Annotated in this window: 47 protein-coding genes and 1 pseudogene; 31 read left to right on the forward strand and 17 right to left on the reverse strand. The window is 63.0% G+C overall.

The genetic code is table 11. The annotated features are described in order from the left end of the window. Positions 1 to 219 precede the first annotated feature (219 nt). The 3 genes from PHS32_RS16780 to PHS32_RS24265 form a co-directional block, all read right to left on the reverse strand. Complete coding sequence (locus PHS32_RS16780) at positions 220 to 549, reverse strand: hypothetical protein (protein ID WP_301080206.1); 330 nt, start codon at positions 547 to 549, stop codon at positions 220 to 222. Positions 550 to 588: 39 nt separating this feature from the next. Further along, the gene (locus tag PHS32_RS16785) at positions 589 to 744 is read right to left on the reverse strand and encodes a hypothetical protein (protein WP_301080207.1); all 156 of its coding nucleotides are present in this window, start codon (positions 742 to 744) and stop codon (positions 589 to 591) included. 669 nt (positions 745 to 1,413) lie between these two features. Continuing rightward, positions 1,414 to 1,695, reverse strand: a complete 282-nt coding sequence (locus PHS32_RS24265) for an Lrp/AsnC ligand binding domain-containing protein (RefSeq protein ID WP_366143491.1) — start codon at positions 1,693 to 1,695, stop codon at positions 1,414 to 1,416. Between the two features lie 193 nt (positions 1,696 to 1,888). On the opposite strand from PHS32_RS24265, the gene PHS32_RS16790 reads away from it, so the two are divergent. The 14 genes and pseudogenes from PHS32_RS16790 to PHS32_RS16855 all read left to right on the forward strand — a co-directional run bounded on the left by PHS32_RS16790 (position 1,889) and on the right by PHS32_RS16855 (position 14,679). Continuing rightward, positions 1,889 to 3,523, forward strand: coding sequence for an AMP-binding protein (locus PHS32_RS16790; protein ID WP_301080253.1), 1,635 nt, complete (start codon positions 1,889 to 1,891; stop codon positions 3,521 to 3,523). Further along, complete coding sequence (locus PHS32_RS16795) at positions 3,516 to 4,709, forward strand: 2-hydroxyacyl-CoA dehydratase family protein (RefSeq protein WP_301080208.1); 1,194 nt, start codon at positions 3,516 to 3,518, stop codon at positions 4,707 to 4,709. The genes PHS32_RS16790 and PHS32_RS16795 overlap by 8 nt, the downstream gene beginning before the upstream one ends. Before the next feature lie 3 nt (positions 4,710 to 4,712). Further along, on the forward strand, positions 4,713 to 5,495 hold the full coding sequence (locus tag PHS32_RS16800) for an acyl-CoA dehydratase activase (RefSeq protein ID WP_301080209.1): 783 nt from the start codon (positions 4,713 to 4,715) through the stop codon (positions 5,493 to 5,495). 25 nt (positions 5,496 to 5,520) lie between these two features. Further along, entirely contained in the window at positions 5,521 to 6,315 is a 795-nt protein-coding gene (locus PHS32_RS16805; RefSeq protein WP_301080211.1) for an acyl-CoA dehydratase activase, read from the forward strand. A gap of 4 nt (positions 6,316 to 6,319) precedes the next feature. Further along, positions 6,320 to 7,738, forward strand: coding sequence for a 2-hydroxyacyl-CoA dehydratase family protein (locus PHS32_RS16810; protein WP_301080212.1), 1,419 nt, complete (start codon positions 6,320 to 6,322; stop codon positions 7,736 to 7,738). Between the two features lie 216 nt (positions 7,739 to 7,954). Further along, positions 7,955 to 9,139: a lipid-transfer protein gene (locus PHS32_RS16815; RefSeq protein WP_301080213.1), complete on the forward strand. Its 1,185-nt coding sequence runs from the start codon at positions 7,955 to 7,957 to the stop codon at positions 9,137 to 9,139. Positions 9,140 to 9,184: 45 nt separating this feature from the next. Continuing rightward, complete coding sequence (locus tag PHS32_RS16820; RefSeq protein ID WP_301080214.1) at positions 9,185 to 9,625, forward strand: MaoC family dehydratase N-terminal domain-containing protein; 441 nt, start codon at positions 9,185 to 9,187, stop codon at positions 9,623 to 9,625. 12 nt (positions 9,626 to 9,637) lie between these two features. Beyond that, positions 9,638 to 10,057 (forward strand): MaoC family dehydratase, encoded by a 420-nt coding sequence (locus tag PHS32_RS16825; protein WP_301080215.1) that lies wholly within the window; start codon positions 9,638 to 9,640, stop codon positions 10,055 to 10,057. Positions 10,058 to 10,078: 21 nt separating this feature from the next. Next, a complete protein-coding gene (locus tag PHS32_RS16830) occupies positions 10,079 to 10,906 on the forward strand; it encodes an SDR family NAD(P)-dependent oxidoreductase (protein ID WP_301080216.1) in 828 nt (275 codons plus the stop codon). 10 nt (positions 10,907 to 10,916) lie between these two features. Next, a pseudogene (locus PHS32_RS16835) lies at positions 10,917 to 11,162 on the forward strand (copper-transporting ATPase); the annotation flags it as partial. A 161-nt stretch (positions 11,163 to 11,323) separates the two neighbouring features. Further along, positions 11,324 to 11,965: a hypothetical protein gene (locus PHS32_RS16840; protein ID WP_301080217.1), complete on the forward strand. Its 642-nt coding sequence runs from the start codon at positions 11,324 to 11,326 to the stop codon at positions 11,963 to 11,965. Between the two features lie 16 nt (positions 11,966 to 11,981). Beyond that, the gene (locus PHS32_RS16845) at positions 11,982 to 12,410 is read left to right on the forward strand and encodes a DUF1810 domain-containing protein (RefSeq protein WP_301080218.1); all 429 of its coding nucleotides are present in this window, start codon (positions 11,982 to 11,984) and stop codon (positions 12,408 to 12,410) included. A gap of 110 nt (positions 12,411 to 12,520) precedes the next feature. Then, the gene (locus PHS32_RS16850) at positions 12,521 to 13,687 is read left to right on the forward strand and encodes a metallophosphoesterase (RefSeq protein WP_301080219.1); all 1,167 of its coding nucleotides are present in this window, start codon (positions 12,521 to 12,523) and stop codon (positions 13,685 to 13,687) included. A gap of 521 nt (positions 13,688 to 14,208) precedes the next feature. Continuing rightward, complete coding sequence (locus tag PHS32_RS16855; RefSeq protein ID WP_301080220.1) at positions 14,209 to 14,679, forward strand: cytochrome C; 471 nt, start codon at positions 14,209 to 14,211, stop codon at positions 14,677 to 14,679. 23 nt (positions 14,680 to 14,702) lie between these two features. Here the strand turns inward: PHS32_RS16855 and gstA are convergent, their stop codons facing one another. Next, entirely contained in the window at positions 14,703 to 15,311 is a 609-nt protein-coding gene (gstA, locus tag PHS32_RS16860; RefSeq protein WP_301080221.1) for a glutathione transferase GstA, read from the reverse strand. 182 nt (positions 15,312 to 15,493) lie between these two features. Here gstA and PHS32_RS16865 point away from each other — a divergent pair, with 182 nt between their 5' ends. After that, entirely contained in the window at positions 15,494 to 16,744 is a 1,251-nt protein-coding gene (locus tag PHS32_RS16865; RefSeq protein ID WP_301080222.1) for a hypothetical protein, read from the forward strand. On the opposite strand, the gene PHS32_RS16870 is transcribed toward PHS32_RS16865, so the two are convergent. From PHS32_RS16870 to PHS32_RS16880, 3 genes are all read right to left on the reverse strand, one after another. Further along, positions 16,737 to 18,365, reverse strand: a complete 1,629-nt coding sequence (locus PHS32_RS16870; RefSeq protein ID WP_301080223.1) for a GMC family oxidoreductase N-terminal domain-containing protein — start codon at positions 18,363 to 18,365, stop codon at positions 16,737 to 16,739. The two genes, PHS32_RS16865 and PHS32_RS16870, sit on opposite strands and share 8 nt — an antisense overlap. Before the next feature lie 25 nt (positions 18,366 to 18,390). Beyond that, on the reverse strand, positions 18,391 to 19,833 hold the full coding sequence (locus PHS32_RS16875) for a coniferyl aldehyde dehydrogenase (protein ID WP_301080224.1): 1,443 nt from the start codon (positions 19,831 to 19,833) through the stop codon (positions 18,391 to 18,393). A gap of 474 nt (positions 19,834 to 20,307) precedes the next feature. Continuing rightward, complete coding sequence (locus tag PHS32_RS16880; RefSeq protein WP_301080225.1) at positions 20,308 to 20,574, reverse strand: YkgJ family cysteine cluster protein; 267 nt, start codon at positions 20,572 to 20,574, stop codon at positions 20,308 to 20,310. A gap of 153 nt (positions 20,575 to 20,727) precedes the next feature. Between PHS32_RS16880 and mnmG the strand changes: the two genes are divergently transcribed. From mnmG to PHS32_RS16910, 6 genes are read left to right on the forward strand one after another with little or no spacing between them, the layout of a single operon-like run. Further along, positions 20,728 to 22,767, forward strand: a complete 2,040-nt coding sequence (gene mnmG / locus PHS32_RS16885; protein ID WP_301080226.1) for a tRNA uridine-5-carboxymethylaminomethyl(34) synthesis enzyme MnmG — start codon at positions 20,728 to 20,730, stop codon at positions 22,765 to 22,767. Then, on the forward strand, positions 22,767 to 23,486 hold the full coding sequence (gene rsmG, locus PHS32_RS16890; RefSeq protein WP_301080227.1) for a 16S rRNA (guanine(527)-N(7))-methyltransferase RsmG: 720 nt from the start codon (positions 22,767 to 22,769) through the stop codon (positions 23,484 to 23,486). The genes mnmG and rsmG overlap by 1 nt, the downstream gene beginning before the upstream one ends. Positions 23,487 to 23,516: 30 nt before the next feature. After that, positions 23,517 to 24,131 (forward strand): LysE family transporter, encoded by a 615-nt coding sequence (locus PHS32_RS16895; protein WP_301080228.1) that lies wholly within the window; start codon positions 23,517 to 23,519, stop codon positions 24,129 to 24,131. Positions 24,132 to 24,172: 41 nt separating this feature from the next. Then, a complete protein-coding gene (locus tag PHS32_RS16900; protein WP_301080229.1) occupies positions 24,173 to 24,958 on the forward strand; it encodes a ParA family protein in 786 nt (261 codons plus the stop codon). Between the two features lie 57 nt (positions 24,959 to 25,015). After that, positions 25,016 to 25,597 carry an alpha/beta fold hydrolase gene (locus tag PHS32_RS16905; protein WP_301080230.1) on the forward strand — a complete coding sequence of 194 codons (582 nt, stop codon included), beginning with the start codon at positions 25,016 to 25,018 and terminating at the stop codon, positions 25,595 to 25,597. 3 nt (positions 25,598 to 25,600) lie between these two features. Next, positions 25,601 to 26,542: a ParB/RepB/Spo0J family partition protein gene (locus PHS32_RS16910; RefSeq protein ID WP_301080231.1), complete on the forward strand. Its 942-nt coding sequence runs from the start codon at positions 25,601 to 25,603 to the stop codon at positions 26,540 to 26,542. Positions 26,543 to 26,562: 20 nt separating this feature from the next. Here the strand turns inward: PHS32_RS16910 and PHS32_RS16915 are convergent, their stop codons facing one another. Continuing rightward, a complete protein-coding gene (locus PHS32_RS16915; protein ID WP_301080233.1) occupies positions 26,563 to 27,987 on the reverse strand; it encodes an FAD-linked oxidase C-terminal domain-containing protein in 1,425 nt (474 codons plus the stop codon). Positions 27,988 to 28,056: 69 nt separating this feature from the next. On the opposite strand from PHS32_RS16915, the gene PHS32_RS16920 reads away from it, so the two are divergent. Continuing rightward, on the forward strand, positions 28,057 to 28,635 hold the full coding sequence (locus PHS32_RS16920; protein ID WP_301080234.1) for a cob(I)yrinic acid a,c-diamide adenosyltransferase: 579 nt from the start codon (positions 28,057 to 28,059) through the stop codon (positions 28,633 to 28,635). Between the two features lie 77 nt (positions 28,636 to 28,712). On the opposite strand, the gene PHS32_RS16925 is transcribed toward PHS32_RS16920, so the two are convergent. The 8 genes from PHS32_RS16925 to PHS32_RS16960 all read right to left on the reverse strand — a co-directional run bounded on the left by PHS32_RS16925 (position 28,713) and on the right by PHS32_RS16960 (position 35,494). Then, positions 28,713 to 29,135, reverse strand: coding sequence for a hotdog fold thioesterase (locus PHS32_RS16925; protein WP_301080235.1), 423 nt, complete (start codon positions 29,133 to 29,135; stop codon positions 28,713 to 28,715). Positions 29,136 to 29,244: 109 nt separating this feature from the next. After that, positions 29,245 to 30,576 carry a fumarylacetoacetase gene (gene fahA, locus PHS32_RS16930; protein WP_301080236.1) on the reverse strand — a complete coding sequence of 444 codons (1,332 nt, stop codon included), beginning with the start codon at positions 30,574 to 30,576 and terminating at the stop codon, positions 29,245 to 29,247. 42 nt (positions 30,577 to 30,618) lie between these two features. Then, positions 30,619 to 31,425 carry a cyclase family protein gene (locus tag PHS32_RS16935; protein WP_301080237.1) on the reverse strand — a complete coding sequence of 269 codons (807 nt, stop codon included), beginning with the start codon at positions 31,423 to 31,425 and terminating at the stop codon, positions 30,619 to 30,621. A gap of 12 nt (positions 31,426 to 31,437) precedes the next feature. Beyond that, positions 31,438 to 32,202, reverse strand: a complete 765-nt coding sequence (locus tag PHS32_RS16940) for an ABC transporter permease (protein WP_301080238.1) — start codon at positions 32,200 to 32,202, stop codon at positions 31,438 to 31,440. Continuing rightward, entirely contained in the window at positions 32,199 to 32,975 is a 777-nt protein-coding gene (locus PHS32_RS16945; protein ID WP_301080239.1) for an ABC transporter permease subunit, read from the reverse strand. Before PHS32_RS16945 ends, PHS32_RS16940 begins: the two co-directional genes overlap by 4 nt. A gap of 13 nt (positions 32,976 to 32,988) precedes the next feature. Next, on the reverse strand, positions 32,989 to 33,759 hold the full coding sequence (locus tag PHS32_RS16950; RefSeq protein ID WP_301080240.1) for an ABC transporter ATP-binding protein: 771 nt from the start codon (positions 33,757 to 33,759) through the stop codon (positions 32,989 to 32,991). Beyond that, on the reverse strand, positions 33,756 to 34,697 hold the full coding sequence (locus tag PHS32_RS16955; RefSeq protein ID WP_301080241.1) for an ABC transporter substrate-binding protein: 942 nt from the start codon (positions 34,695 to 34,697) through the stop codon (positions 33,756 to 33,758). Before PHS32_RS16955 ends, PHS32_RS16950 begins: the two co-directional genes overlap by 4 nt. Beyond that, positions 34,694 to 35,494, reverse strand: a complete 801-nt coding sequence (locus PHS32_RS16960) for a TetR/AcrR family transcriptional regulator (RefSeq protein ID WP_301080242.1) — start codon at positions 35,492 to 35,494, stop codon at positions 34,694 to 34,696. Before PHS32_RS16960 ends, PHS32_RS16955 begins: the two co-directional genes overlap by 4 nt. 117 nt (positions 35,495 to 35,611) lie before the next feature. Between PHS32_RS16960 and PHS32_RS16965 the strand changes: the two genes are divergently transcribed. Beyond that, the gene (locus PHS32_RS16965; protein WP_301080243.1) at positions 35,612 to 37,795 is read left to right on the forward strand and encodes an acetoacetate--CoA ligase; all 2,184 of its coding nucleotides are present in this window, start codon (positions 35,612 to 35,614) and stop codon (positions 37,793 to 37,795) included. 9 nt (positions 37,796 to 37,804) lie between these two features. On the opposite strand, the gene PHS32_RS16970 is transcribed toward PHS32_RS16965, so the two are convergent. Then, positions 37,805 to 38,479 carry a TetR/AcrR family transcriptional regulator gene (locus PHS32_RS16970; protein WP_301080244.1) on the reverse strand — a complete coding sequence of 225 codons (675 nt, stop codon included), beginning with the start codon at positions 38,477 to 38,479 and terminating at the stop codon, positions 37,805 to 37,807. A 143-nt stretch (positions 38,480 to 38,622) separates the two neighbouring features. Here PHS32_RS16970 and PHS32_RS16975 point away from each other — a divergent pair, with 143 nt between their 5' ends. The 8 genes from PHS32_RS16975 to PHS32_RS17010 all read left to right on the forward strand — a co-directional run bounded on the left by PHS32_RS16975 (position 38,623) and on the right by PHS32_RS17010 (position 48,135). Beyond that, positions 38,623 to 39,426, forward strand: a complete 804-nt coding sequence (locus PHS32_RS16975) for an alpha/beta hydrolase (protein WP_301080245.1) — start codon at positions 38,623 to 38,625, stop codon at positions 39,424 to 39,426. A gap of 223 nt (positions 39,427 to 39,649) precedes the next feature. Beyond that, complete coding sequence (locus PHS32_RS16980; RefSeq protein WP_301080246.1) at positions 39,650 to 41,200, forward strand: ABC transporter substrate-binding protein; 1,551 nt, start codon at positions 39,650 to 39,652, stop codon at positions 41,198 to 41,200. Positions 41,201 to 41,219: 19 nt separating this feature from the next. After that, entirely contained in the window at positions 41,220 to 42,194 is a 975-nt protein-coding gene (locus PHS32_RS16985) for an ABC transporter permease (protein WP_301080247.1), read from the forward strand. After that, positions 42,191 to 43,033, forward strand: coding sequence for an ABC transporter permease (locus tag PHS32_RS16990; protein ID WP_301080248.1), 843 nt, complete (start codon positions 42,191 to 42,193; stop codon positions 43,031 to 43,033). Before PHS32_RS16985 ends, PHS32_RS16990 begins: the two co-directional genes overlap by 4 nt. Further along, a complete protein-coding gene (locus PHS32_RS16995) occupies positions 43,030 to 44,658 on the forward strand; it encodes an ABC transporter ATP-binding protein (RefSeq protein WP_301080249.1) in 1,629 nt (542 codons plus the stop codon). The genes PHS32_RS16990 and PHS32_RS16995 overlap by 4 nt, the downstream gene beginning before the upstream one ends. After that, a complete protein-coding gene (locus tag PHS32_RS17000; protein WP_301080250.1) occupies positions 44,655 to 46,073 on the forward strand; it encodes an amidase family protein in 1,419 nt (472 codons plus the stop codon). Before PHS32_RS16995 ends, PHS32_RS17000 begins: the two co-directional genes overlap by 4 nt. Then, positions 46,070 to 46,795, forward strand: a complete 726-nt coding sequence (locus PHS32_RS17005) for a DJ-1/PfpI family protein (RefSeq protein ID WP_301080251.1) — start codon at positions 46,070 to 46,072, stop codon at positions 46,793 to 46,795. The genes PHS32_RS17000 and PHS32_RS17005 overlap by 4 nt, the downstream gene beginning before the upstream one ends. 314 nt (positions 46,796 to 47,109) lie before the next feature. Next, a complete protein-coding gene (locus PHS32_RS17010; RefSeq protein WP_301080252.1) occupies positions 47,110 to 48,135 on the forward strand; it encodes an IS110 family transposase in 1,026 nt (341 codons plus the stop codon). Positions 48,136 to 48,253: the final 118 nt, after the last annotated feature.

A 48,253-nucleotide genomic window follows, 5' to 3' on the forward strand; every position in this document is an offset into this window, starting at 1 on the left:
CAGCGTCACGTGTCAAACTCGATCACAACGTTGCGCTTCCAACTGGGCGTCGCCCTCGCAATCTCTCTGGGGCACTGCCCGCATTGCAGCTCAGTCGATCTCCATCTACGTTTGTGACACAGTAAGACTAAGCTAGGCTGAGGCGGCGCGCCGTCGAGGGCAATGGCATGGGCCTCGAAGATATTGGCCCCCCCGCTTGGCCAGGAGCGAGAAATGCACTTACCCTGCATCTTCCCGAAACGACTCCTTCACCTCCTCGGCCTCTTTGTACGCCTTGCGCAGTGCACGTATCAACCGCTCCCGCAATACTTCCGCCTGGGTCGTGTTGGGTGTTGCGGTGCTGCTGGACGTTTCAGGAAACCGCCCCCGCCAGATATGCCAAAAATAGCCTTCAATCGCCCACGGCAACAGCTCGGGCGCCTGGCTGGCCAGCGTATCGAGCAGCAGGCAATACAACTTGCCATTAGGGAGTCTATCCCGTTGAGCCGGTTCGATTCCGGTCGCCCGCTCCAGCTCACGAAATGCGGAAGGCGCGCTTGGAACAGGCATCCCGGTTTTCGCGTCCGCGAAAATGCCACCACCCAACCATCATCGTGCATATCCACCCAGTACCAGAAAAATGATCACCAAAGTGATCCCCTTGCTAGCTGCAGCGGCCTCAAAAACGTGCCGAAGCTCACGAATCACACAAAGCCAAAAGCGCAGGTACTCGTTTTTAAAACCGTCATAGGTATCTTTGGGCATCTCTGCACTCCTGGGTAGATTGGACTCAGCGCAAGTTTCACCAAACATGTCTGCCAAAAAAAGGGGGGGATATGTCCTTGGGCAAAATCTTGCTGTGTCCCAGAATCACAGAATGAGGCACAAACGTATAGCTAAAGCGCTTTAGTTATTGATGCAGCGAATGCCAATCCATGACTGAGGACAGTCCCTCCAAGGTACTGTCACGACTATGATTCACCGAGCGGGGATAGTTGCACCACCGTTAGCGGGACGAGACGAATCCGCTCCCCACTTGACATCGGCCAGGTCGTGATGCTCATGACAAACACCCACTACCCCTATTTCCAGAATACCCAACCCAAAATCGGCATAGGGGGCTGTCCATCTGAGTGCGCTCCTGCCACACCACCCGACGACCAAAATGACACTGTTGCGCCACCAGCGCCGGGATGGCGTCATACAGATCACGCAGATCGCCTGCTTGGAATTAGCATCTTTGTGCGCCATAGTTCGCTGATTGACTTTCAGCGCAATTGACCCTATCGAGGTGACTGGCGTGGCTCAGCACCTCGGTCCTGTCGCCTGCCCAAGCCTGTCCTTGGGCCTCCAGGAGGTAGCGCAACTCGCGCAAGTGATGGGCGCTGCACTGCAGCGTATTGGAGCAACCGTGCTTTGTACGGCATCCGGCCATCATGCACCAAGACCCCTTCGAATTGCTGGGACAGGGCCAGCGCATCGAACAAAGTAGTCCTCCAAGCTTGGTGCCACCACTTCGAGCCGGAAATCGATAGGGCCGGTAATGGCATGGCAGGAGACGATTTCGTCGATCACCGCGACACCGGCCAGGCAGGTCTTGACTGCTTGCGGCGCGTGGCTGTTGAAATTGATGTGGACGCACGCGGTAATCGCCAAGCCAACTCGGTCCAGCGAGGATGGAGTCATTTTATCTAGTGCTGTTCTTCTCTTAAGCATAAAACTCTAACAAACTGGACATTCGTTGGAATATTTGGTACCAAATTCCAACACACGTTCACTACCATTAGGTTTCATATGCGATCCGGATGACCGGCATCCACCTGACTCAAAGGACGAACGACGATGAAGCTTCTGGGAAATGAACGAGCGTTAGTATCATTCGCGGCGGTGATGAGCGGGGGGATTGACTGTGCGTTCTTCTAGCAAGGCATACGTCTACCGGTCGAAGTCCGAGCGAACGATAGGCCACATCGTCGAACACAAGGCGCTCGTGCATGGCGATGCGCCCTTCCTCTATTACAAGGACGAGGTCCACTCCTACCGCGCGCTGCATGAGAACTCCAACCGGGTGGCGCACTCGCTGCGGTCCCTTGGCGTGAAGAAGGGCGACAAGGTCGCCACCATGATTCCCAATTACCCCGAGTACTTCTATGTCTGGTGGGCTCTGCACAAGCTGGGCGCCTGGGAGGTGCCTATCAGCGGCAGCTACCGTGGCGCGAGTCTGGTGGATGTCCTCAATCGCTCGGACGCGCAACTCGCGGTCATTGGGGACGGCCTCTTCCTTGAGCGACTAAGCCATGTACAAGGGCAACTCGACCACATCCGGCAGGTGGTGGTGGCCCACAGACTTCTTGACCCTGCGCCCTCGGCCTCTGGTTTACGCTGGCCCACATGCAACCTCGTTGAACTCTTGAACTCCCCCTCGGATGCGGTTGAGACAGTCGTCTTCAACCATGACGCGTGCATGATCGCGTACACCTCCGGCACCACGGGACCCTCGAAAGGTGTCGTTCTCACGCATGAGTTCTTTGTGCACAGTTGCGAGAACAAGGTCAAGCACATGGGCACCACTCAGGACGATGTGATGTACAACTGCTTTCCCATGTACAACCTGACCGGGCAGTTGGAGACAACCTTCACTGCGCTTATGGCGGACGCGAGGGTGGCCATGGCCGAGCACTTTGACCCCACGACGTTCTGGGACGACATCCGCCGCTACCAGTGCACCGAGTTTGTCTCCATGGGCGGTGCCTTCCCGCTGGTTGAAAAGCAGCCGCCACGCCCCGACGATCGGGATCACCCGCTCAAGAAGATATACAGCGTTCCATTGCCCCATGACTTCGAAGAGCGTTGTGCGGCACGCTTCGGCGTGCAGATGATGGAGGTGTACGGTCAGACGGAATGCGGTCTTACCAACTACCGCACTTGGGATGCGGCCAAGCCCGGGTCATGCGGACCGGCGAATTGTGGCTACGAGGTCAAGATCTTCGACGACAACGACGATGAGTGCCCAGCCAATGTCGAAGGCGAGATCGTGGTTCGGCCGTCGCGCAGTCACATCATTCTCAAGGAGCACTACCGCATGCCCGAGAAGCTGGGCCACCGGTTGCGCAATTGCTGGTGGCATACCGGTGACCTGGGTGTCATGGACGAGGACGGCTACCTGTACTTCCGGCGCCGCAAGGAGGAATCCATCCGGTTCCGGGGCCACTTCATTTCCACCACCGAACTGGAAGCCGTTGTCAATCGCCATCCGGATGTTCTCGAGTGCGCCGCATACAGAGTACCCGACCGGCTGGACCAGGAGCACGACGTCGCCATCGCGGTGAAGTTGCGGCCGGGGTGTTCCCCGTCGCCCGAGGAACTGCTGGCGCACTGCGAGCGCGATTTGCCCTTTTATATGGTGCCCTGCTACGTGCGCTGGGTGGATGCCTTCGAACTGACGCCGACCATGCGCATCGTGAAGAAGGGACTCGAGGAGGATGGAGTGACGACTGATATGTGGAATCGACGGACGGCCGGGTACCGCTTGAGCCATGAGTGAGAACCGCCCCCAACAGCACGTCCAGAGCGCGGATGTCGCCTCGACCGGTGCAGCGGCCGAGGCGCGGCTTGCGCGGCTGGTCCAGATGAGCCTGCCCGAGAACCGCAACGCATGGGCCTTGGCTGCGAAGCGCCAGGGGAGCCGGGTGGTAGGCGTGCTCGACTCGTACGTCCCGGAGGAGATCTTCCATGCCGCCCGCATCGTGCCCTACCGGGTCCTGGGTACCGAGAGCGCCGAGACACCATTGGCCGAAGGATGGCGCCTGCCCGACATGTGCCGCTTCACCAACCACGTGCTTGAGGCCGTGCTCTCCGGCCAGGTACGCTTTCTGGACGGCATGGTCTTCACCGATTGGGATGACGACGAGCGTCGCCTGTACGACGTCTGCGCGCACGTGAAAACGCTCCCGTTCAACTACATCCTGCACGTGTCGCGCACCGACACTCCGCGTGCCTACGACTATTCGACGATGCTTCTGCGACGGCTCATCGAGGCCCTGAAGCAACAGTGGAACGTGAACATCTCGGACCAGGCCATCTGGGACGCGATCGCACTGTGCGACCGGGCCCGCGTGCTGCAACGGGAGCTGTACGATCTGCGGCGGCGTGAGGTGCCTCCGGTCTCGGGGGCCGAGGCCCTGGGCATCATCATGGCAAGCTTCTACATGCCTCGTGACGAGTACGTGGCCGAACTCGAAGCACTCATGCCCTACCTGGCCGGCCGCGCAGCCCCACTTCGGAACCTCTCGCCACGCTTGCTGGTGGTGAGCGACCACCTGGATTTCCCACGCTACCTGGAGATTGTCGAGAACGAAGGCTGTGTTGTCGCAATGGACGACCTCGACACGGGCTCTCGCCATTTCTGGAACACCGTAGGCGAGTGCAATGGTGACCCCGTCCACGCGCTGGCGCGGCGTTACCTGACGCGCCCACCCGATCCCCGCATGGCGTTCTGGGACCGGCAGGTGGACCAGGTAATCACCTGGGCGAACCAGTGGGATATCGACGGCATCCTCCATCTGCCATCCTTGGGCGGATTCGAGCGGCTGTGCTGCGGGCCCTACTTCTCGCGCCGCCTGGAAGAGGCGGGCGTGCCCTTTCGCACCTTCGTGCGCGAGTACCACGTGGCCAATACGGGTCAACTGCGGACGCAGGTGGGCGCGTTTCTCGAAAGCTTGGACTACTAGGGTATGCAAACGGTCCTGGTGGGGATTGATGCCGGCTCGTACAGCGCAAAAGCGGTCTTGCTGGCAGACGGTGAGGTTCTCGCCCGGGCGACTGCCGTGGCGGGTCTGCGGAGCATCGCCGAGGCCGCCGAAGGCGCCTTCGCCCAGGTACTTTCCATTGCAGGGGTTGAGCGCAGTGTTGTGACTCGCGTCGTGGCGACAGGCTCTGGCGCGGGGAACGTGGCATTTGCCGACGAGACTGCACTCGAGGTCATCTGCATCGCGCGTGGCACGACCCACCACTTGCACACTGTCGGCACCGTGCTCGATGTGGGCGCCGAGCATTGTGTCGCGGTCGGGTGCAGCAATGGGCAGGCGCTCGCCGTGGCGCGTACCGACAGGTGCGCGGCTGGCGCTGGCATCCTGCTAAAGGTCGTCGCCGAGGTGCTCGAAGTTTCGCTGGATGACATGGGTCCGATGGCCCTCGGGGGCGGCGAGACGGCCGAGATCTCTTTCCGCTGTGCTGTGTTTGCCGAGTCCGAGATCATCAGCCTGGTGCACTCTGGCATCAGCAAGGAGTCCATCGTTCGCGGCGTCTACCAAGGCCTTGCTGCCCGCCTGCGGCCGCTCGTGCGGCGAAGCGGTGGGCGGGACGAGGTGGCCGTCATTGGTGGGGGTGCTGAAGACGTGGGACTGGTGGCAGCCCTGGAGGAGCGGTTGGGAAAGTCGGTCTGCGTTCCTCCCCACCCTGCGACGGTGTCCGCCCTGGGTGCTGCCCTGGTTGCCGGAGATCGCGTTGACCACTAGGGCATCCACGGCAGGCGAGGCCGGTATGGAGCCGCTGGTGGGCGGATTGGACATCGGTTCCCGGTCAATCAAGGTCGTCGTCCTGCGCGGCATGGAAGTGGTCGGCCTGGCGCTCGCCTCCACCGGCAGCGACCCCGTTTCCAGAGCGGGGGGCGTCTTGCGAGAAGCATGTGGGCGGGCGGGCGTCGAGCTGGAGGCGCTGACCCGCGTTGTGGGCACAGGCTACGGCCGCAGTGCGCTCTCGGTCTGTACCTCGACGGTCACCGAGATCTCCTGTCACGCCACGGCCAACCATCACACCAACAACGCCGTGCGCACAGTGCTCGACATGGGCGGGCAGGACTGCAAGGTAATCCGTTGCGATCAGCAAGGTCGGGTGTTGGCGTTCGTGATGAACGACAAGTGCGCGGCCGGTACGGGCCGCTACCTCGAGAAGGTCGCCCGAACGCTGGAGATCCCTATCGACGAGTTGGGGGAACGCTCCCTTTTGGCCATCGAGAGGCCTGCTCCCATCACGCGCTTCTGCCCCATCTTCGTGCAGCAGGAGATCGTCCATCTGCTGCGCACCGGGGGCTACGCCGTCAACGAGATCCTCGCCGGCGCCTGCGATTCGGTCGTTGACTACATTGTCAAGCTCGTCCACAGGATCGGGGTGGAAGGGGCGTTTGCGATCAGTGGCGGCATCGCGCAGAACGCGGGCATCGTCACCCGGGTGGAGCGAAAGCTGAAGGTGCGGGCCTACCTGGCCGAACATCCTCAGATGATGGGCGCTCTCGGCGCGGCGCTGCTGGCCCGAAAAAATTACCTGAAGGAGAAGTGAACCCATGAAAAACTACCCCACAGCAGAGCGCTCGACCCCCCAGGAGCGGCTGGCCCGATCCCGGGCCGAGCGACAGAGCATTGACCAGCCTGATGAGGTGATCGACGGCGGCTGGTTCTGGCGCCGGCTTCAGAAGAAGTACGCACGCCGCGTTCAGAAGATCGCGAGCAACCCCAGGGAGGGGATGCTGGGCTCGAATCTTGTGCTCTACCAGGCCATGGCCAAGTACGTCGACGAGGAGCTCAGGGCGTGGGAGGAGTTGGGGGACGACGTGCCGGTGTGGTCCCCGGGCGCGGCGCTCGGCTATCGCTTGGGGCCGGCGATGGGCTTTCACACCTATCCTCTGGATTCGTTCACCGACCTCATGACCCCGGACGAGGCGCGCTGGTCCATGGACTACGTGCGCCGGCTCGGTTTCCCGTCCGATATCTGCGACCGCATCCAGAATATTGGCGCGCTCATGGTGAGCGGTCGGTTGCCGCGCATCTCGCTGGTGACGCTTGAGTTCAACGATTGCAGCCAAGGAGCCCAAGCCAACCTGTGGGCAGCACGCGAGGTGGGGGCCCAGATCTACACCTTCGATGTGCCCTTCGAGCAAGACATGCAGGCGGTCAGGTACGTCGAAGAGCAGCTACGCGAGATGATCGACCTCGCGGTCAAGAATATCCCCGGAGTCAAGTACGATCGCGAGAGCGAGGCGCGCCTCGTCCAATATCAGGAGATCTACCGGCAGGGCATGCACTGGCAGCGCAAGATCGCCAAACTCGCGGCGCGCAAGCCGTGCCCGATCTCGGGCCGCGACGCCTTGCGCATGCCGGCGCGGCAACTTTGCTGGCAGCAGAGCTTCGTCGATTACTTCCGGGAGTCCTACCTGGAGCTGGAGAAGCGGTCCGCGCAGGGCGAGAGCCCGCTCAACGGGCCCGAGAAGTTCCGTGTTCTCTGGACCGCGACCGCGCCCTTCTACTCAGATCCCTTCGATTATCTCGAAAAGCGCGGCTGCGCGGTGCCTGCCTACGAGGAGGGCACAGGCTGCGCCACCTACTACGTCCCCGGCGAGGGTAAGCAGTTTTTCGGTCACGAGCTCGAGAACCCCCTCCAGGAAGAAGCTGCCACTTTGCTCTGGGATCACTGGGCGGGCACCGCCGAGAGGCGCATCTGGGAGGTGGCCATGCGCTGTCGCCAGTTGGACATCGACGGCATCGTGCACTTCGAACAAGGGGGCTGTGTGGCCTGTAACGGCTCGGCGCGGGTGATGGGCGAGAGGATCGAGAGCGAACTGGGCATCCCAAGCCTGTATATCCGTGGCTGGTGCCAGGACCTCGAGAAGCATGACGAACAGGCCTTCCAGGCCCAGCTTGGGGAGTGGGTGGAGATAAGCACGCGGCAGAAGGAGGCCAAAGAGCAAGAAAGAGGACAGGAGTAGGGGGTTGCGAGTCGCGGACACACACGGCCCGGTGACGAACACATACCTTGGCGAAGTCCGCGCGCAAGACACCGCAGACAGCATCATCGAGCACTGCAAGACCTTGATCGCTAACTACAAATGCCCGCGCAGCGTCGGCTAAGCCGTGCGTCGCACCAGCCACACCAGCCCGCCGGCACCCCGGTACCGGCATGAAATCTCATCCAAAGGAACACCATGACAGCACAAATTCTGGTCGCCGGAGTCGGCATGATTGCGTTCAAGAAACCCGGGGCCAGCCTGCCCTATTTTGAAATGGGAGCACAAGCCATTCGGCTCGCATTGGCCGACGCCGGGCTCGGCTACGAGCAGGTGCAGCAAGCCTACGCCGGCTATGTCTACGGCGACTCGACCTGCGGCCAGCGCGCGCTGTACGAGGTGGGCATGACCGGCATTCCGGTGATCAACGTCAACAACAACTGTTCCACCGGCTCCACCGCGCTGTTCTTGGCGCGCCAGGCGATTGCCAGCGGCGCGGTTGATTGCGCGCTGGCTGTAGGTTTCGAGCAGATGCAGCCGGGCGCCCTGGGCACCCACTGGACCGACCGGCCCAGCACCTTTGCCAATTTCGACACGCTGTGCGCCGAGATCGCCGGTGGCGCCGAATTGCCTCTGGCCTTGCGCTATTTCGGTGGCGCCGGCCAGGAGCACATGCGCAAATATGGCACCAAACTGGAGACCTTTGCCAAGATCAGGGCCAAGGCCAGCCGGCACGCGGTTAACAACCCGATGGCCCTGTTTCGCACCGAGATGACCGAGGACGATGTGATGCAGTCGCCGGCCCTGTGGCCCGGCGTGCTGACCCGTTCCATGGCCTGCCCCCCGACTTGCGGTGGCGCAGCGGCGCTGCTGGTGTCGAAAGCGTTTGCAGGCAAACATGGTCTCTCGCCCAAGGTGCAAATCCTGGGGCAGGCGATGACCACCGACTTCCCAAGCACTTTCGAATCACGCTCGATGATCGATCTGGTCGGTTTCCGGATGACCGCCGATGCGGCGCAAAAAGTCTATGCCCAAACCGGCATCGGACCGGACCAAGTGGATGTCTGCGAGTTGCACGACTGCTTTGCCCAGAACGAATTGCTGACCTACGAGGGCCTCGGTTTCTGCGCTGTCGGTGAAGCCGAGCGCTTTGTGGAAATGGGCGACAACACTTACGGCGGCAAAGTCGTCACCAACCCTTCAGGCGGCCTGCTGAGCAAGGGGCATCCGCTGGGTGCCACCGGTCTGGCGCAGTGCTATGAGCTGACGCGCCAATTGCGCGGTAACGCCGAAGGCACGCAGGTCGAGGGCGCCAGGATCGCACTGCAACACAACCTGGGACTGGGTGGCGCGGCGGTGGTGACCATGTACGGCCAGGCCTAGGCCCAGATCACAAAAACCTCAGCCATCCGTCAGAAAGGAAACCTGATGATAGACAAGAAATGGATAGGCCACGAGCTGCCGACCTCGGTGCTGCCGATTGAACGCAGTCGACTGCAATTCTTTGCCAAGGCCGTCGGCGAGACCAACCCCGTCTACACCGACACCGCCGCCGCACGTAATGCAGGCTACGCGGATCTGCCGGCACCGCCAACCTTCCTGTTTGCCGCCGAGCTCGACTCCGGCGCCGCGTTCCGCCTGATCGAGGACCTGCAGATCCCCATCGCCAAACTGCTGCATGGTGAGCAGAGCTTCAGCTACCACCGGCCGGCCTGCGTGGGCGACACAGTGACGGTTCGCTCCACCATCACCGACATCTATGACAAGAAAGATGGCGCGCTCGAGTTCGTGGTGAAAACCTCGCGCGCCATCAACCAAAGCAACGAACTGGTGGCCGAGTTGCGTTCGGTCATCGTGTGCCGCCATTGACCGGAGCGCCGCATGAACCGACCCACCTTCGATAGCGTTCAAGTTGGCGACCAGTTGCCGGCGCTGCAACTGGCGCCGGTGAACCGCACAACGCTGGCTCTGTTTGCCGGTGCTTCCGGCGACCACAACCCGATCCACATCGACACCGACGTGGCACGCCGCGCCGGCATGCCCGACGTCTTTGCGCAGGGCATGCTGGGCATGGCCTGGCTGGCGCGCGTGATCACCGGCTGGGTGCCGCAGAGCCAGTTGCGCCGCTTCGACGCCCGCTTCCAGGGTATCACCCACTTGGGCAACGCCATCCATTGCAGCGGCCGCGTGGTTGAAAAATTGGATCACAACGGCGAACACTGCGTGCGCATCGAGCTGAAGAGCGCCAACCAGTTCGGCCAAACCAAGATCGTCGGCGAAGCGCTCGTTGCCTTGCCTTAACCAACATCAGGAGCATCCTTTATGACACGCAAACTCGACGGCAAAGTCGCCCTCATCACCGGCTCCGGCCGCGGCATAGGCAGATCGATCGCACTCAAACTGGCCAGCGAAGGCGCCCGCATTGTGGTGAACGACCTCGACGCGGAGCCGGCGCAGCAGACTGTGCAGACCATCCTTGACGCCGGTGGTCAGGCGGTGGCTTGCATCGGCAGCGTCGCCGCACCGGACTTTGCCGATCGCTTTATCGGCACGGCGGTCAATCAGTACAAAGGCATCGACATCATCGTCAATAACGCCGGCTTCACCTGGGACAACGTGATCCAGAAGATGAATGACGAGCAGTGGTATGCGATTCTGGACTGCCACCTGACGGCACCGTTTCGCATCCTGCGGGCGGCGCAACCGGTGATCCGGGCATTGAGCAAGGCCGAGCAGGAAGCCGGCCGGGAAGTGTTTCGCAAGGTGGTCAACATTTCTTCCATCGCCGGCACCGCCGGCAATGCGGGGCAGGCCAACTACTCTTCCGCCAAGGCCGGCATCATCGGCCTGACCAAGGCCTTGTCCAAGGAATGGGGCCGCATGAAGGTCAACGTCAATGCCGTCGCCTTTGGCCTGATCAACACACGGCTGACCGAGGCCACTGCGGATGGCCAGGCCAAGATCGACATCGAGGGCCGCGCCATCAAGGTGGGAGTCAACCCGGGCCTGATGAAGCAGATGGAAGCCACCATCCCGCTGGGTCGCGCCGGCACGCCGGCCGAGGCGGCGGGCAGCGTCTTCCTGTTCTGCATTCCGGAGTCCGATTACATCTCGGGCCAGGTGCTGGTGTGTGGCGGCGGCTTCGAATGAATCGGAACGGCACACCGTGGCGATGGTCGGCGACGGCGTCAATGACGCCCAGGCACTGGCCGCCGCCGATGTCGGTATGACCATGGTGAACCCGGGAGGAGGACGCACCGACGTCGCCATGCACGCCGCCGGCATTCCGCCAGCGGCGCTGGGTTTCTTGAACCCGGTGGTGGCTGGTGCCGCGATGGCCATGAGTTCGGTCAGCGTGATGAGCAATGCGTTGCTGCTGAAACGCTGGAAGCCGGGGAAGTTGTGAATGGAAGCTATCTGGCTGGACTATAGTGGCGTGGTGTTATCCAGGTTGCTGATTTTTTGGAGTTGTTACGGTCGCTTACCTGCCTTCCGAATGTCGTGAAACCTGGGACGTGATGGCGCATAACTTGTCTTTGGCTCTGATATAGGGGCTGCAAGAGACCCATGAACAGATTCCTCGCTCCCTTGCTGGCCATCTTCCTGGCAGCCTGTGGAACCACGGCAGACCCGGCCTCCGATGCGCCTGAGAGGCAAAGGATTCGGGTCGGTGCCTTCAAGGACGCCACCTCGTATTCACAAGCCCTGCAGGTGTGGCGAACTGCCGAAGACCTCAACGCCTGGATAGGCGCCAGGTTCCGCTACGATATGTCGAGGGCGATGTTGCTCTCGGAGAGCCAGCGCGGCAGGTCGGGCCCATTGCCGATCTATCCGCCCCACGACTTTTTTACTGCTCCTTCAGGTGTCTGCGTGGACCTGAGCCGCTTCGCGGTGGAAACACTTAGGCAGATCGACCGCGAAGCGAAGGCAAACTACCTGATGATCGAATTCTCGCCCGTCACGATAAGCGGCAATACCTTGCGCTTGCACTGGCTGGCCTCTTTCACGCGCGACGGCAAGTACTACTTCTTTGCCGACTCGAAACGCCCAGGTCATATTGCCGGCCCGTACGCCAACGCGGCGCAGTTCATTGCCGAGTATTCGGTCTATCGAAACAGAACTATCGTCGCTTTTCGAGAGCTCGATTCCTATCAACGCAAGCGGCGCACGCTGGCTCCAAAACAGAGTCGTGAGGAACGCCGTCTCTAACCATGGTCATTGCCGCATGATGAACTCAAGCACTCAAGGTCTCCCGCGCTTTGTGGCGGCGCAGGACCGCGTTTATGAATCGGTTTGCAATGAGCTGGCACTGGGAGAAAAGACCAGCCACTGGATGTGGTTTATCTTTCCCCAGCTCAAGGGCCTGGGCCGCAGTCCCATCGCCAAGTATTACGGCCTCGATTCCGCCGCCGAGGCGCTTGATTTTTGGCGGCATCCCGTTCTGGGCCAGCGCCTTCTTGAATGCATAAAACTGGTGCTTGCGCAGCGCAACACCACGGCCCATGAGATCTTTGGTTCGCCCGATGATCTGAAGTTCAAATCCTGCATGACGCTGTTCGCGCAGGTCGCCCCGCAGGAGCCGGTCTTCAGGGAAGCGCTGGCGCGTTTCTTCGGCGGCCAGCTTGACCAGAACACGCTCCGGCTGCTGTCATAAAGTTACCCATTGGCAGATGACCGCGCCGCAGGGCTTGAAGCTGCGCCCAGACACACCATCTACAGCGTTTAACGTTTCAGCGCAACAGCCGGTCTTTTGCGCCCGTATTGATGGCTATCCCCCCAATCCTGCTGCTTTCCCTTCTTTTGCATGCCTTTGTCGCTTGGCGTCTGGCACCGGGTCTGATGGCCGTCAGCGCGCCGCTGGGCGCAGTGCTGTGGGGTGGACTGCTGCTCTCCGCCTTGCTGCTGCCCATGGGCTTGCTGGCGCGGCGCATCGCTAAGCCACCGCTGTCCGGGGTGTTGACCTGGCTAGGCCTGCTCTGCATGGGTGCGTTCTCCTCGCTGCTGGTGCTGACGCTGCTGCGCGAAGTCGCCTTGCTGGCGGCCTATGAGATCGATTGGCTGTGGCCCTCGGTGATTGCCCTGCCAGCCTTGCGCAGCGACAGCGCGGTGACTTTGCTGCTGCTGGGTTTGCTGGTCACGGCCTGGGGTTTCTGGAATGCGCGGCGCACCGCCGCCGTGGTGCGGGTCGACGTGCCGATCGCCAATCTGCCGGATGCCCTGCAGGGTTTTAGTGTGGCGCAGATCTGCGACATTCACATCGGCCCCACTATCAAAGGTGATTATCTGCAACGCATCGTGGCGCGGGTCAACGGCCTGGGTGCCGATATGGTGGCCATCACCGGCGATCTGGTGGATGGCAGCGTGCACGAACTGCGCGACCAGGTGACAGCACTGACCGGACTGACCTCCACCCATGGCACGTTCTTTGTCACCGGCAACCACGAATATTACGCTGGCGCGCACGGCTGGATTGAAGTCCTGCGCGGTCTGGGCGTGCGGGTGCTGATGAACGAGCACGTGCTGGTTTACCACGGGACCGAAAGCCAGGATACGGAACAGGCCTTGCTGGTGGTGGCCGGTGTGACCGACTTCAGCGCCCACCACTTTGACGAGAGCCACCGCAGCGATCCCCATGGGGCCATCGCCGATGCGCCGCCGCACGCCTTGTTCAAGCTGCTGCTGGCACACCAGCCACGCAGCGCAACGGCGGCGGCGCAGGCCGGCTTCGATCTGCAACTGTCGGGCCATACGCACGGCGGCCAGTTCTGGCCCTGGAACCACTTCGTCAAGCTGCAACAGCCTTTTACGGCGGGCTTGCACAAGCTGCAGTCGTTGTGGGTCTACACCAGCCGCGGCACCGGTTACTGGGGACCGCCCAAGCGCTTTGGCGCACCGTCGGAAATCACCCACTTGCGGCTGGTCCGGGCCTAAGAGAAGTTCAAGCGCTCTGCGCTTTTCCTGACCTTCAGGTCGGCCGGATAAATAAATTTTTTCAGTGGCACTTGTTCTCCTGCTTGTCTTCTAAGTCTTCTATTTAAAGATAGTAGTAGTAGTAAGGATCGCACCCGTCTGTGGATAACCGGTATTTCCACTTCTCAATCAAGAGCTTAGACAAGTTCAACGGATGTAGGTGACCGTGCTTTGGTGTTGCAGCGCAAACTTGATAACTTCAAGGTTTGAAAATTTTTGTGGATAAGTGCTGGTTTATGCCGAAGCTATACACAGCCTTATTCTTTGACAATGTCTGAAAACAGGGTGTAGGAAAATGGGAGTCGGTTGAAGCAAAAAAGCCAAGCTTGGCGGCCGGAGAGGGGAAGCTGCTTCGAGGTACTGCTGAAAAATAACGGCTTGCTATGATCGCAGTTCCCCCTTCGGGGCAGGCACGCGATAGCTGCTGGGGTGGCATGGCTGAAGCGATGCACCAGCCGGCGTTTTAACTTCAAATTCTTGTCATGAAACTAAAACTGTTGATTTCTTTGGCTTGTACCGCTCTGGTCTTGCCAGCACTGGCGGCGGACGTAACTTACCGCAATGACATTCGCCCACTGATCAAGGCTCAATGTATCGAGTGCCATGGTGACGACTCGCCGGCGCTGATTGACTTTTTGCAGGATCAGGAAAAGTACAAGAAGGACAAACAGGGCCCGCGTCTGAGCTCTTACGGCGATCTGATTCAGTTGATCGGTTGGCCCGATTCCGGCGCCCTGATGCGCCGCTTGGACGACGGTGGCGGCAGCGTCGACAAGAAGCCCGGCAATATGTACAAGTACCTGGGCGAAACCGACGCCCAACGGGCCGCCAATCTGAATCTTGTGAAGGCCTGGTTAGGCGATGGCGGCTGGAACCTCAACCGTTTTCAAAAGCGCGGTGAGATTCCAGCCATCACCAAGGAGCAGATGGAAAAGCTCAAACTCAAATACTGAGTCGCCACGGCAACCCGCAAGCCTTACTTGATCAGGCCTTCGGCTTTCATGGCTTCAATCACGGCCGGGCGAGCGCCGACGCGAGCGCGATAAGCCAGCAGATTGGCGTAGCCGGACAGATCGACCCCGACGTGCTGCGCCCAGTTGCTGACGGTAAAGAGGTAGCCGTCGGCCACCGTGAAGATGTCACCCATCAGGTAAGTCTTGTTCGCCAGTTCGCCGTCAAGCCATTGCAGGCGCGCGGCCAGACGTGTCTTGGCGATGCTCTTGGCTTCTTCCGGCATGCCGGGGGTGAACAGTGGCGAAAAGCCCTTGTGCAGTTCGGTGCCGATGAAGTTCAGCCATTCCTGCAGTTTGTAGCGTTCCAGGCTGCCGTTGGCCGGCGCCAGTTTCTTGGCCGGCACTTGGTCGGCGATGTATTGCACGATGGCCGGGCCTTCGCGCAATTGGGTGCCGTCATCCAGCACCAGCAGCGGCACATAGCCCAGCGGGTTGATGCTGTAGTAGTCGGTACCGTCGGCCAGCTTGTGGGTCTTGGTCGGTGCGGCGATGGCTTCATAGGAAAGACCCGATTCCTGCAGTGCGATATGCGGCGACAGCGAACAGGCGCCCGGCGAGTAATAGAGTTTCATGGATTGTCCTTTGGGTAATTCGGAAGCTGGGTTTGGAAAAATTGGAACTCCGATGCTAGCCGTTGCTGGAAAGTTTTGCAGCCGTGTGTTTTTGGGGCGGGTTGACGCCGCTCTGGGCTGCCGGTCGATCAGGGCAAAATGTCCGGATGAAGCGATTTATAAAGTGGGCCCTGGTGACAGCAATGTTGCTGTTGCCTCTGTTGGCGGCAGGGAGTTGGTCTTTGCAGCAGTGGCTAGGGACCGAGGATTTCAGGATCAGGGCCGAGACGGCCGTTGGCACGGCCCTTGGTGCGAAGGTAACTATCGAGAGCCTGGAGGTCGCTGTCTGGCCACTGCCTGGCCTTGTTCTCGAAGGCATCCAGATTCAAACCCGTCCGGCGCTGACGCTGCAACGGGTGGAGTTGCGCCCGGCCTGGCGCAGCCTGCTGCTGGGGCGGCTTGAACTGGCGACCGTACTGGTGCGCGGCGCGCTGCTGCCGCAGGCCGGCATCGACGCGCTGCTGGCGTTGCTGGAAAAAAGAAGGCTTTCGGCGCCGCCGGCACAACAACGGGAGCTTGAGGGCAGCCGGCGTTTCCAGTACATCCCACGCCGAACGGTGCTCGACAAGGTGACTTGGGTGAGCACCAAGGGTGCCAGCAGCGTGCTGGAGGCAAGCGCCGAGCTGGACGGACAGGGGTTGCCGGAAGAGGTTTCGGTCAAGGTTCTGAAGGGTCAGTTGCAGGGCGCAAGCGCCGATCTGAAGCGCCAGGGCAATGATTGGACCCTGGTCATGGCGGTCGGCGGCGGCAGCGTCAAGGGCACTGTTCAATTGCAGCCGGCGGCGCAGGCCGGCGCCGCCTTTTCCCTCAAGGGACAGTTGCAGACCCGGGCGGTGGAAGTGGCAGCACTGTCGGGCGCTTCGCAAGCCGTGTTGAGCGGACGGCTGGACGGGGATACCACGCTGTCGCTGCGCGCCACCAGCGTGGGTGCCCTGGACCAGGCTTTGCAGACGCAGAGCAAATTCACCGTGCGTCACGCGGTGTTGCACGGCATCGATCTGGCGAAGGCGGTCAAGACCCTGGGCCTGAGCCGCGGTGGCGAGACGCCGCTGGATGTTTTTGGGGGTCAGCTGACAAGCCAGGGTCGCACCCTGCATCTGAGCAATCTGGCGGCCAGTTCCGGCGTCTTGAGTGCCAGCGGCAACGTGATGGTGGCGCCCAGCCGGGCTTTGAGCGGGCGCATTGATGTGAACCTGGCTGCTGCTGCTTTGGGGGGTGCGGTGGGCGTGCCCCTGGTGCTGGGCGGCACGCTGGATGCGCCCGAGCTGACGCTGACGCGCGCTGCCATGATAGGCGCGGCGATCGGCACCGCCGTGATGCCCGGCGTCGGCACTGGGGCCGGGGTCTCGATCGGCGACAAGATCGGCAGTGGTTTGAAGAAGTTGTTCAAGTAGCGCCGGCGCTTCGCCTGGCTTCGGCCTTGATCATGTCGGCGGCTTTCTCGGCGATCATGATGGTGGGCGCGTTGGTGTTGCCGGAGACCAGCTGCGGCATGATGGAGGCGTCCACCACGCGCAGTTTTTCGATACCGTAAACCCGCAAGCGGGTATCGACCACCGCCATGGCATCGCTGGCCGGGCCCATCCTGCAAGTGCTGCAGGGGTGGTATTCGGTGTCGGCATGGTCGCGCAGGAATTGCTCGATCTGGGCCGGGTTGTTGCGCTCCAGCGGGTACAGCATGGCGCCGCGGTAAGGGGCAAAGGCCGCGCTTTGCATGATGTCGTAGCCGATCTGCGTCCCCTTGACCAGGGTTGCCAGGTCGCGCGGGTCGGACAGGAACTGCGGGTCGATCAAAGGCGCATCCTTGGCGTTGGCGCTTTGCAGCGTGACGCTGCCGCGGCTCTTGGGCCGCATCAGGGTGACGTGCAGTGTGTAGCCATGGCCCAGGTGATTTTTGCGCGTGTGATCGTCGACGATGCCGGTGCACAGCGCCAGCTGGATGTCGGGCGAGGGCTCGGTCTTGTCGGCAAACAGGAAGCCTTGCGATTCGGCGACGTTGCTGGTGATGATGCCGCTGCGTTGGTTACGCCACTCGAAGATGCTGCGGACGATCTTTACCAGTCCGGACCAGGAAAAACCAAAAGTCGATTCCTTGCGCTGCGTGCGGTAGATCAGCACTGCCGTCACGTGGTCGTGCAGGTTTTGACCGACACCCGGCAGATCCTGCACGACGTTGATGCCATGCTGTTGCAGATGGGCCGCCGGACCGATGCCGGAGAGCATCAGCAACTGCGGCGAGCCGAAGGCGCCGCTGGACAGAATCACCTCGCGCCGGGCTTTCACCTGCCGGGTTTGCCCGTCTTTCAGGAACTCGGCGCCGACGGCACGTTTGCCCTCCAGCACGATGCGCTGGGTATGCGCCTGGGTGATGACGCTGAGGTTGGGCCGCGTCAGGTGCGGCGTGATGTAGGCCTTGGCGGCGCTACAGCGCTCACCATTTTTCTGGGTCACCTGGGCCGGCGCGCAACCCAACTGGGAGGCGCCGTTGTAGTCGTCGCTTTGCGGCAAGCCCTGTTCGGCACAAGCCTGCAGAAACGCCTGGTTGATGGGGCTGGGGCTGCGCAGGTAGCTGACATTGAGCGGGCCGCCCACGCCGTGGTAGTCGGTGGCGCCAAAGCATTCGCTGTTCTCGGAGCGTTTGAAGAGCGGCAACACCTCTTCATAGGACCAGCCCGGGTTGCCTTGTGCCACCCACTGTTCGTAGTCCAGCCGGTTGCCGCGCGTGTAGACCATGGCGTTGACGGAACTGCTGCCGCCCATCACCTTGCCGCGCGGTTGAAAACCGCGCCGACCGTTGAGGCCCGGCTGCGGCACGGTGTTGAAGTTCCAGTTGTGAATGCCCAGCGCCGCCGTGGCGGCAAAACCCAGGGGCGCCTGGATGAAGGCCGAGCTGTCGGGTCCACCGGCTTCGAGCAGACAGACCGAAACGCCGGGGTCCTCGGACAGGCGGCTGGCCACCACGCAACCGCCGGCGCCGCCGCCGATCACGACGTAATCGAATTCTTGTGCTTGCATTTTTGGATACTTTCCTGGAGGTTGATTACTTGGTCAGGAAGGCCAGGTATTTGGTGGCGAACTTTCCATAGGGCGGCCACAGGAATTTCACCGCGCTGAACGAGGCCTGGTAGAACACCGGGCGCATCTTGGAAAAGGTGACGAAGCCTTCGTAGCCGTGGTAATGGCCCATGCCGCTTTCACCGACACCGCCAAACGGCAGGTCATGCTGGCCGACGTGGAACAAGGCGTCGTTGACACTGACGCCGCCCGACATCACGCGCTCCAGCAGCGTCTGGATGACCTGTTTGTCGTTGCTGAAGGGGTAGAGCGCCAGCGGCCGCGGGCCGCTGTTGATGGCCGCAATAGGCTCTTCCAGCGAGCTGTATTCGATCACCGGCAGGATCGGGCCGAAGATCTCTCGCCGCAACAGCACGCTGTTGGCTGGTGTATTGAGCACCAGATGCGGCGCAATTTTGCGGCTGGCGGCGTCCCACGGCTGGCCGGGGATCAGCTGCACCAGTGTGGCGCCTCCGGCGCGGGCCTCTTCCAGTGCCGCGGTCAGGCGCTGGAAGGAACGCTGGTCGATGATGGAAGTGAAGTCCGGTGACGCCAGTTGCGGATAGCGTTTGGCGACGATGTCCTTGGCAAGGGCCACAAATTCAGCGGTCTTGCCTTTGGGCAGGTACAGGTAATCGACCGTGGTGCAAATCTGACCGGCATTGAGCAGCTTGACGAACAGCAGCCGCTCGGCGGCTTTTTGCAGCGGGTAGTCGTCGCAGACGATGGCCGGGGACTTGCCGCCCATCTCCAGGGTGACCGGGCACAGGTTCTGGGCGGCGGCGGCCATCACGGCGCGCCCGGTCTGGCCGGAGCCGGTGAACAGCAGATGGTCGAATTTGAGTTTCGAGAATTCGATGCCGACACCGCCCGTTTCATCAAAAAAAGCCAGCTTGTCGCGCGCAAAGTAGGCCGGAATTTTCTCGATCAGGAATTGCGCCAGGTGGCGGGAGTTTTCCGACATCTTGACCATCGCCCGGTTGCCGGCGGCAAAAGTGTAGATCAGGCCCGTGAAGCTCAGGTTGATCGGGAAGTTCCACGGCACGATGGCGCCCACCACGCCCAGGGGCTGCGGCAGCACGCGGTTGCTGGCGCCAAAGAAATTGCGCAGGTCGACGCCGCGGCGCTGCGGCTTCATCCACTTCTTCAGGTGTTTGAGTACGTGGTCGACGCCGTCGATCACGGTGAAGATCTCGGTGAACAAGGTTTCGTGGCGCGAGCGGTTGCCGTAGTCGGCGTTGACCGCCGACACCAGACCTTCTTTGTTGTCACGGATGAAGGCTTGCAGTTTGAGCAGGTCGGCCCGGCGCTCGTCCAGGGAGGGTATCGGGCGCGCAAAGTAGGCGTCGCGTTGCAGCCTCAGGGTGGCTTCAAGTTCGTCACGGACCCGGTCCATGGGGCTGGCGTTGGGCAGTGGGATGGCGCTCATCTGGGTACCTCTGGAAGAATGAATTGGGGCCTGTTCACACTATTTTTGCGAGTGCGAACGCGATGAAAAATGCGCCAATCAAGGCGCGTGACAACGGCAAGGCTGAGGCCTTGCCTAGGAGCGCAACGCCGAGTGGCACTTTTTTCATCCCGTTCCCTGCGGGTTGTGGCCAAAAAAGCCATGCGCGGCATTGCAAAGCCTTGCCGGGGGCCGACCCCGGCTGCGTTTTGCGCTTTGCGCATGACTTTTTTGACTCACAACGCATCTCGTAAAAATAGTGTGAACAGGCCCCTAGGCCGTGCAGGTTCCGGTTTCAGTGTGCTTGGCATCTTGCGGCGTTGGCGCGCAAGCCGTCAAGCGCTTCAAAGCGTAGGCCAGAGTGTGCCCTTGAACTGTCCGGAATTTGACAGTTAAGGGTATTTACCATGGGGAAATAGGGAGTTCTTTCCAAACCCAAATTTCGGCCATGGCAATCTATGGCGCAGTTTCCTGTTCCAGCCGCGTCAGGTAATGCATGGCCTGCGCGCCGGTCTGGCCGCACATATCCGGCGAAGGCGCCAGGCTGGCGCATACCGCCGGCCGCTCGGGTTGGCCGAAGATCATGCAGCGCCTGGTCGCGTCCAGTTGTACGCAGGGCACACCGGCCGGTTTGCTGATCCCGTTGACCACGGGCATGCCAGGAATCGGGCTGGAAATGGAGGGTGCGATGCAGCAGGCAGCGCAGCCGGCGCGGCAATTCATGGCATTGTGCTATAAAAGTTGTAGCTATAAGAGCCCGTGGCGCAACGGGGTGGGCTCGATCAAAGGCCTCGATTGTCGCGTAAATCGCTGCCCCCGGCTAAAATTGCGGCTTCCTCCTCCAGCGCAGACTGCCACGCAGTCACTTCCTGCACCATGTTGTACCCTCAAGAATTCGATGTCATCGTCGTCGGCGGCGGCCATGCCGGGACCGAGGCTGCGCTGGCGGCGGCCCGCATGGGCTGCAGGACTCTGCTGCTGACCCACAACATCGAAACGCTGGGCCAGATGAGCTGCAATCCGTCGATCGGCGGTATCGGCAAGGGGCATCTGGTGAAGGAGGTGGACGCGCTGGGTGGCGCCATGGCGGCGGCCACCGATGAGGGCGGTATTCAGTTTCGCATCCTCAACTCCAGCAAGGGACCGGCGGTGCGCGCCACCCGCGCCCAGGCCGATCGGATGTTGTACAAGGCGGCAATCCGCCGCCGGCTGGAAAATCAGCCCAATCTGTGGTTGTTTCAGCAGGCGGTGGACGACTTGATGGTGGAGGGCGACCGGGTCGTGGGCGCCGTCACGCAGGTCGGCATCAAGTTTCGTTCCAGAACCGTGGTCCTGACGGCCGGGACTTTTCTGGATGGCAAGATTCATGTGGGGCTCAACAACTACGCGGCCGGGCGGGCCGGAGACCCACCGGCGGTGCGCCTGAGTGCCCGGCTGAAGGAACTCAAGTTACCGCAGGGACGGCTGAAGACCGGCACGCCGCCGCGCCTGGATGGTCGCTCGATTGATTTCAGCAAATGCCTGGAGCAGCCCGGTGACGGCATGCCCGGCGGCATGAGTCCGGTCATGCCGGTGTTCAGTTTCGTCGGCCGGGCCGAACAGCACCCGCAACAAATGTCATGCTGGACCACCCACACAAATGAGCGCACGCACGACATCATCCGCAGCGGGTTCGACCGCAGCCCCATGTTCACCGGCAAGATCGAGGGCGTAGGCCCGCGCTATTGCCCCAGCGTGGAAGACAAGATCAGCCGCTTTGCAGACAAGGAGAGCCACCAGATTTTTCTGGAGCCCGAAGGCTTGACGACCCACGAGTACTACCCCAACGGCATCTCCACCAGTCTGCCCTTTGACATTCAGTACCAATTGGTGCGTTCCATGGCCGGGCTGGAAAACGCACACATTCTGCGGCCGGGCTATGCCATTGAATACGACTACTTTGATCCGCAGCGGCTGAAAAGCAGTTTCGAGACCCGGTCCATCGTCGGCCTGTTCTTTGCCGGGCAGATCAACGGCACCACTGGCTACGAGGAGGCTGCCGCCCAGGGCTTGTTTGCCGGCGTTAATGCGGCCCTGCAAGCCGGTGCTCAAACCGCCTGGCAACAGGAGACCTGGGTGCCGGGCCGGGATCAGGCCTACCTGGGTGTGCTGGTCGACGACCTGATTACCAAAGGCGTGACCGAACCCTACCGGATGTTCACCAGCCGGGCTGAGTTCCGGCTGCAACTGCGGGAAGACAATGCCGACTTGCGCTTGACCGAAGTGGGGCGTCAGTTAGGCCTGGTGGATGACGTGCGCTGGGATGCCTTCTGCCGCAAGCGGGATGCTGTTTCACGTGAAACAGAACGGCTGCGGGCGATCTGGGTCAGTCCCCGGAATCTACCGGCAGTCGAAGCCGAGCGCGTACTGGGCAAGGCCATAGACCACGAATACACGCTGGCCGATTTACTGCGGCGCCCGGATGTGAGCTATGCCGGCCTGATGTCGCTCGATGGTGGCCGTTACGCATCGCCCGAACTGGGTGCGCCAAGCGCCGATGTTCCACGTGAAACAGAGGGGGACGCATCGGTTGCCAACGAGTTTGTGGCCAGCGTGATCGAGCAGGTGGAGATTGCCGCCAAGTACTCCGGTTATATCGACCGTCAGCGCGGCGAAGTGGAGCGGGCGGCTTATTATGAAAACCTCAAGCTGCCGGCCGACCTGGACTATGCGCAGGTTGCGGCGCTGAGTTTCGAGGTGCGCCAAAAGCTGGCCCAGCACCGGCCCGAAACACTGGGCCAGGCCTCGCGGATTTCGGGCATCACGCCGGCGGCGGTTTCCCTGTTGCTGATCCACTTGAAGAGGAGTCGCTCGAAGGATGCCACCTCGGAGGCCGCCGGGCAGGGCGCAGATCCGGTTGTGAAAGTGGTGGTCTGATGCGTCCGCTGGAAGCTGATCTGCGCGCCGGCCTGCGGACGCTGGCGCTTGATTTGAGTGCCGTTCAGGTCGGGCAGTTGCTGGATTATTTGGCGCTTATCCAGAAATGGAACAAGGTCTACAACCTGACGGCGCTGCGTGACCCGACGAGCATGCTGACGCACCATTTGCTCGACAGCCTGGCCGTCGTTTCCCCACTGCGCCGGGTGCTGGCTGGACTGGTGCGCCCGCTTGTCGACTCGCATACCGCGTCGTTCCGGTTGCTCGATGTCGGTGCTGGTGCCGGTCTGCCGGGCGTGGTGATTGCTGTTTGCTGCCCGGAGGTGGCGGTGACCTGTGTCGATGCCGTGGCCAAAAAAGCGGCCTTTGTTCAGCAAGCGGCAGTGACCTTGAAGTTGCCCAACCTGCGCGGACTGCATGGCCGGGTGGAAGCCATGACCCCAGGGAGCGGCGAGGGCTACGACATCGTCAGCTCCCGCGCCTTTGCCTCGCTGGCGGAGTTCACCCGCTGGTCCAGCGCGGCGCTGGCGGCGCACGGGGCCTGGCTGGCCATGAAGGGGAAAGTGCCGGACGAGGAGATTGCCCTGTTGCCACCGGAAGTGAAAGTGTTTCACGTGGAACAACTGCTGGTCCCGGCATTGCCGGCCGAGCGATGCATCGTCTGGATGCAAAAAACAAGCACCCCTCTGGAAAATGTCGCGCCAAAAAACTTGCCGTAAACTCAATCCCTATCCAGAAAGAGAGTTTCCATGTTTGGCATTGTCGACTACGGCGCGTTTGTCGTCGCAATCATCGTTTTTCTGCTGATTCCCGGTCCCGGGAATTTGGCCTTGATCACCTCCACCGGCAAGGGCGGCATCAGGGGCGGCCTGGCGGCCACCCTGGGCGTCATTTTTGGCGATCAGGTTCTGATGTGGCTGGCCGTGGCAGGCGTTGCGGCATTGTTAAGCGCCTACCCGACGGCGTTCAATGCGGTGCAATGGCTGGGCGCCGCTTACCTGGCCTGGCTGGGCGGGAAAATGTTGCTGGCAAAAGCCGGTTCCGCACCGGTGCTGCATATCAAGCCGCATCACTACCTGCGTCAGGCGCTCACGATCACCTTGCTCAATCCCAAGGCGATTGTGTTCTACATGGCGTTTTTCCCCTTGTTCGTGGATCCGGCCCGGCATCAGGGCTTGACTACTTTCGCCGTCATGGCGCTGACCATTGCGGCACTGACCTTTGCCTATGGCTTGACGGTGGTGTTGCTGACCCACTTTCTGGCCGCGCGCCTGCGCGCCAATCCGCACATATCTGGCGCACTGGAGAAACTGGCCGGCTTGTTCCTGGTTGGTTTTGGCGTCAAGTTGGCGCTATCGCATTGAACCTTCATTCTCTTTTCACTCCTACCCCGGGGCAATACTTCATGGCCAAAATATTCTGCGTCGCCAATCAAAAAGGCGGCGTCGGCAAGACCACTACCACCGTGAATCTGGCGGCGGGTCTGGCCAAGGTAGGGCAGCGGGTGCTGATGATTGACCTTGATCCGCAGGGCAACGCGACCATGGGCTCGGGCATCGACAAGCGGCAACTGGAACTGACTATTTACGACGTTCTGCTGGAGTCGGCCTCGATCGCGCAGGCGCGGGTGAAAAGCGACAAGTTGACGGAGGGCGGCTGCGGCTACGACATCCTGGGTGCCAATCGCGAATTGACCGGTGCCGAGGTCGAGTTGGTGGATGTGGAGCGGCGCGAAAAACGCCTGAAGCAAGCGCTGGCGCAGGTGCAGCAGGACTACGATTTCGTCCTGATCGATTGCCCGCCGTCGCTTTCCATGTTGACGCTCAATGGCCTGTGCTGCGCGCACGGCGTCATCGTCCCCATGCAGTGCGAGTACTTTGCGCTGGAGGGGCTGACCGATCTGGTCAACACCATCAAGCAGGTGCATGCCAACCTGAACAAGGAGCTGGCCATCATCGGCTTGTTGCGCGTCATGTTCGACCCGCGCATCACCTTGCAGCAGCAGGTCAGCGAGCAACTCAAAGCTCACTTTGGCAACAAGGTGTTCGACACCGTCATCCCGCGCAACGTGCGTCTGGCGGAAGCCCCCAGTTATGGCGTTCCCGGGGTCTTGTTCGACCCGGCCAGCAAGGGCGCGCAAGCCTATGTGGCGTTTGCCCAGGAGATGGTGGAACGCATTGAAAAAATGTAGTTGTTTTGTGCGTTCCGCCATCAAGCAGGCGTCTTTCGCTACCGAAGTTATAGCAAAATGAACCCTCCCCACGTGTTGTTGCTGCCGGGTTGGCAAGACTCCGGTCCCGAGCACTGGCAGAGCCGCTGGGAAACCCTGCATGGCTATCAGCGCGTCACGCAGCACGACTGGATGCGGCCGCTGCGCGGGGACTGGATTGCCCGGCTGGAAGACGTGTTATTGCAGCGCAGCGAACCGGCGCTTCTGGTGGCCCACAGCTTGGGTTGTCTGCTGGTGGCGGCGTGGGCGGCGCACTCCGGCAATACGCACCTTGTGAAGGGCGCACTGCTGGTGGCCCCCGGCGATGCCGAACGCGACGAATTGCGTCCGGTCCTGGCCAGTTGGTCGCCCATTCCCTTGCAAGCATTGCCCTTCAAAAGTATTTTGGTTGGCAGCCGCAACGATCCCTATTGCACCGCCCAGCGGGCACGCCAGTTCGCCAGTGCCTGGGGCTGCGACTTCATCGACTACGGTGAGCGGGGCCATATCAATGCCGAGTCGGGCCTGGGCCCCTGGGCCGAGGGGCACACATGGCTGCATCGACTCAACCCGTCGGGGACAACGCCGAAAGCCCATCCCGCAGATATACACGAAGGATAAAAAATGGTTACCAAATCCCCCAAAGGCCTTGGCCGCGGACTCGAAGCCTTGCTGGGGCCCAAAGTCAATGAGAAAGCGGCGTTCGACGCCTCCGTCGGCAACCCAGTCAGTCCCGGTTTGCCGGCCTCGCTGTTGCTCTCCGACATGCTGCCGGGCATGTACCAGCCGCGCACCCGGATGGACGAGGGGGCTTTGTACGAGTTGGCGGAGTCCATCAAGGCCCAGGGCATCTTGCAGCCGATCCTGGTGCGTCAGCTGCAGGACGGCCCGAACCAGGGCAAGTACGAGATCATTGCCGGCGAGCGGCGTTTCCGTGCCGCCAAATTGGCCGGCCTTGACAGTGTGCCGGTGCTGGTGCGTGACGTCCCCAACGAGGTCGCCGCAGCCATGGCCTTGATCGAGAACATTCAACGCGAAGATCTCAACCCCCTGGAAGAAGCCCAAGGTCTGCAACGCCTTATCAAGGAGTTTGGGCTCACTCACGAGCTGGCGGCGCAAGCCGTGGGGCGTTCCCGCAGTGCGGCCAGCAATTTGCTGCGTCTGCTGAATCTGGCCGATCCGGTGCAAACCATGTTGATGGCGGGCGATCTGGACATGGGCCACGCGCGCGCCTTGCTGGCACTGGACCGGGCGACCCAGATCACGGCGGCGAATCAGATCAGTGCCCGGAAATTGTCGGTGCGCGAGGCCGAGAGCCTGGCCAAAAAACTCGGCGCCGAATTCACGCTGACCTCGGTCAAACCGAAGAAGGAAAAATCGCGTGACATGAAACGGGTCGAGGAAGAACTGTCGGACCTGCTGGCCGCCGAGGTCGAGGTGCGGGTCAAAAAGCGCGTCAAGCGCGCCGGTCGGCTGGAAGAAATGGGCGAACTCAGCATCCACTTTGGCTCGCTCGATGAGCTCAACGGGCTGATTGACAAGCTCACGCGCAGCGCTACGCGCTGAAGCGCCACGGGCGCAAGATATCAGAGCGTAAAAATCTTGCCCGGATTCATGATGTTTTTCGGGTCCAGTGCGCGTTTGATGGTGCGCATCATGTTGACCGCCGGCAGGCCCGTCTCGGACAGCAGGAAATCCATCTTGTGCAGGCCGACGCCGTGCTCGCCGGAGCAGGTTCCTTCCAGGCGCAGGGCGCGCTCGACCAGGGCATGGTTGAGTTTTTCGGCGCGCTGGCGCTCCTCCGGCTTGTCGGGGTCTATCAGATAGCCGAAGTGGAAATTGCCGTCGCCGACGTGGCCGACCAGAAAGTACGGGATACCGCTGGCGTCGGCTTCCGCCACCGAGTCCAGCAGACAGTCGGCCAGGCGGGAAATCGGGACGCAGGTGTCGGTTGAAATGGCGCGGCAACCGGGCTTGGACTGAATGGCGGCAAAGTAGGCGTTGTGCCTGGCAGTCCACAGACGGGTACGCTCTTCCGGCGTGGTGGCCCACTCGAACGCGGTGCCGCCGAACTCAGCGGCGATTTCCTGCACCGCCTCGGCCTGTTCCTTGACGCCGCTGGGCGAGCCATGGAACTCCATCAACAGCAGCGGTTCTTCCCGCAGACTCAACTTGGCGTAGCCATTGACCATGCGCACGGTTTTGCCGTCCAGCAGTTCCACGCGCGCAATCGGTATCCCCAGCTGGATGATCTGGATCGTGGTGCGCACCGCCGCTTCTATGCTGGGAAAGGAACAGATCGCCGCCGAGATTGCTTCCGGCAGCGGGTAGAGTTTGACCGTCACCTCGGTGATCACGCCCAGCGTCCCTTCGCTACCGACCAGCAGCCGCGTCAAGTCATAGCCGGCACTGCTTTTTTTGGCCCGGGTGCCGGTGCGGATGACGTCGCCGCTGGCGCTCACCAGTTCCAGCGCCAGCACGTTTTCGCGCATGGTGCCGTAACGGACCGCGTTGGTGCCGCTGGCGCGGGTGGCGCTCATGCCGCCCAGCGTGGCATCGGCGCCGGGGTCAATCGGGAAGAACAGGCCGGTACTCTTGACCGCTTCATTGAGCTGCTTGCGCGTCACGCCGGGCTGCACCGTGACGGTCAGGTCTTCGGCGTTGATGGCCAGTACCTGGTTCATGCGACTGACGTCCAGGCTGATGCCCCCCTGCACCGCCAGCAGATGGCCCTCAAGAGAGGTGCCAACGCCAAAAGGAATCACCGGTACGCTGAACTGGCTGGCCAGTTTCACGGCGTCGACAACGTCCTGCGTGCTCTCGGCAAAGACCACGGCGGCCGGCGGCGGCGCCTCGAAAGACGACTCGTCGCGCCCGTGCTGCTCACGCACCACCAGGGCGGTCGAGCACTGCTCGGCAAAACGAGTCTTGAGCGCGTCCAGCAGCGCCAGCGGCACCTCGCGCTGCTGGATGTGGGGGGTCAGGTCGGCGGGCTGGGGCAAGGAGTTCACGGGTTGGTCCTGTCAAATCGGTTGAGTCTGTATTTTGCTGCAACAATAGCACCGATCAAGGAGACCTTCATGGGACAACGGCTGACTCAAATCGCTACCCGCACCGGCGACAACGGCACCACCGGTCTGGGCGACAACACGCGCGTCTCCAAGGACAGCTTGCGGGTGCACGCCATGGGCGAGGTCGACGAGCTCAATTCCAACCTGGGCGTTCTCTTGTGCGAAGAGCTGCCAACCGCTGTGCGCGCCCTGCTGGTCGAGATGCAGCACCAGCTTTTCAACCTGGGCGGCGAGTTGTCGATTCCCGGCTTTGAGTTGCTGAAACCCGAGGCCGTGCTGGCGCTGGACGCTGCCCTGGCGCAGCACAACGCAAAACTGCCGCGCCTGCAGGAGTTCATTCTGCCGGCCGGCACGCGCGCCGCGGCGCTGGCCCATGTCTGTCGCACCGTGGCCCGCCGTGCCGAGCGTGCCGTGGTGGCGCTGGAAGGCCAGGAGCCCCTCAAGGACACGCCGCGCCAGTACCTGAACCGGCTGTCGGACCTGCTGTTCGTGCTGGCCCGCGTGCTGAACCGTTACCGCGTTGATGGCACGGTGGGCGATGACGTGTACTGGAAAAGCCAGCGCCTGGCGCAATCGGCGACGGAGTGAGCGGTTGCTCTCTCAAAAATCTTTGACTGAATTGGCTGGACGAAGTTAGAAAATCTGGTTGCCGCCCAGACCAGGCGCTAACGCGGCGCCAAGATCGCCATCGTGATGCGTGACACGCAAGTTAATTCGCCGGCGTCGTTGTGCAGGTCGATCTGCCAGACCTGGGTCGTGCGACCCAGGTGCACCGGGCGCGCGGTACCGGTCACCCAGCCGCTGGTCGTGCCTTTGATGTGGTTGGCGTTGATGTCCAGTCCCACCGCCCGGTAGCCTGGCGGGCTGGAGAAGGCGGCACCGCAGGAGCCCAGGGTTTCGGCCAACACCACGCTGACACCGCCGTGCAGCAAGCCGTAAGGCTGCTGGGTGCGCGGATCGACCGGCACGCGGGCGCTGATGAAGTCATCACCCACTTCCAGAAACTCGATGCCCAGATGGGCCACCGTGGTGTTGACGTGAACAGCGGTGAGTACTTCCACCGAAACCGGTATTTTCCAGATGCGCATCAAGGCTCCAAATCGATAGGTGCTGGCAACTATAAACAGAAGCACCCACCGGAGCCTGTCAAACGGGTGTCAGCAGCGATTGTCCTGACGTTGAAGGCCGGATCGCAGCTCAGGCGCCCAGGGCTGGCAGCACCTCGCCGCGGCATTCGCCGAAGCCAATGCGCACACGGCCCGGCGCCTCGCACCAGCCGCGCAGGATGACAGCATCACCATCCTGCAAAAACGCCCGCTGCTCGGTGACGCCATCGGCGTGCGTCAGGGTGAGGGGTTCCCGGCCGCCCTTGGTCAGCTCAACCATGGCGCCGGCCTCCTGCGGCTGGGGACCCGAGATGGTGCCGGTGCCCAACAGATCGCCGGGTTGCAGGTTGCAGCCACCCACGGTGTGCTGGGTGACCATCTGCGCCAGCGTCCAGTATTGGTGGCGAAAACTGGTGTGCGACACGCGCGTGCCGGGCTGTCCCTTGCTGCGTTGCCGCGCGGTCTGGAGCAGCACTTCGAGCCGCACATCCAGCACGCCCTGGGCACGGTTGCCGGCACTCTCCAGATAGGCCAGTGGCTGGGGTTCGTCGGCCGGTCGCTCGAACGGCAGCCGGAACGGCGCGAGCGCCTCCAGGCTGACCAGCCAGGGCGACACGCTGGTGGCGAAGTTCTTGCCCAGAAAAGGACCCAGCGGCGCCATTTCCCAGAACTGGATATCACGCGCCGACCAGTCGTTGAGCAGACACAGACCGAAGATGTGTGACTCGGCTTGCGCCAGCGCAATCGGTTCGCCCAAAGCATTGCCCTGGCCGATGCAGATACCCAACTCGAGTTCATAGTCCAGCCGTGCGCAGGGGCCGTAAACAGGAGTCGACGCGCCCGCAGGCATGAACTGGCCCATCGGACGCCGAAATCTCTGGCCACTGACGACGATGCTGGAGGCGCGGCCGTGATAGGCAATCGGCAGCCATTGAAAGTTGGGCGTCAGGGGCGGCGCATCCGGCCGCGCGATGCGCCCGACGTTGCGCGCGTGGTGAATCGAGGTATAGAAATCGGTGTAGTCGCCAATGGCCATGGGCACGGCGTATTCCACCGCGTCCTGCGGCAGCAGGCAGGCCCGGACCGCGGCCACCGATGTGCCGGGGGCGCTGCTTTGCAGCAGCCCAAACAAGGCGTGGCGCAAGGCTTGCCAGGCCGCTGGGCCTAGCGCCAGGAAGCCGTTCAGCACCGCTTGGGCGCACGCACCGGCCGCTTGCGCCGCCAACCCTTGCAGGCACGCGGTACCGCTCAAGGCCGCCAGGTCCAGCACCTGATCGCCAATGGCGACACCGCCACGAAAAGATTCGTCGCTGCCGCTGCGCCGAAATACCGCGAGCGGCAGATTCTGGATCGGGAAGTCCGTGTCGGTGGCCGATGGCAGCCAACTCCGGGTGGCGGGATCGTGGGTGTGGTTGAGTTGCATGGTGGGGTCAATCAAACTTGTGGGACTTGACAGGGCCTGGGCTCAGGCGCCGGCCGTCAGTCGCTCGTCAAAGATCGCTACGGCGCGGGTCCAGCCGGCCGAGGCGCGACGAACCTTGTGCGGGAAGCACGAAATGTAAAAACCGGTGGCCGGTAAGCATTCGAGGTTGTGCAGTTTTTCCAGATGGCAGTAGCCGATATCGCGCCCGGCCTTGTGGCCCTCCCAGATGAGTGCGGCGTTCCGGGTTTCGGCGTATTTTTTGGCGGTGTGTACGAACGGTGCGTCCCAGCTCCAGGCGTCAGTGCCGGTCAGGCGCACGCCTTGCGCCAGCAGGTACATGGTGGCTTCATAGCCCATGCCGCAACCGGATGACACGTAATCCGGCTGGCCATAGCGGGCACCGGCGCGCGTGTTGACGACCACAATCTCCAGCGGCGACAGCCTGTGGTCTATGCGCTTGAGCTCGGCTTCGACATCGGCGGCGGTGACCACATAACCATCCGGCAATTGACTGAAATCGAGCTTCACGCCAGGCTGGAAACACCACTCCAGCGGCACCTCGTCGATTGCCAGGGAGGGCGTCTTCGCGCCCAGCGCCTTGCCCATCGTGCTGTGAAAGTGGTACGGCGCGTCGAGGTGCGTGCCATTGTGGGTGGACAGGCTTACCCGCTCCACCGCCCAGCCTTCGCCATCGGGCAGGTCTTGCTTGGCCAGGCCGGGGAAGAAGGGCGCAATCTGGGCAAAGCTGTCCTGGTGAGTGAAGTACTCGATTTTGGGCTCCAGACCCGGCGGATCCGAGGCGACGTCGTTTTCCAGAAAAATCGACAAGTCTACAAATTTGCGTGTCATAGGGGGTTCCCTTCAAGGCATTTGCCACTTCAATAATTTCTTTTCAGCCTGGCGCAGCAGTGCATTGCTGACAAAGCCGATCGCCCCCAGCAGCAGCACGCCAGCGAACAGCTCGCTGGCACGAAACGAGCGCGCCGCCAGCAGAATAGCCTGACCCAGCCCGGCTTGCGAGGCAATCATTTCGCCCACGACGGCCACAATCAGGGCGACCGTCAGCGACAGCCGCATGCCAGCCAAAATGTCCGGCAGGGCGTTGGGCAAGCCGATTTTGAAAACGAAGGCCAGGCGTGACAGCTGCAGCGCCTGGCTCACTTCCCTCAGCCGCACATGCGTGGCGCCAAAGCCATGCACGGTGGCCAGCAGCACCGGCCACATGGCGCCAAAAGCCACTACAAACAACACCATGCCGGCGCTCAAGCCGAAGATCGCAATCGCCAGCGGCATCAGGGCCGAGGCCGGCAATGGACGAAGGAACTCCAGCGTCGGCCCGATCCAGACCCGTGCCAGGGCGGAGCTACCGATCAGCGCACCCAGCGCCACCCCCAATAGCGAGGCCAGGCCCCAGCCCAGCCCCATGCGCAGGATGGTGGCTTGCGTGAAGTCAAGCAATTCTCCCCGGGTGAAGCCCTCCAGCAAACTCGCCAGTGTGGCTTGCGGCGTCGGCAAAAAAACCTTGCTGATCCACTGCTGATGGCTGACCAGCCACCAGAGGCCGATCAGCGCCAGCAGCAGCAACAGCGACTCAGACCAGGCCAGGATTTTGAAACAAGCCTTCATGGCGGAGGACCCTCCGGCACGTCGCCCATTTTGTAGGCAACCCAGCGCTGCAGGGCCAGCGCAGCGGCGTTGATGGCGTAGCCCACCAACCCGATCCAGAACAGCCAGGCCAGCATCAATTCGGGCGCCAGGCTTTGCTGTGCAATCATCAGCGCGTAGCCCATGCCGCTGGGATTGGCGGCAATCTCCACCGTGACCGCGACCACCAGGGCAATTGCCACACCCAGGCGCAGCGCCACGAACAGACGCGGCAGCACCGCCGGCAGCACGATTTTGGTGGTGCGGGCCAGTGGGCTCAGATTCAGCGCGCTGGCCACTTCCAGCAGGCGCGGCTCCACCTGCTGCACGGCGGCCTGCGTCAACAACAGCAGCGGCCAGAAGGTGGCAAAGGCGACGATGCTGATTTCCATGCGAAGACCGAACCCGAACACCAGCATGGCCAGCGGGATCAGTGCCACCGAGGGGATCGGCCGCAGCACTTCAACCGACAGAAAACTGATTTCGGCGGCGCGCCGCGACAGCCCTAGCAGCACCCCCAGACCGACACCCAGGACCAGCCCCAGCAGCAGTCCGAGCCCGGCGCTGCCCAGTGTGAAGGCGGTGGCCTGCGCGATCGAATACTCGCCGGTGGACAGCAAAGCCATGACAAAGGCGCGCAGGGCCAGCGTTGGTGGCGCCACTGCATCGCTGCCTTGACCGGCGCCGCGGGCATACCACTCCAGCGCCGCCAGCAACAGGGCCGGAAAAGCAAAAGGACGGAGCCGGCGCAACATTGCAGATCACCTTTCAGGGGTGGCCCAGAAAGCCATACAGCTCGCGGCGCAAACGCAGGAACTCGGGGTGCTCCTTGGTCAACAGCTGGTCGCGCGGCCGTTCAATCTTCACTTCCACCATGGCTGCCAGGCTGGGCTTGTCGGGGGTCGGGTTGGCGCGTAGCGCAATCACCCGGTCGCTCAGGTAGATCGCTTCTTCCAGGTCGTGCGTCACGAACAGCACCGTCAGACCGGTGGTGCGTACCAGGCTGGACAACTCGTCCTGCAGGCTCGCGCGCGTCATGGCATCGAGCGCGCCAAAAGGCTCGTCCATCATCATCAACTCGGGTTCCTGCGCCAGGCAACGCGCGATCTGCACGCGCTGCTGCATGCCACCCGAAAGCTGGGCCGGGAACCTGGCGGCGTGGGCGGAAAGGCCAACTGTTGCCAGCACTTTGGCGATGCGCGCGGGCCGCTGGCCGGCCGGCACCTGGGCGGCCTCCAGCGCCAGGGCGATGTTGCCCTGCACGGTGCGCCAGGGCAGCAAGGCCCGGCCATAGTCCTGGAACACAAAAGCCACTTCACGCGACGGTACGGTGATTGGCTCGCCGCGACGCCGCGCCACGCCGGCGCTGGGCGTGACGAAGCCGGCGGCGGCGCGCAGCAAGGTGGTCTTGCCGCAGCCGGAGGGACCAATGACGCAGACAAATTCGCCGCGCGCCACGGAGAAACTGGTGGGCGAGAGGATCTCGCGCCCACCCAGGTGGATCGCAAGCTGGTCGAATTCAAGCAGTTCCGAGGTCATTTGACAAGCAACTGCCCTGCAGCCGGCGCCGTCTTCAGCATCTGCTGCCCGTTCATCATCTGAATCCAGTCATTGAGCTGGCGCTCGCTCACCATTGGGCCGGGCGGGGAAATCTGCATCTTTTGCACCGCGGGCGCCGGCAGGCGCAGGTATTTGACGAGGGCCGCGCGCAGCCTGCCGTCGTTCTTCGGGTTGCGCATGAAGGCGGCTCCTTCCTGCACCGCCTGGGCAAAGCCCTTGGCGGCGGCGGGGTTGGCTTTGACCCATTCGCGCTTGGCGACGTGCACGATGGTGGGCAGACCGTCAGGCAGGAAGGTGGTGTAGAACGAGGCCACATAGCCCGTCCCGCTGTCCACAATGCGCGCCATGAAAGGCCCGGCAGTGATCACTGCATCGATGGAGCCACCCCGGATCAGATCGGCGTGCTGCGGGAAGGGTGCTTCGATGAAGTTGACTTTGCGATAGTCCACACCGTTGTTCTTGAGCCATTGGCGGAACGTCACGTGCAACAGCGCACCCAAGCCCGGCACACCCACTTTTTTGCCCAGAAAATCCTGCGGACTGCGGATGTTGGAGCCGGCGCGCGCCACCGCCGCCAGGTCGGTGTAGGTTTTCGACAGCACACCGCCGCCCGCCAGCACCACGTGGTCGAGGCCGCCATCCACCGACTGCAAGAAGACCGTCGGCGTGGGACCGCCGATTTGCAGTGAATCGGACTGGATGGCGGCTGGAATGGCCGAGTTCAGAGGAATGAATTTGAGTTCCACATCAAGCCCGTGTTGCTTGAAATAGCCTTCCTCGGCAGCGACAAACACCGAGGCAAAATCACTGACTGCGGTGTAGCCATAAGCGATTTTTGCCGTGGTTTGGGCGCGCACGGACAGCGCTGCACTGGCAGCGATGGCGCTGGCAGCGGTGATCAATTGACGGCGTTTCATGATGTCTCCTGGCTTGTGTTTGGCCGCGTGCGCGCAGTCTTTGCGGCTGGCGGTGATGGAACCGTGAGTGAACGTGACTGGGTGCCGGTGCGCCCCGACGGAGCTAACGGCAGTGCCATGGCCTGGCGCATGCCGCCCGCGATAAAGGCGCTCAGCAAGGGCTGCGCGGCCGGATCGTTGGGGCGGTTGACGCCGCCCGACAGGCGGGTCACGCGCTGATCGGCAATGTGGTGCAGCAAAGCCCCCAGCATGAACTGATAGCACCAAGCCATCTGCGCTTTGCTGCAACCCGGAAAACAGGCCATCAGGGCTTCAATGAAGGCGTGCGCCATCGGATCGAAATACTGGCGCAGGGCGCGGTCGGTTTCCTGGCCCGGCTCATTCAGGCCGCGTGTCATCAGCAAGGCATACCATTCGCCGTCCGGACTGGCACGCAGCCTGAGTACAGGTTCGACAAAGGCGGCAATCACACGTTCCAGATAATCCGGCGCATCAGCCTGTTCGCGCACGCTTCGCAGGGCCGCCAGGCGTTGCGCGATAGTATGGTTCCAGTGCTCGAAGATGGCGTGAAACAACTCGTGTTTTTGGCCATAGTAGTAGCCCACCAGCGCCAGCGGAACACCCGCTTCCTGTGCAATTTGCCGGATCGTCACGGCGTGGTAGCCGTTCAGGGCAAACAGTTTTTCGGCGGCCAGCAGAATGTCGGCCTTGCGATCTGGCCGCTCCGTAGCACGACGCACCGCAGCCGTGTGGGAGCGGTGCGTGCTGGCGGGCGTGGTTCGTGCAAGCGGGCTCATGCCGGTATTGAACATCTGTACAAGAAATTGAACATCCGTACAAACCCTGATCCGAGGATTTGAAAACTGACGCCCAGGCGCTTGCAGGATGGGGCCGAGTCACGCTACCCTTGGACCATGACAGAATCCCAAACACCCCCCAACATTCCCCAGATTCGCCTTTACCAAAACTGGCTGCAACAGACCCGCGGCCTGGCGTTCGATTCGTATGACGCACTCTGGCGCTGGTCGACGACCGAGCTGGACGCCTTCTGGCAAAGCATCTGGGATTACTTCGAACTCCAGTCGTCGACACCGCACAGCGTGGTCTGCGACGCTGCGCCGATGCCCGATACCCGCTGGTTTGTCGGCGCCCGCGTCAACTACGCGCAGCAGGTACTGCGGCACGTGGCGCCAGCGCATGGCGCCGGCTTTGCGGCCATCGTCAGCCACAACGAAAAAAGCCTGACACTGGGAGCACCGCGCGAACTGAGCTGGCCGGAGCTGCGGCGCCAGGTGGCCGCGCTGGCCTTGCACCTGCAGGCGCAGGGGGTGCAGCCGGGCGACCGGGTAGCGGCCTACTTGCCCAACACGCCGGAAACCATGGTGGCCTTTCTGGCCACCGTGAGCATCGGCGCCATCTGGAGCGTCTGCGCGCCGGACATGGGCAGCAACGCGGTGCTGGACCGCTTCCGCCAGATCGAGCCCAAGGTGTTGATCGCCTGCGATGGCGTGACTTACGGCGGGCGCGACTTCGACCGCACCACGGTGGTGGCGGAACTGTGCACCGCGCTGCCCTCGGTGCAACACCTGATCGTGCAGCACAACCTCCGGCTGCCGACCGAGGCCGTCAACTTTGCCGGCTGGACCGATTTCGCGCAGGCGACGGCCCGAAACGATGCGCAAACAGAGGCTTTCGAGCCGCACTGGCTGCCCTTCGACCACCCGCTATGGATTGTCTATTCCAGCGGCACCACCGGCCTGCCCAAACCCATCGTGCACGGCCACGGTGGCACCGTGCTGGTGGCGCTGGCACTGAAGTGCCTGCACAACGACGTCGGTTGCAGCTACGCACCCAATACGCTGGGCGAGCGCTACCACTGGTACAGCTCCACCGGCTGGGTGATGTGGAACGCGCAGCTCAGCGGCTTGCTCAGCGGCACCACCTGCTGCATTTTCGACGGCAACCCGGGTGGCAGCACGGTCGATGCCGAGGGCAACAAGCAGGCCCCCGACTGGAGCACGCTATGGCGTTTTGCCGCCGGGCTGGGTGTCACTTTCTTTGGCGCGGGGGCCGCGTTTTATGCCAATTGCCAGAAGGCCGGCATCGACCTGGCGGCCTGCGGCGACCTGTCCCGTGTGCGCGCCCTGGGCACCACCGGTTCACCCCTCAGCGCCGAGGCTCAAGCCTGGGGCACGGCGCAATTTCAAAAGTTAGGGGCCGCCGCGTCTGATGGAGTCACGTCCAGTGAGCCACAGGCGGAGGTCGGTGCCAGGGCGAACGCCGCCGCGCCGGGCCGCCCCAAGCAAGGCACGGCCCCCTCGGGGGGCAGGGAGCCACACGAAGTGGGCGAGCGTGGGGGCGACATCTGGTGGTGCAATATTTCGGGCGGCACCGATTTTTGTGGCGCTTTCATCGGCGGCAACCGCGAGCTGCCGCAAGTGCCGGGAGAAATGCAGTGCCGTTTGCTGGGCTGCGCGGTGGAGGCCTGGAACGAACAGGGGCAGCCGGTGATCGACGAAGTGGGCGAGCTGGTTTGCTGCCAGCCGATCCCCAGCATGCCTTTGTATTTCTGGGGCGACCAGGGCAAGCAGCGCTACCTGGCCAGCTATTTCGACATGTACCCCGGTGTCTGGCGTCATGGCGACTGGCTTAGGATCGGGCGCAACGGTGGCTGCATCATCTATGGCCGCAGCGACGCCACCATCAACCGGCACGGCTTGCGCATGGGCACCAGCGAGCTGTACAGCGCCGTGGAAGCCTTGCCCGAGGTACTGGACTCGCTGGTGGTGGACCTCGAATACCTGGGGCGCGAGAGCTACATGCCGCTGTTTGTGGTGTTGCGCGAGGGCCAGACGCTGAACGCTAGTGTGCGCGGAAAAATCGTCGAGGCCATCAAGACCGCGCTGTCACCGCGCTTCGTGCCCAACGAGATCTTTCAGGTGGCGGAGATCCCGCGCACCCTGTCCGGCAAAAAACAGGAACTGCCGATCAAGAAGCTGCTGCTGGGCCAGCCGCTGGAGAAGGTGCTGAATCGGGAAGCGATGGCCAACCCGGCCTGTCTGGACTGGTATGTGGCGCTGGCCCGGTCGCGCCAGTGAGCCGGACCGCTAACCCGGGTCCAGCCGACCATAAGCGGCGCGCACCCAGACGCCCGACAAACTTTCGGCCAGTGCGTCATCCGACAAATTCAGGGCCGCCAGGTGCGGGTTCTTGAGTACAAACAACTCGCGTAAAAAATCGTCGATCATGGATTCCAGCGCATAGGCCGTCAGCAGTGCCTGTTTGGGAGACAGCGGGCCGCCCCGGCTGATGTGGGCGGCCAGCCGCTCGGCCCATTTCCGGTTGACGTCCTGCTGCAGGCTGATCAATTCAGGAATGTCCTGCCGCAATTCACGCACGCGTTCCATCAAGGCCGCGTTCTCGCGGTAAAACGCAATGTATTCCCGGTTCACGTCGGTGACCAGCGTGAGCAAATCATTGGTCTTGCTGCGCCTGGCCTTGCCGGTACGTTCGACGAACTGAAACACGATGGTCAGAAACTCGGACAGCACCTCGAACACGCAGTCGCGCTTGTTGGCGTAATACTGGTAAATGGTGGGTCGGGAGACGTTCGCCTTGCGTGCCACCACATCGAGTGAAAAGCTGGCGTAACCGCTGCCTTCCAGGATCGCCGCGGTGGCCCAGCGGATGGTGGCGCGAGTCCGTTCACCCTTGGTAAAACCGGGATCCTGGATACGCGCTTCCAGCAAGCGCAAGAAGTTGGCTGAGTGGTCAGGGTTCATGACCGGATTGTAGAGACTGGCGCGCAAGGACAAGTGGGAAGGAGCGGTGGTAACAGCGGTATTTGCAGAAATCTGACATGGATGTTACTATTATCTGACGTCTATGTCACTTATAGGCCAACGACCCCAAAGAGGAGAACGCCATGCCTTACGCGCAAGTCAATGATGCCAAGCTGTATTACGAAGACACTGGTGGCGACAAGCCGGCGCTGTTGTTTACCCACGGCATCTTCTTTTCCAGCGCGATGTTCGCGCCGCAATTCGAGGCGCTGAAAGCGCAATACCGCTGCATCGGGCTGGACTGGCGCGGCCAGGGGAAGAGCGAAGTCACCCTGGGCGGCTACGATGTCGACAATCTGGCGCGCGACGGCATGGCGCTGATGACGCATTTAGGTCACGAGCAATTCCACTGGGTCGGTCTGTCCATCGGCGGTGTCGCCGGCATCCGCATGGCGGCCGAGCAGCCGGCGCGCATCAAGAGCCTGTTCGCGATCGGCGCGGCGGCCGATTGCGAGCCCTACGAAAAACTTGCCAAATACGAAACCCTGTTCGAGAAGATCCTCAGGGAAGGATTCGAATCGATTCGCGCGCCGATGGCGCCCATCATCTTCGGGCCGGATTTTCTGGCCGACGCCTCGCGCGCGGCGCTGCGAGAGCGCTGGCTCGACATCATGTGCGCCAACGACCCGGTCGCCTGCTGCCGCGCGGCGGCGCCGATTTTGCGCCGGCGCGACATTCGCTATCTGTTGCCGCATGTGAAATGCCCGGTCTTTGTCACCACTGGCCAGCACGATGGGGCCAATGGGCCGCAGCGGGCGCAGATGATTCACGCCGGCATTCCTCATTCGCAGCTTGAAATCATCCCGCGCGCCGGGCATACGGCGACGATCGAGGAGCCCGCCCTCCTGAACGCCATGCTGCTCCAATTTCTCGGACAGCAGGCCTGAGCCGCGACCCGCCTGAAGCGCCGCGCGACCCGGCGAGCGATCACCACAACAGCCTCGGCACAAGCGCTTGCAGAAACCTGACATAGCTGTTAGTATTCTCTGACGTATATGTCAGATATTCGCGGCAACGACTTCCCTATCGAGAGCTTGATCCTTCGGTCGGCCTTGCAAGTCGGGCAGACCGAGCGCTTCCTTTGCAACTAAACGAACGATGGAGAGACAAATGACACTGAACCGACGTCAACTTCTTGCCGCAGGCACCTTGGCTGCTGGCATTCCCCTGCCGCTGTGGGCGCAAGGCGCGCGTGCGCTCAACATCGCGATCCACCCTGAGCCGCCGACGCTGCTGGCGGCCTTTGGGGGTGTCGCACCGGCGCAATTGGTCAATGGCAACATTTACGAGAGTTTGCTGCGTTTCGACGAGAAGCTGCAACCCCAGCCCAACCTGGCCACCGAGTGGACGGTCTCCAAGGATGGTTTGGTCTACACCTTCAAACTCAAGCGCGGCGTCACCTGGCACGACGGCAAACCCTTTAACGCCGCCGACGTGATCTACACGGCAGACATCTTCATGCGCCAGCTCAATCCGCGCTTCAGACTGGTGCTGCAGTTGACGCACAGCATGCAGGCACTGGACTCCCACACGGTGGAGTTCCGGCTGAATTACCCCTACCCGCCCTTCCTGCAACTGTTCGATGTCAACAGTTTCCCGATTGTGCCCAAGCATCAGTTCGAGGGCGTCGATCTTTCACGTCCGCCCGCTTTCAAACCGATCGGCACCGGTGCCTACAAGTTCAGGGACTGGCAGCGTGGCTCGTTCATTCAGCTCGAACGCAATGCCGCCTACCACGTCGCCGGCTTGCCGGCGGTGGAGAACGTCTACTTTCACGTGATTCCCGACGCGGCGTCACGGGCTGCGGCGTTCGAGTCCGGCCGCATCGACGTGCTGCCAGGCGGCACCGTCGAGTTCTTCGATGTCGGGCGCTTGGCCAAGCTGCCCGGCGTGGCCGTCAGCACCAAGGGCTGGGAAAAGTTGGCGCCGCTGTCCATGCTGTGGATCAACCACCGCGTCCCCTTGTTGCAGGATGTGCGCGTGCGCCGCGCGCTGATGCATGCCATCGACCGCGACGCGCTCGCCAAGGTGGCGTGGCAAGGGTTTGCAACCCCGGCCACCGGGCCGCTGAGCCATTTGACGGCGTTTTACACACCCAAGGTGCAAACCTATCCGCACGACGCGGCCAAGGCCAGGAAACTGCTGGCCGCGGCAGGCTACAAGGGCGAGCCGGTGCGCCTGCTGGGATTGCCTTACGGCGAGGTCTGGACGCGCACGGCGGAGATGGTCAAGCAAAATCTGTTGGCTGCCGGCTTCAACGTGCAGCAGGTCAGCGCCGACCTGCCGGGCGTCGTCGCGCGCCAGTCCAACTGGGACTTTGACCTTGCGTTCACCTACTTCAATCAGTACGGCGACCCCGCAGTCGGTGTGGCGCGCAACTACATGGGCAGCGAGATCCGCAAGGGCTCACCCTACAACAACGTCGGCGGCTACCAGAGCGCCAAGGTGGACGCGCTGTTCGAGCGTGGCTCGCGCGAAAGCGACCCGAAGAAGCGCGCCGAAATTTACGCCGAGGTACAGCGCACCATGGTTGACGACGTCGCTGCCGGCTGGCTGCTGGAACTGAACTTTCCGACCGTTTACCGCACCCGCATCGACAACCTCATCAACAGCGCCCTGGGCCTGAACGACAGCCTGGCGCGGGCGACTCTGCGCGGCTGAACCGGCGGCCCGCAATCGCATGAACAAGCTCTGGTTTCTGGGGCGCCGCCTGCTTCAAGGCGTGGCCACGCTGCTGGTCATCGCCGTCGTCAACTTCGTGCTGATCCGCATGGCGCCGGGCGATCCGGCCATGGTGATGGCCGGCGAGGCGGGCGCGGGCGACGAGCAGTTCCTGCAGCAGCTGCGCCAGCGCTTCGACCTGGATCGCCCGCTACCGGCACAGCTTGCCAGTTACCTCGGTCACCTGCTGCAGGGCGACCTGGGCGATTCGTACCGGCAGCAGCAGCCGGTGCTGGACCTGATTGTGGAGCGGCTGCCCGCCACGTTGCTGCTGACCGGCTCCGCCCTGGCTATTTCGCTGCTGCTGGGGGTTAGCCTGGGCGTCTGGGCCAGCGCGCGCGTCGGCACCTGGAAGGACAGCGCCATCTCCGCGCTGGCTACACTGTTCTACGCCACGCCCTTGTACTGGCTGGCGCTGCTGGCGGTGCTGGTGTTCGCGTTGTGGCTGCCGTGGTTGCCGCCCTACGGCCAGGAGACGGTCGGTGCTGGCTACACGGGCTTGGAGCACGTGCTGGATGTCGCGCGCCACCTGGTGCTGCCGACGATGGTGCTGGCGATGTTTTACATGGCGATTTACGCGCGCATGACCCGCGCCGCCATGCTGGAAGTGGCGGGCCAGGACTTCGTGCGGGTGGCGCGCGCCAAAGGACTTTCACCCGGCCGCATCCTGCGCGCCCATGTCTTGCGCAACGCGCTGCTTCCGGTGGTGACCATGGCCGGCTTGCAGGCCGGCGCCATGGTCGGTGGCGCCGTGCTGATCGAAACCGTTTTTGCCTGGCCTGGCATCGGTCGACTGCTGTACGACGCGCTGGCACAGCGCGACTACAGCCTGTTGCTGGGCACCTTCCTCTTCACCGCGGCGCTGGCCGTCGCCTTCAACGTGCTGACCGACCTGGTGTACACGCTGGTCGACCCGCGCATCGAACTCGCATGAACAACGGCTTCTGGAGGCGCTTTCGGCGCAACCGCGCGGCGGTCGTCGGCGCGGCCCTATTGGCACTGGTTGCGCTGTGCGCTTTGGCGGCGCCCTGGCTGGCCGGCAACGACCCCTGGGCCATGGTGCAGCAACCCTTCCTGGCACCCGGCGCGCTGCCCGGACTGCCCATGGGGTCCGACGCGCTGGGCCGCGACGTGGCCGCCGGCTTGCTCTACGGCGCGCGCGTCTCCATGCTGATCGGACTCACGGCCACGGCCGTCGCGCTGCTGCTGGGCATAGGCCTGGGCGCCACGGCCGGTTACCACGGCGGCTGGGTCGATGCGTTGCTGATGCGCTTCACCGAACTGTTCCAGGCGATTCCGGGATTCGCCTTCGCCGTGGTGCTGGTGGCGATCTTCCAACCGTCGGTGCAATCCATCGTCGCCGCCATTGCCATCGTCTCCTGGCCGCCGGTGGCACGGCTGGTGCGCGGGGAGTTCCTCACCCTGCGCGGGCGCGAGTTCGTCGCGGCGGCCCAGCTCGCCGGCCAGAGCAGCGCAAGAATCATCTTCACGCAGATCTTGCCGAACGCGGTCTCCCCGATCGTGGTCATGGGTTCGCTCATGGTCGCCAGTTCGATCCTGCTGGAATCGGCCCTGAGCTTTCTCGGCCTGGGTGACCCCAACGTGATGAGCTGGGGCTACATGGTGGGCGCCGCGCGCACCGCGCTGCGGCAGGCCTGGTGGGTGGCAATGTTCCCGGGCTTGGCGATCATGCTCACGGTGCTGTCGCTGAACCTGGTCGGCGAAGGGCTGGCCGATGGCTTGAACACGCGGCTCGATGGGAGAACCCGTTGAGCGCGCCGCCGGTGTTGCAGGTGCAAGGCCTGTCGATCCGGCTGCCCGCGGGCGCGGAGCGGGCGCTGGCGGTCGAGGGTGTGGACTTCACGCTGAGTGCCGGGCAGACCCTGTGCCTGGTGGGCGAAAGCGGATCGGGCAAGTCGATGGTCGCCAGCGCGGTGATGGGGCTGCTGCCCAAGCCGCAGGTGGCTCCGGTGGCCGGGCGCATTCTGTTCGAAGGGCGCGACCTGCTGGCGCTGGGCGAGACCGAACTGCGCGCGCTGCGCGGCAAGCGCATGGGCATGGTCTTTCAGGAACCCATGACCTCGCTGAACCCGGTGCTGCGCATCGGTGAACAGATCGGCGAGGTACTGGATGCGCACGGCCCTTTGCCCGCCGAGCAACGGCGCGCACGCATCATCAGCGCGCTGACCGATGTAGGCTTGCCGGAGCCCGAACTGATTGCGCAGTCCTTTCCGTTTCGCCTGTCGGGCGGCCAGCGCCAGCGCGTGATGATTGCCGCGGCGCTGGTGCTTGAGCCCGCGCTGTTGATTGCCGATGAACCGACCACGGCGCTGGATGTCACGACCCAGGCCCAGATCCTGGCGCTGATGCGCGAATTGCAGCAGCGCAAGGGCATGGCGCTGCTGTTCATCACGCACGATTTCGGTGTCGTCGCCGACATTGCCGACCGGGTCGCGGTGATGCGCCTCGGCCGCGTCGTCGAATCCGGCACCGCGCAGGAGGTGCTGCGGGCACCCCGGCATCCCTACACGCGCGCGCTGATCGCCGCCATTCCGCACGGCCGGGCGCGCGCAAGCGGCGCCTTCGAGGCCGCGCCGCTACTGAACGTGCAGGGCCTGTGCAAGACCTACCGCAGCGCTGGCAGCCTGCTGCGCCGGGGCCGCGAGGTGCCGGCCGCTCGCAACCTGAGTTTCACCCTGTCACGCGGCGAGACGCTGGGCGTCGTCGGCGAATCGGGCTCGGGAAAGTCCACCCTGGGGCGGCTGCTCACCGGGCTGATTGCCCGCGACAGCGGGCAAGTCCAGTTCGACGGTCGCGCGCTTGCGCCTGAACTGCGGCACCGTCCTGCAAGCGAACGCGCCCTGATCCAGATGGTGTTTCAGGACCCGTATGCGTCGCTCAATCCGCGCCATACCGTGGGCGCCGCGATCGCTGCCGGGCCACTGGCGCAGGGCCAGCCGCGCGACAAGGTCAGCGCCCTGGTGGCTGAGTTGCTAGCCAAGGTCGGGCTCGGTCCGGACGCCGCCCAGCGCTACCCGCACGAGTTCTCGGGTGGCCAGCGCCAGCGTGTCGCCATCGCCCGGGCGCTGGCGCTGCGGCCGCAATTGCTGGTGGCGGATGAGCCGGTTTCGGCGCTGGACGTCTCGGTGCAGGCGCAGGTGCTGGAACTGTTCGAGCAGTTGCGGCGCGAGTTCCAACTCAGCATGGTCTTCATCACGCACGATCTGCGGGTGGCCGCGCAGATGTGCGATCGCGTCGCCGTGATGCACCGCGGCAATATCGTCGAGATGGGCGAAACGGCCACCGTGCTGGGCCAGCCGCAGCACGACTACACACGGGAGTTGATTGCCGCCGCGCCGAATTTCGCCCGCAGTCAACCGAAGGGATTTGACGCATGAAGCGCGAACTCGAAACGCTCGATGCCGTGGCCACGGCGCAGTGCGTGCGCAGCGGGGAACTGTCCGCCCTGGAGGTGGTGCAAGCCGCCATCGAGCGTCTGCATGAGCGCAACCCGGCGCTCAATGCCGTCATCGACAGTTGGGAAGACGAGGCGCTGGAGCGTGCCCGCGACAAAGTTCCGATGGGCCTGCTGGCCGGCGTTCCCTTCCTGCTGAAGGACACGGTGGATTACCCCGGGCGGCGCTTCGCCAGGGGCTCCCGGCTGCGCATGAATGTCATGGGCAGCAGTGTGGACCCGTGGGTTGCGGCCATGCAGGCGCAGGGCGCGATCTTCATCGGCAAGACCAACACCCCCGAGTTCGGCCTGATGGACGTCACCGAGCCGATGGCCTTCGGGCCGACGCAGAACCCCTGGCGCGCCGACGTGGCCAGCGGCGGCTCCAGCGGCGGCAGCGCCGCGGCGGTGGCGGCGCGCATCGCACCGATCGCGCACGGCAGCGATGGCGGCGGCTCGATCCGTTTCCCGGCCGCCTGCTGCGGCGTGTTCGGCTTCAAGCCGTCGCGCGGACGCACCACGGCGGCAGCGCCCGAGTTCGACGCCCGGCTGCAGTCGGTCGTGGCGTCGCATGTGCTCACGCTCAGCGTGCGCGACAGTGCGCTGGCCTTCGCGATCGCCGAATCAGCGCGCCGCGACCCGCTGGACCAGGCTGTAAAGCCGTGGGGACCTCAGCCGCTGGGTCGCAAGCTCAGAGTCGCGCTGATCACGCGCCCCTTGCACGGCGGGCCGCTGGCCGGCGCTTTCGAGGCGGCGCTGCTGCACACGGCCGAGCTGATGCGCAGCCTGGGCCACCAAGTGGTTTCCTGCGATTGGCCGATCGACGCACCCGGCTTGCATGCGGCGTTTTTCGACCGCTGGGCCTATTCGGTCCATGTCGAAGTCGCGGCCATGCCCGAGGCGCAGCGGCGGCACTTCCTCCTTGATGTCGAGCCCTGGACGCGGGGGCTGGCGCGCGAAGGGGCTGCACTTGCGCCCGAGCGCGTCGAAGCCATGGTGCAACACTGCCTGATGGCCAGCGCGCAGATGGAACAATTTCATCGCGAATGGGACGTCCTGATGACGCCGATTTCGGCCGAGCATCCGGTGCTGCGGGGCCAGCACGCGCCCGACCTTGACTACGCGACCCTGCACCAGCGGGTCAGCCGCAACGTGGCCTTCACCCCGCTGCAGAACATCACCGGGCAGCCCGGCATGTCGCTGCCCTTGCACTGGACCCCTGACGGCTTGCCGGTCGGCGTGCACTTCGCCGCCGCAGCCGGGGGCGACGAAGGGCTGTTCCAGCTGGCCTACCAACTCGAAGCCGCGCAACCCTGGGTGCAACGGCGCCCACCTCTCCTCAAGGAACCACACCCATGACTGTTCGCCACATTGCGCTGCTCGCCTACCCGGCGATGACGGCGCTGGACCTGATCGGCCCGCACCACATCCTGTCCATGCTGCCCAACGTGCGCGTGCATCTGGTGGCCAAGACGCTGGAGCCCATCACCAGCGACCTCGGCTTGGTGATCACGCCCAGCACCACTTTCGACGACTGTCCACAGCAGTTGGAGGTGTTGTTCACCCCCGGAGGAACGCGCGGCACCCTGGCGGCCATGGAAGACGAAGCGACCCTTGCCTTCATGCGCTCGCGCGGGCAGCAGGCCCGTTGGGTCACCAGTGTCTGCACCGGATCGCTGATTCTCGGCGCCGCCGGGCTGCTGCAAGGGCGCCGCGCCACTTCGCACTGGGTGGCACGGGATCTGCTGAGCCGGTTTGGCGCCACGCCAGTGGACCAGCGGGTGGTCCAGGACGGCAACGTGCTTACAGGCGCCGGTGTGACCGCCGGTCTGGATTTCGCCTTGACGCTGGTGGCGACGATCGCCGGTACCGAGCACGCACGCAAGGTCCAACTGGTGGCCGAGTACGACCCCGCCCCACCCTTCGATGCGGGCTCGCCGGCGCGCGCGGGACAGGCGACGACCGACGCGATGCGTGAAATGCTGGCACCTTTTCTGGCGCTGGCAACGCAAGCCGCGCAACGTTGGACTCCTTACGCTGTGTCAGTGACTCACGGTCACCATGGTTCTTCCTCAAATTGATGACATGTCAAGCTCTGTCCGGCATGGCGGGTGGATCAGGCTGGTGGGGCACTCAGCGCTGCGGCTGTCCCCCCGCCTTCGGCGTCCTCCTTTATGCCGCTGCACTGAGCGCCCCGCCAACCTGTTCCATGGTGGCTGTTCGGCCCGCGCAAACCACCGATGCCGCTACCGAGGGCGCTGGGGTGAGTGGCGTAGCGTGGACTTGGGGTTTTGCCAAATGAATACGAAGGGACTTCCCGCTTCCTGGTAACGGCATCAAGTGCCAAGATTGGTTTTTTGGAAGTCAATCTACAACCTTTGGAAGGAGAAGTCCCATGCAAGAGATTACACGAGTTGGCGTTGATCTGGCAAAGCGCGTCATCCAGGTCCTGGCGGTCAATGCCGCAGGATTGCGGGTCACGGGACGCGCATTGACGCGCGAGAAATTCCTGCCCTGGTGCGCGCAGTTGCCCCCAGGTTGCCTGGTTGCCATGGAGGCCAGCTCCAGCGCCCACCACTGGGCCCGCAAGCTGATCGCCATGGGCCTGGATGCGCGCATCATCGCCGCCCACCTGGTCGCGCCCTACCGCATGCAAGGCAAAGGCGGCAAGAACGACGCTAACGATGCGGCGGCCATCTGCGAGGCGGCCAGCCGACCCCAGATGCACTTCGTGCCGGTCAAGAGCGTGGAGCAGCAAAGCATGCTGTGCATCCACCGCCTGCGCGAGGGCTTCAAGACTGAGAGGGTGGCCTGCATCAACCGCATTCGCGGCCTGTTGGCCGAGTTCGGGCTGGTGTTCGCCCAAAAGCCTGAAGTGCTGCGCCAGGCCCTGCCCGAGACAATAGAGGACGCCAGCAACGAACTCGGAGGCCTGGCACGCCTGGCCCTGCAACGTGCCTTCGTGCAGTGGCAGGAGTTGGATGAGCACCTGGACTGGTGCGACCAGCGAATCGCAGCACACCTCAAGACTAACGAGCAGGTGCGCCAGGCCCAGCAACTCATGGGTGTGGGGCCGGTCACCGCCTCGGCGGTGGTGGCCAGCGTGGGCGACTTCCACCAGTTCAAGGACGGTGCGCAGTTTGGTGCCTGGCTGGGTCTGACGCCACGGCAACACTCCAGCGGTGGCAAGAACAACCTGGGCAGAATAACCAAGCACGGGGATATGTACCTGCGCACGCTCTTGATCCAGGGGGCCAAGTCGATCGTGCTGACGGCGCATAAACGCGATGACCCGATCTCCAGGTGGGTGCTCCAGATCAGACAGAGGTCGGGTTGGCAGAAGGCAGTGGTGGCCTTGGCCAACAAGAACGCTCGCATCCTGTGGGCCGTGTTTGTACGCGGTAAAGCCTTTGGGATTTGATGATTAAGGTCCACGCCCCAAGGGGCTGAAGCGTTACAGGCCGATGAAACAACAAACCCTAGCCATGGCAGCCGATCAGACTTTCGAGAACTACCGCAAGCCCACGCGACGCGATGAG

The organism is Rhodoferax sp. (assembly GCF_028714215.1).
Lineage (GTDB): Bacteria > Pseudomonadota > Gammaproteobacteria > Burkholderiales > Burkholderiaceae_C > Rhodoferax.

Coding starts and splice junctions, on each gene's coding strand:
- PHS32_RS16810 (WP_301080212.1), top strand. CDS start 6,320: ATGAAAAACTACCCCACAGCAGAGCGCTCGACCCCCCAGGAGCGGCTG.
- PHS32_RS17005 (WP_301080251.1), top strand. CDS start 46,070: ATGACTGTTCGCCACATTGCGCTGCTCGCCTACCCGGCGATGACGGCG.
- fahA (WP_301080236.1), bottom strand. CDS start 30,576: ATGCAACTCAACCACACCCACGATCCCGCCACCCGGAGTTGGCTGCCA.
- mnmG (WP_301080226.1), top strand. CDS start 20,728: ATGTTGTACCCTCAAGAATTCGATGTCATCGTCGTCGGCGGCGGCCAT.
- PHS32_RS16970 (WP_301080244.1), bottom strand. CDS start 38,479: ATGAACCCTGACCACTCAGCCAACTTCTTGCGCTTGCTGGAAGCGCGT.
- PHS32_RS16925 (WP_301080235.1), bottom strand. CDS start 29,135: ATGCGCATCTGGAAAATACCGGTTTCGGTGGAAGTACTCACCGCTGTT.
- gstA (WP_301080221.1), bottom strand. CDS start 15,311: ATGAAACTCTATTACTCGCCGGGCGCCTGTTCGCTGTCGCCGCATATC.
- PHS32_RS16880 (WP_301080225.1), bottom strand. CDS start 20,574: ATGAATTGCCGCGCCGGCTGCGCTGCCTGCTGCATCGCACCCTCCATT.
- PHS32_RS16985 (WP_301080247.1), top strand. CDS start 41,220: ATGAACAAGCTCTGGTTTCTGGGGCGCCGCCTGCTTCAAGGCGTGGCC.
- PHS32_RS16870 (WP_301080223.1), bottom strand. CDS start 18,365: ATGCAAGCACAAGAATTCGATTACGTCGTGATCGGCGGCGGCGCCGGC.
- PHS32_RS16960 (WP_301080242.1), bottom strand. CDS start 35,494: ATGAGCCCGCTTGCACGAACCACGCCCGCCAGCACGCACCGCTCCCAC.
- PHS32_RS16850 (WP_301080219.1), top strand. CDS start 12,521: ATGGCTATCCCCCCAATCCTGCTGCTTTCCCTTCTTTTGCATGCCTTT.
- PHS32_RS17000 (WP_301080250.1), top strand. CDS start 44,655: ATGAAGCGCGAACTCGAAACGCTCGATGCCGTGGCCACGGCGCAGTGC.
- PHS32_RS16875 (WP_301080224.1), bottom strand. CDS start 19,833: ATGAGCGCCATCCCACTGCCCAACGCCAGCCCCATGGACCGGGTCCGT.
- PHS32_RS17010 (WP_301080252.1), top strand. CDS start 47,110: ATGCAAGAGATTACACGAGTTGGCGTTGATCTGGCAAAGCGCGTCATC.
- PHS32_RS16825 (WP_301080215.1), top strand. CDS start 9,638: ATGAACCGACCCACCTTCGATAGCGTTCAAGTTGGCGACCAGTTGCCG.
- PHS32_RS16805 (WP_301080211.1), top strand. CDS start 5,521: ATGGAGCCGCTGGTGGGCGGATTGGACATCGGTTCCCGGTCAATCAAG.
- PHS32_RS16815 (WP_301080213.1), top strand. CDS start 7,955: ATGACAGCACAAATTCTGGTCGCCGGAGTCGGCATGATTGCGTTCAAG.
- PHS32_RS16950 (WP_301080240.1), bottom strand. CDS start 33,759: ATGACCTCGGAACTGCTTGAATTCGACCAGCTTGCGATCCACCTGGGT.
- PHS32_RS16800 (WP_301080209.1), top strand. CDS start 4,713: ATGCAAACGGTCCTGGTGGGGATTGATGCCGGCTCGTACAGCGCAAAA.
- PHS32_RS16940 (WP_301080238.1), bottom strand. CDS start 32,202: ATGAAGGCTTGTTTCAAAATCCTGGCCTGGTCTGAGTCGCTGTTGCTG.
- PHS32_RS16980 (WP_301080246.1), top strand. CDS start 39,650: ATGACACTGAACCGACGTCAACTTCTTGCCGCAGGCACCTTGGCTGCT.
- PHS32_RS16840 (WP_301080217.1), top strand. CDS start 11,324: ATGAACAGATTCCTCGCTCCCTTGCTGGCCATCTTCCTGGCAGCCTGT.
- PHS32_RS16895 (WP_301080228.1), top strand. CDS start 23,517: ATGTTTGGCATTGTCGACTACGGCGCGTTTGTCGTCGCAATCATCGTT.
- PHS32_RS16820 (WP_301080214.1), top strand. CDS start 9,185: ATGATAGACAAGAAATGGATAGGCCACGAGCTGCCGACCTCGGTGCTG.
- PHS32_RS16830 (WP_301080216.1), top strand. CDS start 10,079: ATGACACGCAAACTCGACGGCAAAGTCGCCCTCATCACCGGCTCCGGC.
- PHS32_RS16975 (WP_301080245.1), top strand. CDS start 38,623: ATGCCTTACGCGCAAGTCAATGATGCCAAGCTGTATTACGAAGACACT.
- PHS32_RS16845 (WP_301080218.1), top strand. CDS start 11,982: ATGATGAACTCAAGCACTCAAGGTCTCCCGCGCTTTGTGGCGGCGCAG.
- PHS32_RS16910 (WP_301080231.1), top strand. CDS start 25,601: ATGGTTACCAAATCCCCCAAAGGCCTTGGCCGCGGACTCGAAGCCTTG.
- PHS32_RS16955 (WP_301080241.1), bottom strand. CDS start 34,697: ATGAAACGCCGTCAATTGATCACCGCTGCCAGCGCCATCGCTGCCAGT.
- PHS32_RS16935 (WP_301080237.1), bottom strand. CDS start 31,425: ATGACACGCAAATTTGTAGACTTGTCGATTTTTCTGGAAAACGACGTC.
- PHS32_RS16905 (WP_301080230.1), top strand. CDS start 25,016: ATGAACCCTCCCCACGTGTTGTTGCTGCCGGGTTGGCAAGACTCCGGT.
- PHS32_RS16920 (WP_301080234.1), top strand. CDS start 28,057: ATGGGACAACGGCTGACTCAAATCGCTACCCGCACCGGCGACAACGGC.
- PHS32_RS16990 (WP_301080248.1), top strand. CDS start 42,191: ATGAACAACGGCTTCTGGAGGCGCTTTCGGCGCAACCGCGCGGCGGTC.
- PHS32_RS16855 (WP_301080220.1), top strand. CDS start 14,209: ATGAAACTAAAACTGTTGATTTCTTTGGCTTGTACCGCTCTGGTCTTG.
- PHS32_RS16945 (WP_301080239.1), bottom strand. CDS start 32,975: ATGTTGCGCCGGCTCCGTCCTTTTGCTTTTCCGGCCCTGTTGCTGGCG.
- PHS32_RS16795 (WP_301080208.1), top strand. CDS start 3,516: ATGAGTGAGAACCGCCCCCAACAGCACGTCCAGAGCGCGGATGTCGCC.
- PHS32_RS16780 (WP_301080206.1), bottom strand. CDS start 549: ATGCCTGTTCCAAGCGCGCCTTCCGCATTTCGTGAGCTGGAGCGGGCG.
- PHS32_RS16900 (WP_301080229.1), top strand. CDS start 24,173: ATGGCCAAAATATTCTGCGTCGCCAATCAAAAAGGCGGCGTCGGCAAG.
- PHS32_RS16785 (WP_301080207.1), bottom strand. CDS start 744: ATGCCCAAAGATACCTATGACGGTTTTAAAAACGAGTACCTGCGCTTT.
- PHS32_RS16965 (WP_301080243.1), top strand. CDS start 35,612: ATGACAGAATCCCAAACACCCCCCAACATTCCCCAGATTCGCCTTTAC.
- PHS32_RS24265 (WP_366143491.1), bottom strand. CDS start 1,695: ATGCTTAAGAGAAGAACAGCACTAGATAAAATGACTCCATCCTCGCTG.
- PHS32_RS16865 (WP_301080222.1), top strand. CDS start 15,494: ATGTTGCTGTTGCCTCTGTTGGCGGCAGGGAGTTGGTCTTTGCAGCAG.
- rsmG (WP_301080227.1), top strand. CDS start 22,767: ATGCGTCCGCTGGAAGCTGATCTGCGCGCCGGCCTGCGGACGCTGGCG.